The organism is Actinoplanes oryzae (assembly GCF_030757795.1).
Lineage (GTDB): Bacteria > Actinomycetota > Actinomycetes > Mycobacteriales > Micromonosporaceae > Actinoplanes.
In genome coordinates this window covers 1-44742 of the sequence record NZ_JAUQWH010000063.1, presented here as the reverse complement: position 1 = coordinate 44742, position 44742 = coordinate 1, and the positions used below count along the sequence as shown (strand labels likewise).

At 71.0% G+C, this 44742-nt stretch carries 34 protein-coding genes and 1 tRNA gene; 19 read left to right on the top strand and 16 right to left on the bottom strand.

Annotated elements, in window-relative coordinates:
• The 4 genes from RBH18_RS21185 to RBH18_RS21170 form a co-directional block, all read right to left on the bottom strand.
• A partial coding sequence (locus RBH18_RS21185; RefSeq protein ID WP_306210410.1) for a hypothetical protein occupies window positions 1–2474 on the bottom strand: 2474 nt, incomplete at its 3' end.
• A gap of 144 nt (window positions 2475–2618) precedes the next feature.
• Window positions 2619–4877, bottom strand: a complete 2259-nt coding sequence (locus RBH18_RS21180) for a right-handed parallel beta-helix repeat-containing protein (RefSeq protein ID WP_306210408.1) — start codon at window positions 4875–4877, stop codon at window positions 2619–2621.
• Entirely contained in the window at window positions 4874–5965 is a 1092-nt protein-coding gene (locus RBH18_RS21175; protein WP_306210406.1) for an acyltransferase family protein, read from the bottom strand. The genes RBH18_RS21180 and RBH18_RS21175 overlap by 4 nt, the downstream gene beginning before the upstream one ends.
• A complete protein-coding gene (locus RBH18_RS21170; protein ID WP_306210404.1) occupies window positions 5962–6279 on the bottom strand; it encodes a hypothetical protein in 318 nt (105 codons plus the stop codon). The genes RBH18_RS21175 and RBH18_RS21170 overlap by 4 nt, the downstream gene beginning before the upstream one ends.
• A gap of 142 nt (window positions 6280–6421) precedes the next feature.
• Here RBH18_RS21170 and RBH18_RS21165 point away from each other — a divergent pair, with 142 nt between their 5' ends.
• From RBH18_RS21165 to RBH18_RS21155, 3 genes are all read left to right on the top strand, one after another.
• A complete protein-coding gene (locus RBH18_RS21165; protein ID WP_306210402.1) occupies window positions 6422–6712 on the top strand; it encodes a hypothetical protein in 291 nt (96 codons plus the stop codon).
• Window positions 6713–6721: 9 nt separating this feature from the next.
• Window positions 6722–8056 carry a DUF6745 domain-containing protein gene (locus tag RBH18_RS21160; protein WP_306210400.1) on the top strand — a complete coding sequence of 445 codons (1335 nt, stop codon included), beginning with the start codon at window positions 6722–6724 and terminating at the stop codon, window positions 8054–8056.
• Window positions 8057–8365: 309 nt separating this feature from the next.
• Window positions 8366–8827 carry a DUF6924 domain-containing protein gene (locus tag RBH18_RS21155; RefSeq protein ID WP_306210398.1) on the top strand — a complete coding sequence of 154 codons (462 nt, stop codon included), beginning with the start codon at window positions 8366–8368 and terminating at the stop codon, window positions 8825–8827.
• Between the two features lie 378 nt (window positions 8828–9205).
• Here the strand turns inward: RBH18_RS21155 and RBH18_RS21150 are convergent, their stop codons facing one another.
• The 5 genes from RBH18_RS21150 to RBH18_RS21130 form a co-directional block, all read right to left on the bottom strand.
• Window positions 9206–10060, bottom strand: coding sequence for an STM4011 family radical SAM protein (locus tag RBH18_RS21150; RefSeq protein WP_306210412.1), 855 nt, complete (start codon window positions 10058–10060; stop codon window positions 9206–9208).
• 161 nt (window positions 10061–10221) lie between these two features.
• Window positions 10222–11532, bottom strand: a complete 1311-nt coding sequence (locus tag RBH18_RS21145; protein ID WP_306210396.1) for an STM4012 family radical SAM protein — start codon at window positions 11530–11532, stop codon at window positions 10222–10224.
• Window positions 11529–12332: an STM4013/SEN3800 family hydrolase gene (locus RBH18_RS21140; RefSeq protein WP_306210395.1), complete on the bottom strand. Its 804-nt coding sequence runs from the start codon at window positions 12330–12332 to the stop codon at window positions 11529–11531. Before RBH18_RS21140 ends, RBH18_RS21145 begins: the two co-directional genes overlap by 4 nt.
• The gene (locus RBH18_RS21135; protein WP_306210393.1) at window positions 12320–13459 is read right to left on the bottom strand and encodes an STM4014 family protein; all 1140 of its coding nucleotides are present in this window, start codon (window positions 13457–13459) and stop codon (window positions 12320–12322) included. Before RBH18_RS21135 ends, RBH18_RS21140 begins: the two co-directional genes overlap by 13 nt.
• Window positions 13456–14373 (bottom strand): STM4015 family protein, encoded by a 918-nt coding sequence (locus RBH18_RS21130; protein WP_306210392.1) that lies wholly within the window; start codon window positions 14371–14373, stop codon window positions 13456–13458. Before RBH18_RS21130 ends, RBH18_RS21135 begins: the two co-directional genes overlap by 4 nt.
• A gap of 130 nt (window positions 14374–14503) precedes the next feature.
• On the opposite strand from RBH18_RS21130, the gene RBH18_RS21125 reads away from it, so the two are divergent.
• From RBH18_RS21125 to RBH18_RS21100, 6 genes are all read left to right on the top strand, one after another.
• Window positions 14504–15124, top strand: a complete 621-nt coding sequence (locus RBH18_RS21125) for a hypothetical protein (protein ID WP_306210390.1) — start codon at window positions 14504–14506, stop codon at window positions 15122–15124.
• Window positions 15125–15137: 13 nt separating this feature from the next.
• Window positions 15138–15728: a TetR/AcrR family transcriptional regulator gene (locus tag RBH18_RS21120; protein WP_306210388.1), complete on the top strand. Its 591-nt coding sequence runs from the start codon at window positions 15138–15140 to the stop codon at window positions 15726–15728.
• A complete protein-coding gene (locus tag RBH18_RS21115; protein WP_306210386.1) occupies window positions 15725–16579 on the top strand; it encodes an NAD(P)-dependent oxidoreductase in 855 nt (284 codons plus the stop codon). The genes RBH18_RS21120 and RBH18_RS21115 overlap by 4 nt, the downstream gene beginning before the upstream one ends.
• 82 nt (window positions 16580–16661) lie before the next feature.
• Window positions 16662–17936, top strand: a complete 1275-nt coding sequence (locus RBH18_RS21110; RefSeq protein ID WP_306210384.1) for an NAD(P)/FAD-dependent oxidoreductase — start codon at window positions 16662–16664, stop codon at window positions 17934–17936.
• 158 nt (window positions 17937–18094) lie between these two features.
• Complete coding sequence (locus RBH18_RS21105; RefSeq protein WP_306210382.1) at window positions 18095–18250, top strand: hypothetical protein; 156 nt, start codon at window positions 18095–18097, stop codon at window positions 18248–18250.
• Between the two features lie 49 nt (window positions 18251–18299).
• Window positions 18300–18373, top strand: a tRNA-Ile gene (locus RBH18_RS21100).
• A gap of 1175 nt (window positions 18374–19548) precedes the next feature.
• On the opposite strand, the gene RBH18_RS21095 is transcribed toward RBH18_RS21100, so the two are convergent.
• From RBH18_RS21095 to RBH18_RS21085, 3 genes are read right to left on the bottom strand one after another with little or no spacing between them, the layout of a single operon-like run.
• Window positions 19549–20076: a hypothetical protein gene (locus tag RBH18_RS21095; protein WP_306210379.1), complete on the bottom strand. Its 528-nt coding sequence runs from the start codon at window positions 20074–20076 to the stop codon at window positions 19549–19551.
• A complete protein-coding gene (locus RBH18_RS21090) occupies window positions 20070–26753 on the bottom strand; it encodes a polymorphic toxin-type HINT domain-containing protein (RefSeq protein WP_306210377.1) in 6684 nt (2227 codons plus the stop codon). Before RBH18_RS21090 ends, RBH18_RS21095 begins: the two co-directional genes overlap by 7 nt.
• A gap of 17 nt (window positions 26754–26770) precedes the next feature.
• Window positions 26771–30421, bottom strand: coding sequence for a LamG domain-containing protein (locus RBH18_RS21085; RefSeq protein ID WP_306210375.1), 3651 nt, complete (start codon window positions 30419–30421; stop codon window positions 26771–26773).
• Between the two features lie 254 nt (window positions 30422–30675).
• On the opposite strand from RBH18_RS21085, the gene RBH18_RS21080 reads away from it, so the two are divergent.
• From RBH18_RS21080 to RBH18_RS21070, 3 genes are read left to right on the top strand one after another with little or no spacing between them, the layout of a single operon-like run.
• Window positions 30676–31071, top strand: a complete 396-nt coding sequence (locus tag RBH18_RS21080) for a YbaB/EbfC family nucleoid-associated protein (protein WP_306210373.1) — start codon at window positions 30676–30678, stop codon at window positions 31069–31071.
• The gene (locus RBH18_RS21075; protein WP_306210371.1) at window positions 31064–31378 is read left to right on the top strand and encodes a type VII secretion target; all 315 of its coding nucleotides are present in this window, start codon (window positions 31064–31066) and stop codon (window positions 31376–31378) included. The genes RBH18_RS21080 and RBH18_RS21075 overlap by 8 nt, the downstream gene beginning before the upstream one ends.
• The gene (locus RBH18_RS21070) at window positions 31375–32064 is read left to right on the top strand and encodes a WXG100 family type VII secretion target (protein WP_306210369.1); all 690 of its coding nucleotides are present in this window, start codon (window positions 31375–31377) and stop codon (window positions 32062–32064) included. The genes RBH18_RS21075 and RBH18_RS21070 overlap by 4 nt, the downstream gene beginning before the upstream one ends.
• A gap of 4 nt (window positions 32065–32068) precedes the next feature.
• Here RBH18_RS21070 and RBH18_RS21065 read toward each other — a convergent pair whose 3' ends face one another.
• The gene (locus tag RBH18_RS21065) at window positions 32069–32461 is read right to left on the bottom strand and encodes a hypothetical protein (RefSeq protein WP_306210367.1); all 393 of its coding nucleotides are present in this window, start codon (window positions 32459–32461) and stop codon (window positions 32069–32071) included.
• A 16-nt stretch (window positions 32462–32477) separates the two neighbouring features.
• Window positions 32478–34721, bottom strand: a complete 2244-nt coding sequence (locus RBH18_RS21060; RefSeq protein WP_306210365.1) for a DUF4132 domain-containing protein — start codon at window positions 34719–34721, stop codon at window positions 32478–32480.
• A gap of 307 nt (window positions 34722–35028) precedes the next feature.
• Between RBH18_RS21060 and RBH18_RS21055 the strand changes: the two genes are divergently transcribed.
• Both RBH18_RS21055 and RBH18_RS21050 read left to right on the top strand, forming a co-directional pair.
• Window positions 35029–35529, top strand: a complete 501-nt coding sequence (locus RBH18_RS21055) for a hypothetical protein (protein WP_306210363.1) — start codon at window positions 35029–35031, stop codon at window positions 35527–35529.
• 4 nt (window positions 35530–35533) lie between these two features.
• A complete protein-coding gene (locus RBH18_RS21050) occupies window positions 35534–35896 on the top strand; it encodes a hypothetical protein (RefSeq protein WP_306210361.1) in 363 nt (120 codons plus the stop codon).
• A 17-nt stretch (window positions 35897–35913) separates the two neighbouring features.
• Here the strand turns inward: RBH18_RS21050 and RBH18_RS21045 are convergent, their stop codons facing one another.
• Window positions 35914–36372, bottom strand: a complete 459-nt coding sequence (locus RBH18_RS21045; protein WP_306210359.1) for a VOC family protein — start codon at window positions 36370–36372, stop codon at window positions 35914–35916.
• Between the two features lie 97 nt (window positions 36373–36469).
• Window positions 36470–40795, bottom strand: a complete 4326-nt coding sequence (locus tag RBH18_RS21040) for a S8 family serine peptidase (protein WP_306210356.1) — start codon at window positions 40793–40795, stop codon at window positions 36470–36472.
• Between the two features lie 268 nt (window positions 40796–41063).
• Here RBH18_RS21040 and RBH18_RS21035 point away from each other — a divergent pair, with 268 nt between their 5' ends.
• From RBH18_RS21035 to RBH18_RS21015, 5 genes are all read left to right on the top strand, one after another.
• On the top strand, window positions 41064–41528 hold the full coding sequence (locus RBH18_RS21035; protein WP_306210354.1) for a winged helix-turn-helix domain-containing protein: 465 nt from the start codon (window positions 41064–41066) through the stop codon (window positions 41526–41528).
• 153 nt (window positions 41529–41681) lie between these two features.
• A complete protein-coding gene (locus RBH18_RS21030) occupies window positions 41682–42332 on the top strand; it encodes a DUF4232 domain-containing protein (protein ID WP_306210353.1) in 651 nt (216 codons plus the stop codon).
• Window positions 42333–42375: 43 nt separating this feature from the next.
• Window positions 42376–43470 carry a LolA-like protein gene (locus RBH18_RS21025; protein WP_306210350.1) on the top strand — a complete coding sequence of 365 codons (1095 nt, stop codon included), beginning with the start codon at window positions 42376–42378 and terminating at the stop codon, window positions 43468–43470.
• On the top strand, window positions 43467–44372 hold the full coding sequence (locus RBH18_RS21020; protein WP_306210348.1) for an ABC transporter ATP-binding protein: 906 nt from the start codon (window positions 43467–43469) through the stop codon (window positions 44370–44372). The genes RBH18_RS21025 and RBH18_RS21020 overlap by 4 nt, the downstream gene beginning before the upstream one ends.
• Window positions 44369–44742, top strand: a 374-nt coding sequence (locus RBH18_RS21015; protein ID WP_306210346.1) for an ABC transporter permease, incomplete at its 3' end; no start/stop codon positions are given. The genes RBH18_RS21020 and RBH18_RS21015, both read left to right, overlap by 4 nt.

The following is a 44742-nucleotide window of genomic DNA, read 5'->3' as shown; positions in this document are numbered from 1 at the left end:
ATCCGGTACGTGTCGCCGGGCTGCGCGTTCTTGATCACCACCTTGGTGCATGCGGCGTGGTCGGCGGCGTGCAGGCGGATCGTGGCGCCCAGCCGCTTCTCGGTCAGCTGCAGCAACGAGGGCGGCCGCGGCTCGTAGTTGTTGCAGTCGAACACCGGGTAGTAGTCCGAGACGGGAACCTGATCCTCCGCCTTCGTGTAGAGCGTCAGGTCGGTGGCCGAGCCCACCGGCACCGGGCCCGGCCTGCCGCCCGTACTCCAGCCGTCCATGGACACGATGCGGCTGCCGGCCTGCACCGCCTCGATCTTCTTCCCGGCGGGCAGCGGCACGATCAGATCCGGGCGCCGGGACACGGCCTTGCCGTCGACCTTGACCACGGTCGGATCGCGCAGGATCAGCCGGCCCGACGAGAGGATCGGGGTCAGCACGGCGCCGGCGCGGGCCCGCTGCGCGAGCGTGTACTTGCCGGCCGGCACGTCGATCGTGGTCGTCGGCGAGCCCTCGTCGACCGCGGGCACCGGCCAGTGCACGACGTCGGGAGTGACCGCGGCGGTCGTCGCCACCTGCGGGCTCGTGGCGGCGGGCGCCGTGTCGACGCGCGCCTGGACGGCGTTGCGCGTGCCGACCGTCCCGAGCACGGCGGCACCGGCGTCGGCGCGGGCGGGTACGTCCAAGACCCGGTCGTACGTACGCACGGTGGGCGACGTGCCCCCGTTGAACTTCCAGATCTGCAGCGTCCCGTCGACGTCCAGCACCGCGCCCGGCACCCGGGCCATGGCCGCGGAGAGCACCCGGTCGTCGGCGAAGTACCGGTTCGGCAGCCCCCGGACCAGGTCGTGCCGGATGATGACAGTGCTCACCCCGAGGGCGTCGAGCAGCCGCGGTACGGGCGCCAGGTCCCCGGAGATCAGCGCGGTCTCGATCGCCTGCACGTCGGAGTTGAAGCCGGGCACGTCGCCGAAGTAGCCGTCGGGCTTGCGCTGGACGACGGGATGCTGGATGAGCAGGTTCGCGATGGTGTCCACGCCGAAGAAGCCCCACGTCGTGGGCATCTGGTAGTAGTCGTCCAGCGGCAGCACCAGCACCTTGCCGGGGCGCGGGTCGGCGTCGATGCGCTCGGCCGCGTCCCACCAGTAGTCGGCCACGCGCACATGCGTGGAGGGCTGGGTGGGTCGCTCGTCGGGCATCACCGCACCCGTGTAGAGCGGCCATGGATAGGCCAGGACCAGGATCAAAGGCACGGCCGATCCCGCGTACGCCAGTCGCCTGGGCCAGGTCGGCTTCGGCAGCCGGGTCCGGAGGAACGCCAGCATCCCCTCGACGCCGATCGCCAGCATCACGCCGAAGAAGGACACCAGCAGCTGGCCGAGTTTGCTCATTGGTTCCCGGAAGAGCCAGAAGCCGGGAGCGTACGTGTAGAGGAACAGGTTGATCTGGTTCAGCGGTGGCCGCAGCCCCTTGGCCAGGAAGACGAAGATGAGGATGAGGAACATCAGCCCGAACGCCAGCCGCCGCAGCCGCTTGGGCGCGAGCAGCGGGGCGAGGAACACCAGCGCGGGCAGCAGATAGCGGATCCAGATCCAGTACGGCTTGTCGAGGTCCTCGGCGAACGGCAGGTACTGCGGCCGGAACCACGCCCAGTTGGCGACCATCGTGAGGATGTTCGGCGGCAGGTTGTTGACTTGCGACCACGACCAGTTCGTGGGGTCGGTGAACGTGGCGTTGGCCGTGGCGCCGCCGCCGCCGACGTACTGGTTGGCCAGCGGCAGCAGCCACCACAGGTTCAGGCCCAGGGCCCAGGGTGATGCGCGCACGAACCACAGGAGCAGCCGTTTCGCGCCGTCGCGGCCGATGACCAGCGCGGCGACCAGCGGGGTGCCGGCGACCGCCCAGGCGTACGCGACCAGCAGCATCGGCGGGTTGAAGCTCAGGAACGACGTCGGGATCAGGGCGAAGCCCGCGATCGGGGCGGGCATGCGGCGGCCCAGCGCGACCCGCAGGGCGACGCCGGTGATGAACGCGACCGAGCCCACCGAGATGATGTTGAGCGGGTTCGGCAGGCGGGTCAGGAAGAATCCGTTGAGCAGGCCGAAGGCGCCCGCCGCGACGATGGCCGGCTCGCTCTTGACGAAGGCCCCGGCCAGGTAGGCGATGCCGAAGCCGACCAGCCCGTAGATGCACGTGTAGAACATCCACTGCGCCGAGTACTCGGTGAGGCCGACCTGGTGGCAGATCCAGATCAGGATGTACTCGAGCCAGCGGCACATGGTGTATCCGGCCGACCCGGCGCCGGTGGTCTGGTGGTTCCACGCCCACAGCACCTCGGGCAGCCAGCCGCGCCGGATGAAGGCGCCCATGTCACCGGTCGCGATGAACGTGCCGGTGCGGAACCAGCGGCTCACGATCACGGCGTCGAGCGCCAGCACGATCAGATAGGGCCGCGCGGCAACGAACGCCGAGCGGTAACTGGTCACACCTGCCCCATCGGCGTCCCCGGCGGTTTCCTTACTTTGCCCTTGACCAGGCTTGAGGAACGCTTGAAACAGGGGCCGTAGAGTTTTCCCTGTAAGCAAGAAGGCCGGCCCCCTGGGGGACCGGCCGGGACACAAAAAAATAAGTCAGGACAGGCTGAAGACAGTCGGAGACGACAGCTCAGAGCCCGAGACGCCCCCCGTACGGTAGGCGACGACCTGATACGAGACAGCGCCGGAAGGCGCGCCGGAATCGGTGAAAGACTGCGTGGAAGTGCCCGCAGAGAGCCCGAGCCGGCCCTGATAGTGAATCTCTCCCGCGGAAACGCCCTCCACGATCGTCAGCACGCGTGCCGAAACCGCGTTCGCCGGCGCCTGGGCCGCGAAAGAGCTCGTGATCCAGCCATCGGCGGAATCCGTCGTCGCCGTGTTCGACGTGTAGAGCTTCGAGGAGACGGCGGCGCCATTGGCGTCGAGCCACACCAGTCCCGTGCGCACCTTGCGTCCCACCTTGTCGCTCTTGAAGGACGCGGTCGCCGTGTACGTCTTGCCCGGGGTGACCGTCGTGACCGGCCCCTGCGCGCTGGCGGTGCCGGCAGCGGACGCGGAGACGGTCAGAACGCCGTTCTTCGGCGTGACAGTGGTCGACTTGGTGCCGGCCGTCCAGCCGCTGCCGTTGTCGGACATCAGGTTGCCCGGGACAGCGGTGCTGCCGGCGGGCAGTTCGGCGATCAATGTCCCGTTGCGGTAGACGCGGTAGCCGCCGACCGGGATGCCGGACAGTGCCGTGGACTCGCGCCAGCTGAGCGTCGCGCTGCCGCCGGTCCGGGACGCGTCGTCGCCGACGGGAGCCTCCGGGGTACCCACGCCGTAGCGGTAGGGGCCCACGACGACGCCGGTGCTCGTGTTGTCGCCGCCGCCGAGATCCGTGCCGGTGAGCGTGGTCTTCGCCGTCCGGGAGCCGAGCTGGACGCCGTACCAGGTGCCCTTGGCCGCCGCCGAGTCGGTGACGGTGTTGGCGTACACCTTGTCGCCGGCGCCGATCGACAGGCCGATGCCGACCGTCTCGAACGTGCCGCACCCGGTGCTGACCGTGCCCCTGCCCCGCTGACCGGCGTCGCGGACGACGTTGCCGGTGATCGTGTCGGGGCGCGTCTTGGCGGCGTCGTAGCAGCCGAACACCAGGATGCCGGCGTCGGCGGGGCGCTCGATCGTGTTGTCCTGGATGACGTTGGCACCGCCGGTCCACAGCGTGTGGGTGCTCGTGTCGTCCTGGGCGGTCGCCTGGTTCGCCGTGCCGAGCGAGCCGTCCGGGTCGGTGTAGTCGGTGTAGCCCACGGTGATGCCCGAGCCGTACGAGCCGATGATCGTGTTGTTGCGTACCAGGATGCCCTTGGGGTTGGTGACGTTCTTGTTGTTGCCGGTGTGGCTGTAACCGGCGTTGCTCTTGAGGACGATGTGACCGCCGTAGAGCGTGTTGTCCCGGATCTCCGAGTCGGTGACGGCCTCGAAATAGACGGTGCCATTGTCGTCGCGGCCGAAGCGGGTCAGCATCGCCGGATCGGTGAAGACAATGTTCCGCTTGAAGACCAGCCCGCTCATGTTCACCACGTCGAGGCTGTTGCCGAGCATCGTGCCGTCGAACTGGTTGTCCGAGACGACCGTGTCCGTGGCGAACCCGCCGCCACCGATGTTGTCCTCGTCACCGGACCCGGCGCCGCCCAGGTTGTCCCAGCGGTTGTCGATGACCCGGACGCCGGTGGTGCCATTGATCCACAGCTTGAAGTACTCGAGGTTGGTGAAGCGGACGTGCTGGATCGTCCAGCGGTCGCCGGCCTTGATGCCGCCGCCGGAGTTGGTCGTCGCCCCGTGGTCGCAGGAGGTCGCCGGGGGGACGCGATCAATGGTCAGCCCCGCGCCCTCCTTGCAGTTGCCGTTCACGGTGAGGTCGGACACCAGCGAGGTGCTGCCGTCGACCGGGGCGGCCGCGTCGTCCGGGCGTACGAGGAAGGAGTAGCTGAAGTTGGCGAAGCTGTCCGGGGCGGTCACGAGAGTGGTCGCGGTGATGCCGCTGCCGCGCAGGTTGACGTTGGGAAGCAGCTTGAGCGGCTTGCCGAGGGTGTAGACGCCGGGCGCCAGGAAGACGGTGGCCGGAGCGGCGGTGGTGGCGAGGGCGCCGGCCTTGGCGACGACGGCCATGAGTGCCGGACGGTCGTCGGCGCCGTTGCCCGCCGGCTCGGGCGCGGCGACGCAGAGCGGGTCGTCCGCGCAGGCCGCCGCGGTCAGGACGGTCGCGTTCACGGTGGGTGCGAGCGAGTAGCCGGCGGAGTCGGCGGCGTGGGCGGCCGGGCTCATGCCCAGCTGGGCGGCCGCCACGGCGAGCAGCAGGAGGATGATCCGTTTCACGCCGCGCTCTTTTCCCTGGGGCCGTGCAAGATCATGGTGAGGACCGGCCGCAGCCGGTCGGTGTGCCGCTCGGTGACCTGCGCGAACGCCCAGCCGGCGACCGTCAGTCCGGCCGTGAGGGCGGCCAGGGCCAGCCAGTGTCCCGGCGTGGGCGCCCAGCGGGCGTTGACGTCCGGCGTGAGGATCGCGGCGATCAGGGCCGCGATCGGCAGATGGATCGCGTAGAGCGAGTAGGAGCTCTCCGCGTACCGGCTCAGCCCGTCGAGGATCCGGCTGTCCCGCCGGATGTCTGTGGCAAGCGTCATCACAAGCGCTGTCGTTGCTCCCGCGAGAACGAGGACATTGATGCTGCTGTAGTGGGCGTAGGTCAGGTACATGGCACCGGCAACAAGTGCCAGCGCTGTCGCCCGGGCCGCGGTGGTCTGCGGCACCCTGCCCTTGAACTGGGACGCCGCGGCGCCGAGCAGCCAGACCGGGAGGTACATGAGCACCTTCGGGCCGGCGAGCAGCAGGACGGCGACGAGAACTGCGGCGCACACGACCCTTGTGCTTGTTTTCCCTCGCCATGTGCTCAATGCGAGCGGAAGCACCGCGTAGTAGACCGCTTCGTAGGCCAGAGACCACAGCGAGGCGTTCGTCCCGTAGGTGTGCACCACCATCGTCTGCAGGAACGTGACGTTGCCCAGGGCCGTCAGCGGGTCCAGCCGGCCCGCGAGGTCGCTCGCCGGCACGGTGTCGTGGTAGGCGGCGTCGCCCGCGTAGATCGACGTGTGCCCGAGCAGGGCCAGGCCGAGGTGGTCGAGAACGGCGGTCAGCAGGACCGCGGGGATCAGCACGATCCAGAGGCGGCCCAGACGGGCGCTCAGATAGCGCGACCACGTGAAGGTGCCGCGGCGGAAGGCGTTGAGCACACTGCCGCCGACCCAGTAGCCGCTGAGCACGAAGAACACGAGCACGGCCGCCGGGCCGAGGCCGGTGAGGGCGTACAGGAAGCCGTCGCCGGGCTGCATGAGCAGCGTGCGCAAGTGATAGACGACCACGAGGACCGCCGCGACCGCGCGGATCGCGTTGAGCGAGCGGTGGGTCATCGCTTCAACCCCACCAATCCCAGAGGTACGGCCAGAGCGCTGAGCGCCAGGCCGATCAGCACCGCGAAATAGACGACATCCGTGTGCCCGAGCGCGTGCACGGGTCCGCAGGCGGCGAAGATGAAAACCGCGAGCGCCAGCGGCGGGCGCCACAACCGATCCGCGATCTCCGGTACGGCCGGACGGGGCCTCCTGTGCCGCCACGGCGCCACGGCGTGCGTGAAGCTGCCGGCGTTACGTGGCTTGGTCGCGGAGGCGTGCCAGCGGCCGGCGTTCCGGCTCTTCGCCGCTGCCGGGCGCGCTGGGGCGTCCACTCCGTCTGACCACACGTCGTACTGTCGGCGATGGCCTCCGGATCTTGAGGACTTCTTGTTCTGTCGTACCCGGGGTCTACGGTCTCGGGTGTTCGCTTCTCTCGGTCTTGGGGGTTCGGTGTATCGCCAGGGTGACGTGCTGATGGTTCCGGTGGCGGAGATCCCGCCCGAAGTGGTGCCGGTCCCGCGTGACCGCCGCGGCCGCATGGTCCTGGCGCGCGGCGAGGCGACGGGCCACGCCCACGTGGTCGGCGGCCCGGGCCTGATCCTGACGGCCGAGCGCGACAACCCGGAGGCGATGTTCATCGACGTCCCGTCGCACGGCCGCGTGACCCACGAGGAGCACGGCCCGATCTCGCTGCCCGCGGGCCGTTATCGCGTGATCCGCCAGCGGGAGTATGTGCCCGGTTCCTACCGCCCGGTCGCGGACTGAGGCCGCCCGATGCAGCTGACCCCCGCCCAGGAAACCGCCGCGGCCGCCGTCGAGGACCAGTGGCTCGCCGCCGGCCTCGCCACCGGGCCGGCGCACCGCCCGGCCGCCGAGGAAGCCGTCGCCGTCGCCTACCGCGCCGCCGGCCTGGCGCCACCCACCCAGGTCTACTGGCTCTCCTCGCCTCGGGCCGGCGCCCTCGCCGCCGCCTTCCTCACCGGCGCGGCTTCCCCCTCTTCTTCCGCTGCTGTTTCCTCTTCTTCCGCCGCGTCGTCCCGCCCTGGTGCTGCTTTCCCCTCCGCGGTTCCTTCGTGGGTCGTGGAGGTCGAGGCGGAGCTGCGCCGGCAGGGCTGGAGTCCCGAGCTGACCGCCGGGCCATCGGTGCGCGCCGCCGTCCGCACCGCCCCCTGGTCGGCCGCCCGCACCGCCGCCCTGGCCACCTTCGGCAACGAAGCGTGGGCCCAGCTCTCCGCCGCCGCCGGCCGCCGATCCTGGGCCCTGATCATGGACCGGGTCGCCGCCCGCCTCCGTGCCCGCCTCCGCGACGATCTGACCGAGCTCCCGGCCGAGCTCGCCGCCCCGGCCGCCCGCGCGGTCCTCGACGCCGTCTACGGCCAGCACGACGCCGCCTGGCTGTGCACCTTCGCCGCAGCCGACGTCCTCACCCGTGCCGTCTCCTCGGACCCCACTCTCGCCGGCTCCGCCTCCCCTGATCTCTTGGGCACCAGCTCCGCCTCCCCGGAGCCCTTTCCCGCCCACTCCGCCTCCCCGGAGCTCTTTCTCGGCGACAGCCTGACCGCCGCTCGGGGTGGCTTGGCGGGATTGGCCGCGGTGGCGCGCGAAGCCGGCTGGTGGTGGCCCTTCGCCGACGCCGTGATCCTCACCGAGCGCCCCACGGTGCTGTCCCGCGACAACGTGGGCCGCCTGCACAGCGAGTCCGCCGCGCTCGAGTTCCCCGACGGCTATCACCTGTGGGCCTGGCGCGGCATGCCCATCCCCGCCTCGCTGGCGGCCGAGCTTCCCACCCTGACCGCCGACCGCATCAAGGCCGAGCCCAACGCCGAGATCCGCCGCGTGATGCTGGAGCACTACGGCTACGACCGCTATCTGCGCGACTCCGGGGCCCACCGGCAGCACACCGACGAGACCGGCACACTCTGGCACCTGGCCCTCCCCCACGACGAACCCCTCGTCATGGTCGAAGTCGTCAACGCCACCCCCGAGCCGGACGGCACCCACCGCGTCTACTGGCTCCGCGTCCCGCCCGCCACCCGCACCGCCCGCGAGGGAGTCGCCTGGACCTTCGGCCTCACCGCCGACGAATACCACCCCCAGGTCCAGACCTGACCGCACCCGACCACGGCCGCCTCCCCAGTCGCTGGGGAGGCTGCAGCCGCCCTACCCGCGGCTGCCCTCGCCGCCGCCCCTCCCCGCAGCCGCCCTTGCCGCAACCGCCCTTTCCACAGCTGCCCTTCCCACAGCTACCCTTGCCGCGTCCGCCCTTGCCGCGTCCGCCTGCCGCGGCTGGGCTCGCCTGGCCGTAGCCGCTCCGCTCGCCCTCTCGCCGGCCTTGGGCGCCTTGCTCCGCAGCGGATCTCCTGGTTCCGCGGTGCGCGGGCGCTGACAACCGCCACGGCCGGACCTACCCTGCGACACGTGGAAGAGCGCATCTGGCCCCGGAACAGCGACGCCTCCCTGGTCCTCCGCACCGACTTCGCCCACCCGCAGGAGTGGCTCCGGATGAAGGCGGCGATAGCCGAACCCCAGACGCCGGACGGCTTCCTCGCGACCGTCGAGGTCGTCGACGACCGGAAGTTCGAGGGGTTCACCCCGTCCCGGCTGCTCGACACGGTGCCCGCCGACGACCGGCACGCCGTCGCCTTCCTGGTCGACACACTGGCGCTGACGCACCCCGAGCTGCCGATTCTGGCGATCAACCTGGGCGACTACGAGGAGGACCCGACCGACCCCGGCACCGGGCCGCAGCTCGGCGCCACGTTCCGGGTCATCCCGTCCGAGCTCTGGTCCGTGCAGAACAACCTCGCCCTCGCCAACATGGACTGGCAAGAGTTCGCCGACGCCACCGACCACGACGGCACCTTCCGCGGCTTCCCCTGACCCGCAGCAACCCACCCGCGCAGCCTCCACCAACGCCGACCACGCCGTCGCTCAGCTCCCGCCCAACCGCACCACCTCAACCTCCCCGCCCTCGTCAGCACAGGACACGGCATCACGACGCAGCCACTCCTCCCGTGGCCGCCGACGCATCACGACGCAGCCACTCCTCTGGGTCGACCCGGCGTTGGCGCAGGCCGCGGCTTTCCCTCTCCGCCACCACGCGCCAGTCGTCGTTCCGAGGCGCATCAGCCCGGCACTCGCGCGAGGCACGACTTCCCCACCCCGCCACTCCGCGCTGAGCGTTCGGCACGACGCAGACGCCAAGCGCGGCTTCCCCGCCCCACCACTCCGCGTCACCGCGATTCCCCGGTGGGTGCCTCAGCCCGGCGCGCCGGCGAGCGGCCAGGCCGCGGGGATGCGTTCGAGGATCCCGCCCGCGTACACGTCGTACAGATCGAGTGGCTTCAGATGCACGTACCCGATGTGGCAGTCGCAGATCTCGTTGGTGCACGGCCTCGGCGCCAGCCCGGCGCGCCAGCTGCCGTCGTAGAGGTTGCCGAGCGCGGCAGGGATGAAGTGGCACCGCCGAACCGTCCCGTCGCCCAGCACGGAGATGGCGGTCTCGCCCGCGTGGCACGGCTTTCCGAGCGACGCGTGCGGCCGGACGCTGTCGCCGAAGTGCGGGTCGATCTCGGTCCAGCGGCGCTCCTCCTCGGGGCTGTACTTGAAGCTCTCGGCCGCGTTCACCCACAGATAGACGGACGGCCGCAGCGCGGCGCGCAGGGCCACGGCGGCGGCATGGTGCTCCGGCAGCCCGACGACACCGACCGAGTACCGCTGGCCCAGCTCGTCGAGCCGGCGACAACGTGCCACGAAACGTTCCAGCGAGACCTGACCCGGGTGGTACGTCGCCCACAGCGCCGCCACCCCGGGCACGGCGTCGCGGAGCCAGTCGACCCGGGCGGCCAGGTTGGTCTGGATGGCCACCCGGCGTACGTGGGGCAGCCGCGACAGCCGGACGATCGCGTCCCTGTACCAGGATCGGGTCAGCCCCTCGCCCCACGGCGTGAACAGCACCGACAGCTCACGGTCGGTCGTCGCCGCCGCCCACCCGGCGAACCGCTCGAGTGCCGCCCGGTCCTCGCGCAGCAGCTCCGGCGGGTCGACCCGCTTGGCGAACGGGCAGTACGGGCAGTCGTAGTTGCAACTGGCCAACGGCCCCCGGTAGAGCACGGTCAACGCCCCGCCCCTCCCGCCTGACATGTCACCGGGCGCGGCTCCCGCACGCCCCTCGACCGAGCCGCCGGACGCCGCACCGACCGCGGCAGTGGTCACCCCTCCGACGGACCCGTGTGCGACGCCGGACGAGGGCAGCCCGAGAAACACCGGTGTACTCATCGCAGCACGTGTCCCGCCATCGCCGCCCGCACCGGCCCGGACACCAGCCAGGGCCCGATAGCGTCCGACCGCGCGAGCCCCTCCGCCGTCAGCCGGCCCAGGTCCTCCTCCAGCCATCCGCGCCGCACCAGCTCCGCCAGCTGCGGGAAGTCCTCGTGGTGCCGGGTGCCGAAGCGCGCCGCATATGCCGCGGCGTCCAGCCCCTCGGCCCGGAGCACGGACTTGAGCAGCCACCGCCGCCGCTGCTCGCGCTCGTCGAGGCGGAACCCGAACTCGGCGTACCGGAAGTCCTCGGCCGGCCGTGACAGGTAGTCGTCGATGACCGCCCGCACCTCGGTCACGCTGACCGCATAGTCGAACGAGTAGTGCAGATCCCGCGTGTACGACCGGGCGCCGCAGCCGAGCCCGACCATCCCGTCGTCCTGGCAGCTGTAGTCGGGGCCGTCGTCGGCCGGCACGTCGGCCCGGCGGAACTGGCGCATGGACTGCTGCACGTATCCGGCGTCCGTCAGCACCCGCACCGCGTGCCGGTAGAGCCCGAGGCGCTGCCCGTCCCAGTCGTCGAGCCCGTCGGTGCCGGTCCGCCGGCCGAGCCCGGTGAGCGGCCTCACGTACAGCGGGTAGAGGAACAGCTCCTCGGGCCGCCACCGCAGCGCCTGGTCGATCGAATACTGCCAGGTCTCGGGCGTCTGTCCCGGGATCCCGTAGATGAGGTCGATGTTGAGCACCGGCACGTCCGCCGCCCGGATCGTGTCCAGCGCCGCCACAACCTCCTGCACCTTCTGCGGCCGCACTGCCGCGCGCGCCTCGGCGTCGACGAAACTCTGCACGCCGATGCTGACGCGGGTCACCCCGTGCGCGGTGAGCACGGCGAGCCGGTCGGCGGTCGCGGTCGCCGGGGACGTCTCCACCCCCAGCGGTACGCCCCTCGCGCCGAGCGTGTCCTCGATGACCCCGAACATCTCCGTCAGCTCCGGCGCGGTCAGATACGTGGGTGTCCCGCCGCCGATGGCCAGCCGCGCGAACGACGCGTCGGGGGCCAGCGCCTCCCGCACCTCCATGGCCTGCCGTCCCAACTGCGCCAGGTAGGCGGTGACCTGATCCGCCGGCGGACGTGCCCGCGTGAACAGATTGCAGAAGCCGCACCGCATCTCACAGAACGGCACGTGCACGTACGCGAAGAGCGCATCCTGCCGCTCCCCGGCCCACACGTCCCGCAGCAGCGGCCGTGGCATCAGCTTCCGATAGGCGGTCTTGTGCGGATACGCGTACAGGTAGCCCTGGTACGGCGACTCGTCGAGGCTCATGCGCTCACCCCCGGCAGCACGAACTCCGCGTACGGCACTGTCCACACCGTCTCGTGCGCCACCCGGTGACCGGTGTGACCGTCCTCCCCGTAGAGCGTGCCGTGATCGGAGCACAGGATCACCTGACACGGCCTCCCACGCCCGGCCACGACGCCGAACAGCCGCGGCAGCACCGAGTCCACATACTCGAGGGCGGCAGCATGGCTTTTCAGGTCGTCGGCGGTCGCGCCCGGCAGATAATGACAGTTGGGCTGATGCAGGGCGGCGACGTTGACGAAGGTGAACAGCGGCCGCTCCGCGGGCAGGTCCGCGACGATCTTCTCCAACCAGTCGACCTGGGCGTCGAAGCAGTGGGGAGCCGTCACCCCGAACCCGCGCTCCCAGTGCGCCTCGGCGAAGAGGCCGGGCAGCACGCGGCCGAGCGGCGCCTCCGGGTTGAAGAACCCCACGCCGCCCAGGCAGACGGTGTGATAGCCCGCTGCCGCCAGCCCGGCCGGCAGATCCGCGGCGTCGAAGACATAGGTACGCGGCCCGCTCGACTCGCTCCCCCCGAAGCGCGCGGCGAAGAGGCGCTCGTGCGGCCCCGGTGTCACCGGCGTGGGCAGGAAGCCGGCGAAGAACGCGTGGTGGGCCGCATACGTGAAGCTCGCCGGCGTGTGCCGCCGTTCCCACCTGCCGCCGGGCAGCACCCGCGCGAGGGCCGGGGTCCGCCCCTGCGCCAGGCTCTCGACGGCCACGTCGTACCGAAGCGTGTCGAGCGTCACGAGGAGCAGGTCGTGGCTGCCGATCAGATCGCGCACAGCGGGCCCGCCGTTTCCCTCTGTCCGGCGGCCGATCGCGCCACCCACCGGTCGTAACGGCCGTCGGTGAGCGCGGCCAGCTCGTCCGCATACGTGTCCCGACCGTCGGCCAGCACTCCCGGCAGCAGGTCGCCGAACGCGTTGACCTCCGCCACCGCGTGCCGCCGCCACCCGGCGCCCAGCATCAGGTCCACGCCCATGTGCAGGCTGCGCGGGAAGCAGGCCGCCACGCCCTCACACGTCCGCATGGCAGCCGCCCACGCCTCCGGACCGGCGGCCGCCCGCACCGCCGCCACCTCGCCCCGCGCGTTGCCCAGGTGCAGGTTGGTCAGCGGGGTGCGGGACGTGCGCACCACGACATGCCGCGGCTGCCCCGCGATGACGACGACCCGCAGATCGAGCACCCGGTCGCCGAGGCCGGCCTTCGGGAACCAGCGCTCGACGTGCAGCCCGTCCGGGGCGAGCCGGTCCACCACGGCAGCGACCTCCGCCTCGCTGTCGTAACGGCGCACCCGCAAGCTGTTGAACAGCCGCCCGTCGGCCGCGATCTCGGCCGAGGTGACGGCCGACACCTGCGACCGGGAGACGGCCAGCGCCAGCACCCCCGAGGCCGACGACCCGAACGCGGGCTTGACGAACACCCGCCCCCAGCCGGCGTCCCGCAGCCCCGCCCGCAGCGACTCCCAGCCGTCCACAGCGGGCAGAGCCTCCGGCACCGGCACGCCGCTCTCGCGCAACAGGGCGTGACAGCGCCGCTTGTCACCCATCGTCAGCACGTCGCCGACCGGGTTGAGCATCGTGCCGCCGCCCGCTGCGATCCGCGCCAGCCCCGCCGCGAGCCCGCGGTGCGCCGCCGCCATCCCGACGATCTCCCCGTGGTCGGCGGCCCGCACGCCACCGTCCCGCGCGGAGGGGTCGGCTCCGAGGCCACGCAGGAGCACGTCCACCTCCGCGTCCTCCCCCGGCGAGTCGACGCGGACCAGGCGGCCCGGCCCCGGCACCGGCCCGCCGCGGAGCATGTCGCGCCAGGCGTGCACCTCGAGCTCGACGCCCGCGTCGCGGGCTGCCGCCGCAACCATGCGGACGCGCCTGTTTTCCGGGTTGCCCACGACGGCCAGGGAGGTCATTCCGCCACCGCGGTGTATCGGCCCCATTCCTCCTCCTTCTGCACCTCGGAGACGTCCACCCGGACGCCGGGCAGCTCCTGGGTCAGCCGCTCGGCGATCTCCGGGCTCATGAAGTGGTGGCGCAGCTGCAGGCCGTCGAGGTGGTCGAGCGGCTGCCCCGTCAGGAGCGCCTCGCCGCCGGCGTCGCCGAGCATGCCCAGGGAGAGATCCAGCTCACGCAGCCGGCCCACGACGGGGGCCGAGGCGAGCGCCCCCGCGATCTCGTCGGCATTCTCCGCATTGCGCAGGCCCAGGTAGGTCAGGGCCGGGAACACCCGGCCGGCGAGGATCGGCGCGAGGTCCTCCAGGGTGGCGCCACCCTCATAGTTCTCGACGCCGAGCCAGAGCTCCAGGTGCTCGAGCCGCGGGAAGTCGCACTCGCCCACCGCGCGGACGATCGCCGGCGGCAGGCCGCCGGACTGCAGGACCAGCTCCTTCAGCCGCTCGTGGCGCTGCGGCTCGAGGACCAGCCCTTGCGAGCCGCGGATCCACAGGCGCTCCAGCTTGGGCAAGGCCGCCAGCAACGGCCCGTAGTCGCCCTGGTTGATCCAGGAGATCTCACACTCCTCGAACGTCATCTCGCCGACGAACAGCGATCGCAGCCGGCCCAGCCGCGAGGCGTGCCGGATGATCAGGTCGAGCGGCGGAGCCTCCTCGAAGGCCTCGCTCCACTCGCCGAGCACCAGCGCGACCGGACCGCCCGGGCCGGCGCGCTCCAGCACCCGCTCGAACGCGGCCTCGAAGTCCGAGGAAGGCGCGTCGGAACCCGCCTCTACGCGCCAGGCCACCGCGGTGGGATCCGCGGGGGCCGGATCGGCGTCCCAGGCCACGATCGACAGGCCGGCAAAGGTCTCCAGGTGCGACGAGATGGTCAACGGTCTCTCCTTCGAGGCGTCGGATGGCAGGCACCGTAGCAGCGGGAGCCGACACTTTTCGCCTTGCCGAAACGGGCTGGGGATAATACGCTGGGTAACAATACAACTGTATTGGAAGGCGGTGGACGCGGTGCGACGACTGGTGACGGCCGAGGTCGCAATGTGGCGCAACCTGTACCGGTGGGCGCTGCGCCGGCCCCGGGGCCCCGGCGCGGGCGAGCAGGAGTTCGGCTACCTCGGCGTGGTGCGGCCGATCCTCGGCTTCCTCATCGGGCTGTCCGCCGTCGAGATCCCCGTCTTCGACCTGATCGTCGTGCACGTCGTGCCGTGGCGGCCGGCCCGCTGGATCGTCCTCGGGCTGGGCGCCTGGGGACTGTTGTGGATGATCGGGCTCTACGCGGGCTTCAAGATCCACCCGCACGTCGTGACTCGCGACGCTTTGCGCGTACGCGTGGGTCATGGGGTTGATCTGCTGGCGCCGTGGGCGGACGTCGCGAGCGTGACCAAGCGCTATCGCTCCCTGCCGTCCAGTAGACCCGTGCAGCATGAGGACGGGGCCCTGCATCTGGTCGTGGCCAGTCAGACGAGCGTCGACATCCGGCTGCACGAAGCCGCGACGCTCATCACAGGACAGGAGCCGACGAGCGAGCTACGCCTGTACGCGGACGATGCGGACGGCCTCGTCGCAGCGGCCCGCGAGCGGCTGTCCGACACGGCGCGCTCGTCCGCCGCCCAGCGCGCCGAGCCGTGACATCATCGGCGCCATGCCCCGCAGGACGGACCATCAGGAGAGGCGGGCGCTCATCGCCGACGCCTTGATGCGCGTCGCGGCCGAGCGCGGCCTGGAGGAGGTCAGCCTCCGGCACATCGCCGCGGAGGCGGGCGTGTCGCTCGGCATGGTGCAGCACTACTTCCGCACGAAAGCGGAGATGATGCTCTTCGCGATGGCCGCCGTGCGCGAGCGCGGTGAGGCTCGCGTCTCGGCCGCCGTCGCCGCCCTGGGCGACAACCCGGCGCCGCGTGACCTGCTGCGCACGATCATCACGACGGTGCTGCCGCTGAGCGACGAGGCACGCTCCGACGGCAAGGTCGCGCTGGCATTCCTGGCCTATTCGGCCGTACGCCCGGAGGCCGCCGCCGCGCTGCACCTCGACACCACGCAACTCCTGGCTCACGTTGCGTCCATGATCCCCACCCAGCGCCCCGAGCAGGACGCCGCCGGCCTTTTAGCGATCATGGAAGGCCTGGGTGTATATCTTCTCGGCGGCCACTACTCGCCGGAGCAGGCGCTGGCGGCCCTCGATGCGTATCTTGACAAAATCTACAGTGGAACGATCTCGAAGGTGTCCCCATGACCGTGGGTTTTCTCGGGCTCGGCCTGATGGGGCAGCCGATGGCGAGCAACCTGGCCCGCGCCGGCACACCGCTGACGGTCTGGAACCGCACACCCGACCGCTGCGAGCCGCTGCGAGCCCTGGGCGCCGCCGTCGCCGCCACGCCTGCCGAGGTCGTCGCCGCCGCCGACATCACGCTCATGATGCTCGCCCACCCCGAGGCGATCGATGCCGTCCTCGCCACCGTGCCGGAGCTCACCGGCCGGACGCTCGTGCACATGGGCACCAGCTCGCCCCGCTACTCCCAGCGGCTGGGCGAGCGCATCCGGGAGGCCGGCGGCCGCTACGTCGAGGCACCCGTGTCGGGCTCCCGCCGCCCGGCCGAGGAGGGGCAGCTGGTGGCGATGCTGGCCGGCGACCCGGCGGATGTGGCACGCGTCCGCCCGGTGCTCGCGCCGATGTGCCGCGAGACGGTGGAGTGCGGCCCGGTCCCGCAGGGCCTGCTGATGAAGCTCGCCGTGAACATCTTCCTCATCACCACGGTCACCGGCCTGGCCGAGGCCTGGCACTTCGCCGAGCAGCACGGCCTCGACACCGGCACGTTCGCCGCCGTGCTGGACGCCGGGCAGATGGCCAGCCCCATCTCCCGCGTCAAGGTCGCCAAGCTCCTCGCGGGCGACCTCTCGCCGCAGGCCGCCCTGGCCGACGTCCTGGAGAACAACCGCCTCATCGCCGACGAGGCGCACGCGCGCGGCACGTCGGTTCCGCTGCTCGACGTTTGCCACGCCCTCTACCGGGAAGCAGTCGATCTCGGCCACGGCCGCGAGGACATGGCCGCCGTGATCCGCGCCCTCGAGGCGCGGACGAAGTAGGGGCTCTCCGGCTTTTCGCTGCTGGCCGGGGCCTCCGCGGTTAGGCTGAGCGCTGGGTTGTTTGTCCCTTGGTGAGGTGCGCGTGGAGCAACCGGTTGAGGTGGACGTCGTCATCGTCGGCGGCGGTCTCGCCGGGCTCGCCGCTGCCCGCAGGCTGGACCGTGCCGGCGTCGAGTGGCTGCTCGTCGAGGCCTCCGACCGGCTCGGCGGCCGGGTCGCCACCGACGTCGTGGACGGCTGGCACCTGGACCGCGGCTTCCAGGTGCTCAACACGGCATACCCCCGCGTGCCCGCGCTCGTCGACATCGACGCGCTGGACATGCGCTGGTTCACCTCGGGCGTCCTGGTCCGCCGGGGCGGCAAGCTGCACCGGCTGGAGCACCCGCTGCGCCAGCCCCGCACCGCCCCGCAGACCCTCACCAGCAACGTCGGCTCCCTCGCCGACCGGCTGAGGTTCGCCGCCCTGGCGACGCGGTGCGCCACCTACCCGCCGGCGCGCCTCCTCGACGCCCCGGAGATGACCACCCAGCAGGCCCTGCGCAAGGCCGGCCTGTCCCACCGCATGATCGAGGAAGTCCTGCGCCCCTTCCTCTCGGGCGTCTTCGCCGACCGCTCCCTCGACACGTCGAGCCACGTCCTGGCGATGGTGCTGCGCTCCTTCGCCCGCGGCCGGATCGGCGTGCCCGCCAACGGCATGGGGACCCTCCCCGCCGCAATCGCCGGCCCCCTGCCGTTCCCGCAGGTCCTGGTGAACGCCCCGGTCCTCTCGCTCGGCCCGGGCATGGTCGTCACCGAGGGCGGCGAGATCCGCTGCCGTGCCGTCATCGTCGCCACGGACCCGGTCACCGCCTCCCGCCTGCTGCCCGCGCTCCCGAAGCCCGACATGCGCGGCCTCACCACGTACTACTTCGGCGCGGACCAAGCCCCCCTCGCCGAGCCGACCCTCGTCCTCGACGGCGACCGCCGCGAGATCGTCGCCAACACGGTCGTCCTCTCCAACGCAGCCCCCGAGTACGCCCCGGCGGGCAAGAGCCTGATCTCAGCCTCGACGGTCGGCGTCGCCGCCCCCTCCGGAGCCTCGGAAACGGTGATGCGAGTCGAGCTCGCCCGCCTCTACGGCGTCCCCACCGACGACTGGCAGCTCCTCGACATCGTCCCGATCCCGAACGCCCTCCCCGCCGCCCCGGTCCCCCAGTTCCGCCTCCGCAAGCCGGTCGCCCTGGGCAACGGCCTCTTCGTCGCCGGCGACCACCGCGACAGCCCCTCCATCCAGGGCGCCCTGGCCAGCGGCTGGCGCACGGCCGGCGAGGCCCTGTCCTCCCTCGGAGCCCTGGTCGGCAGCAAGCGCCCCGCCTGACCGCCGCTCAGCGCGCCACCGCAAGCCTTCTGCAGGCCGTGGCCCCGGCCCGGCGCACGCGGTTTCCCGCTCGCCGAAGGAAGCTCTCGCGGCCCCTCTATCCCGAGGACGCCTCATGTGCGCGCTTGGCCGCCTCGATCACGGGTAAAAGTGACCTCATGACCCAAGCCACCCCGGACCCCGAACCCACGCCCGGCAACCCCGACGAAGACCACCCCGCCCAGGAAGCCCACGGCGGCAGCATGGCCCCCGGCCTGGTCGACGACACCGGCAACCCGGTCCCGCAAGACCCACCCGCGGACGACGATGAGTAGATCGCTGGCCTACCCTCGACGACACGGGATAGTATCGCCGCCGGTGTACGGGGCGGTAGCTCAGTGGGTTAGAGCAGGGGACTCATAATCCCTCGGTCGCGGGTTCGAGTCCCGCCCGCCCCACCTCTTCGACCTCCCGGCAAGTTCTTCCCGCATCATCGCCGGCGTGAACCTTGGGACGGGATGGCAACACCACGCGCCCAAACAGCCGTTTCCTAGACCCGGTTGAAGGCCGAGCCCGACCGAGGGCTCCGCAGCGAGCTCGGATGGACTCGGTCACTGCTCGAACGGCAGTTGAGCGATGGTGGACACGGTGCAGGAGCCTCCGCACGGCGGATTCACTAGATGCCTGGGGGAGATGCTGTCAGGACTTTCCGTACCTTCGGCCATCCGTCCGGCATCCGCATTCTGGATCTCGTACATCTGGGCGGAGCGCGGGCTGACGATCGTCCGGCGGGATGTGGACGGTGAATGTGACTGTTGCGTCGTCCAGGGTCAGATTCCTTCGCGGTAATACTCACTCTGACCGTTGACGTTGTGGACTCGCATCACGAACCAGTATGAGTAACCGACCCGGGGTGGCCGGTACCGTGTCGCATTGACCAAGACTTGCAGTCGGTCGGCGGTGAGATGGATCGGTGGCCCGGCGTAGGCTGGAGCAACAGGAGTGGTGGTCGGCGGCGCGAACGCGCCGGTCGTAGACGGTGACGTAGTTGTCGCCGACGCGACCTCCAGCTTGCCGTCGTCTTTTGCTGCTATTGCGGAAAAGCCGGTGTTATGGCACCGGCCACAGTGACCATGGCAACCTTCACCGCGGGGGACGAGTGCTGCGCACGGTCACCTTCTGGACGATCAGACATGCGTGGAGTATTGCGACATACGGGCTCGTCGTCTGGAGACCGTACGAGTGGCACGCCCGTTCGACGACACTCTAGAGGGCCGAGCGAGCGGCGGTCAGCTGAGTGACGGGACCGGCGCGGCGAGCCAGGCGACGGTCATTGAACCCGGCCTCTCCATCCGGCGATGGCTCACACGATCCACCACCGCGAGTGAAGACGACACGAGTGTCTTTTACATTCTTGCCCGGCAGAAAGCGCGACCAAGTCAGTGGCCGATCTTGTCGAAGGTCCCGGCGAATACGCGCAGCGAAACGGCCGGGGCTCGATTGCTCACCTGGTGAGAGCAATCGAGCCCCGGCCACAATGTCCGAGCGCAAGGCCTCCGGACCTCACATGGGACGCATTATCAAAGGTGCTACATGGTCGCCCGCAGGCTCACCGACAACCACCGATAGCGTCTCAGCCGCTTTCGTGATCGCGAGTCGTCTCATCGGCTAGGGAATCACCCCAAGTCGCGCGCAAGTCAGCGCAGTCGATGACGATGACGCCGCCGGTCATTCTTATCTCATGACGACAGCCCTGGCCGTTCGGGACGATCTCATCGAGCTGAACACTTCCCAGCCGTCGACTTTCGGGCCAGACTCGCGCGGTGGAATGCCACTCCTCCACCTCCACGGCAAATTCCCGCACGTCGTCATAGAGGATCGTCAGCGGCTCACTGTGCTTGAAACGATTCGGCCCGAATTCAATCACAGCAGCCATCCGACCTTCCCCGGCCTCTCGTAGAGTCATGGCGCCCAGGGTCAGGTCCTTGACGCATCGAGAAGCGGTGAAGTCGTAATGATCGACGTCTGCGGCGAAGGCTCGGGCCCCGGCCGGCAGCCGTGGCAACAAATCCCCGAGTGCTTTGAGGTAGGGCTCTGGGTCGAGCGTTGTTGCCTGCCACGTGCCCTGATCCGATTCGATGCGGACGAACTGCATCAGCATCCGCCGCCGGTCGATCCGATCATCGGCCGCTTCCAGGAGTCGCCCTTGACACTTGCCTTGGGCGGCAGTTGTCCGATCTTCCGCATCTGATCCACCGCGATTCCCTTCAGCCTGTTGTGCACCTGACTCGGCACATCGACATCGGCTGCGAGCTTTCTGTGCTTGTTGAAGAACCCGTTGCTTCCGTACAGGCCCACCTCGGTTCCCCGATGGTAGACGTGGATCTCGAACGACGCCTGTCCACGGACGTTGAACTGGTCCATCCGGGCCGTGTAGTCACCATAGAGCCGGATGTTGTCCTGAAGGCCACCGCCGTCGTTGTGCACCAGGACAGGGGTGTTGCCTGCAAGCACGTAGTAGGTGTGGATGTCGGCAACGGTGAGGTTGTACATCCAGCGGGTGCCTACGTACGAACGGATGCCGGCCACCGGGAAGAGGGAGCCGTCCGTGGAGAGCAATCTGCTCTCGGATGTCAGCTGGCCCGCGTTCACCCACGCGTCCACGGCTTCGTCCCAGAAGAGGTGCTCCGGGGTCGTGCGGACGACTATCCGCTTGCCGTCGGACGTCCGGACTGTCAGGTCGGTGAGGGCGAGATCGTCGTTGACGTGCTTGACCGTTACTTCGCGGGCTTCGGTCTTGCCGGTTTCGGGGTCGGTGGCGAGGACTTCGTCGCCGACCTCGATGTCGCCGATCTTCTTGGTGGTGCCGTCGGCCATCAGCACCAGGGTTTCGGGGCTGAAGCTGTTCCGGCCGCAGCCGCCGACCGCTCCCGCGATGTTCTTGCGGGCCCTGCCGACCGACATCGGGCCGAGGGTGTGCATGGTGCCGTCGCCGCCCAGGGACAGGAGGCCCGTCCACTGGTGGAAGGTCATGACCATCTTCCACCAGGAGAGGGTCTGTTCCTCCTCACCGCGTAGCTGGAGGTAGCTGTTCGCCCAGGCCAGGTAGATGCCGTTCAGCGTGTTCGTGGCGTCGTCCTGGTAGTCCAGTGCGACGGGGGCGTCGGCGGCCACCGGGTGGTCGCCCTTGTAGGCGTCGAGGGCCGCGGCCATCTCGGCCGCGTTCACGACGGCGGGCGACTGGATTTTGATGACGACCTTGTTGATGCGGTCGCCGCCGGAGCCGCCGTAGTTGCTTTCGTACTCGGTGCCGTTGCTGTAGGTGACCGTCTTGGACTTGTAGCCGCCCTCGTTGCCCGGGGGCGGGCCGGCGACGCCCGGGTCTTCGTGGCCGCTGCAGGCACCGGGCCCGCCGACCTCGCCGCCGCTGCAGCCGGCGGAGCCCATTGTCTCGCCGGTCGGGTCGGAGAAGGTGATCGGGCTGTTGTTGGAGTAGGAGTAGCCGTTCCACTGCTGCGGATCCATCAGGTCCTGCACCGGGTCCACCGAGAGGAACCGGCCCAGCAGCGGGTCGTAGACCCGGGCGCCGACGTTGGTCAGGCCGCTGGCGTCGACGTCGCCGCCGACGAAGCCCTTCGCCGTCGGCCACTGCACGGCGTCGCCGCGGCTCTCGCCGTACGGCCGCTGCCGGCGGATGGTGACCTTCTGGGTGGAGGCGTTGACGGTGATCGCCTGGGTGCCCTGGTGATCACTGAACAGCCAGCTCAACGACTGTGCCGCCGGCGTACGCGTGGCGACCTGCGAGTTCCCGAAGGAGTAGTTGCGGGTGGCCGTTGCCGAACCGCCGGCCGGGACCTTGACCTCCTGGCCCGGCAGGTAGAGCGTCGTGCCGGTCTTGTCGCGGTGGACCAGCCGGCCGCCCTCGGGGTCGTAGACGTTCGACGTGGTGACCGTGCCGTTCTCGGCGATCGTCGCCTGCTTGCCCTCGCTGTCCCAGGTCAGGGTCTGCCCGGGGCGGGTGAGGGTGTTGCCGGACGCGTCATAGGTGTACGCGGCCGTGGTCGGCGTGGTCTGGCCCGGCGCGATCGTCGACGTCGCCGTGACCGCGTGCGGGCGGACAACTCCGGCGCCCGGGGTGGGGACCGTGTAGCTGGTGGTCTTGTCCCCCGTGCTGAAGTGCTCGACCTGCTTGGTGCGGTTGCCGAGCGTGTCGATCGTCCAGTCCGTCCAGTACGGAGCCGCGCCGCCCAGGTTGGCGACACTGGGCGCAGTCGCACAGTTCACGCCCGCCTTGGGCGTCCACGCCGAGGTGAGGCGCAGCAGGGCGTCGTACCCGAAGCACTGGTTGTCGGCGGTGCCGACCTCCGGGGTGTCGCTGATGGAGTTGAGGTTGCCGTTGTTCTCCCAGTTGTAGACGCGGTCCGACACCGTGCCGGTCGAGCTCTCCGGCTTCACCTTCACCTGGTTGACCCGGCGCGTGTCGTGCTCGTACGCGACGGACTGCTGGGTGTAGACGCCACCCGCCGTCTTCAGCGTGGTGACGGTCGGCTCGCCGAAGGCGCTGTAGTCCTGCAGGGCCACGTACGACCCCACCGTCGACAGGTTGGTGTCGAGCCCCGTCGGCAGGCCCGAGGTGCCGTCGTACTTGGTCGTGACCGTCTCGGTGACCAGGCCACCCGCCGCCGGGTAGGTCATGGCGACCGGGGCGCCGGTGTACTCCGAGTAGGTGTAGCCGTAGACGTACGAGCCGGCCAGGCCCGTCTCCGAGGCGGGGACGACGTACTGCTCGCCCGAGACGTCGTAGCGCTGGGTGAAGCCGCGCGCCTGCCACTTGAACTGGTTGCCGTTGTCGTAGCGGACCGACTCGGTCATCTGGCCCTTGAGCGGCACCCCGGTGTAGAGCTTGTCGTACGTCCAGGTGACGCGCCGGTTGGCGTCCGACGCCGAGGTGTCGTAGGTCGCGGTCATGCGACCCAGCCCGTCGTACGTGAACCAGAGTTTCTTGCCGCGCGCGTCCGTCGTCGACTCGACGTCGTCGTAGGCCGTGTAGGTCGAGGTCGTGGTGCCCTTGTCGGGGTCCCTGCTCTCGATCTGGCGGCCCAGGACGTCGTACTTGAACGTCCACTGGTCGCCGGACGAGTCCTTGACCGAGCTGAGCTTGTCGCGGGCGTCGTAGGCGTACGTGGTGGTCAGGTGCGCCCCGGAGGAGGCCCCCGGCGTGGTGTACTGCCAGGCCTCGGTGGTCCGGCCCTGGGCGTCGACGACCGTCGTGGTGGAGGTGCCCCCCTTCGGCGGGACGACCGTCGTACGGTCGCCCTCGTAGGTGGTGCTGGTGCGCCACCGCTCGACGATGTTGGTCACGCCGTCGCCGGCCCGGTACGCCGTGGCGGTCACCCGGTCGGCCTGGTCGTAGTAGTTGAGGTTCTGGCTGGGCACCGACCACTCCGGTGTCCAGTAGAGCGTGCCGGCCGGGTCGCCCTTCTCGGCGTGGGCTCCGTACGTCATCTCCACGCGCCCGTGCGAGTCGTGGATCGTGTCCGTCACGACCCGGCCGCCGCCGACCGCCTCGGTCTGCGTCTGCCTCGGCCGGAGCAGGGCGTCGTAGATGTCGTACTTGATGTCGGTCGTGCCACCCGAGTTCAGCGCCTCGGTCTTCACGTACGGATAAGAGGTCCGCGCCGTGTCGTAGTAGTAGGTGAACCGGGACGACGGCTGGGATTCGTGCCCGGTCCTCGTCCACCCGATGTCCCAGGTGGCGATGGTGCGGCCGAGCGCGTCGTACGCAGCCTCGGACACCCTGCCGTTCGGGTCGGTGACCTTCTCGGGCAGCTGCAGCGCGAGGTTCAGGTTCGTGGTGGTGGTCCAGCCCAGCTGGTTGGTGTCGGCCCGGCTGGTCGGCAGGCCGGCGGCAGGAGTCAGCACGGTGGTGACGGTGTTGCCGCGCTTGTCGGTGGTCGTGACCTGCCGGCCGTACGCGTCGAAGGTCGTCTTCGCCGTGGTCTGCCATTCGGTGCCGCCCGAGGCGGTCCAGTTCTTCAGCGAGTCGGCGCGGGTCAGGTCGCCGTGGACGGGCGCCGTCGAGGAGCTGGTCGCGCCGTCGTAGTAGCTGACGCTGTCCGACAGCATCTGGTCGGCCGAGGCCGGGGCGGTGGCGCACGGCAGCGCCTTGACCGTCACCTGCTTCACCGTGGTGAGCAGGTTCTTGGCGGTGTTGCGGTTGTACGACGTCGTGGTGCACTTCTCGTCGCCGGACTTGGCGGTGTCGCCGTTGTCCTGCACCGTCACCGGCAGGCCGTAATCGTCGTACGTCGTGGCAGTGCTCGTCGTGCGCCAGCCGCGAGCACCGTCGACGCCGAGGGCCGTCGCCTTGTACGTCGCCTTGGTCGCCACGTAGCGGGCCGTGACCGTGTCGCCGTTGATGGTGCGCGAGGCGGTCGGATCGGAGCGCCACGGGACCGTGACCGTCTTGCTGACCGGCTTGTCCTCGGAGCCGTTGTAGACCACGGTCTCCCGGGCCATGCCGGCGAACTGGTCCTCGTCGTAGACGGTCTCGGAGCCCAGCGACGCGTCCACGGTCACCGTGCGGGTACCGCCGCTGGGAGCCGCCTTGTCGCCGTGCATGCCACGCAGGTACGTCGTCTTGGTCAGCGTCTTCGCCTCGTTGCCGACCTTGGTGAGCACGGTGGCGTACCCGCGGAACTGGTCCCAGGTCTTGCGCTTCGGCTTGGTCAGCCCGTCGTCGTCGCTGTAGTGCCAGGCGGGCGTGCCCTGGTACGTGTACTCGGTGACCACGTTCGGCGCCTGATGGCCGTCGGCGAGCTGGGTGTCCGTCTGGATCACCTTCGTGACGACGTACTTGTGCCACCACTCGGTGATGTCCGCGCCGTCCGGGTCGTACGGGTCGGCGTCCACCACCGGGTAGCAGAGCCGCGTGTTGTTCTGCGGCGACGAGGGCAGATCACCGCTCGTGCAGTCCGGCAGCGAGTAGGTCACCTGGATCTGCGACCCGGTCTCGGTGATGATGCTGCTCAGCCGCTGCCAGTTGTTGGTGGTGTTGGTCTTGGTGAGCACCCGGTTGGGCAGCGCGACCGGCTCGAAGGTCACCGGCGGCAGCGTGACCGTGCCGCCGGCCAGGCCGGAGTGCACGATCTCCTTGAGCCACAGGCCGCCCTTCTGCCCGTCGCCGGGCGAGGGGAAGGAGTGGGTGAAGGTGTACGAGTCGACGTTCTGCCAGGCGGCCGGGGACTTGGTGGTGTCCCAGACCCGCGTGGTGATCTTCGCCAGGCGCTTGGTGCTCCAGAAGGTGGGCACCATGCTGTCGCACTCGGTCGCCGTCGACTTGCACTCCTGGTCCCAGGGGGTGTCCGGCCAGTGCGAGCCGTCGTGCGTGGTGCAGTCGCTCAGGCACCGGTCGGCGCGGTCGAAGACGACCTGCGCCTGCGCGGTGACCGAGCGGTCCGAGGCGCCGCGGTCCCAGGTGCCGTAGTCGATGCGGGCGAGCGAGCCGCCACGTACGTAGGAGGTGTTCTTCGACTGATCGGCCTCGGCGCCGTACTGGTTGGTCTCCTTGTCGTACCAGAAGGAGATCGTGTTGCCGTGGGTGTCGATCGCGTAGTCGACGTTCCAGCGCCACGCCTGGGCGAGGTCGGAGTCCGCGAACTTGTCGGCGTGACCGGGCTCGCCCGCGTGGTTGCCGTAGACCGGCACCGTCCAGGCCGAGTTCGTGTCACTGCTCTGGCCGGTCAGCTTGTTGAGGCCGAAGAAGTACTGGGTGCCGTCGGTCGTGGTGACCTTCCAGTACTCGCCGTCGTTGTCACCGTTGGTCGCGCCGGTGAGCCGCTCGATCTTCGAGCCGTCCTCGGAGCGGGCGTGCCAGCCCTTGCCCTCCTCGTAGACCAGCTCGGAACTGCTGCCCCCGAGCGACAGTGTGGCGTTCTGCGAGCGCCAGCACAGGTCGCCGGTGTACTCCGGGTTGTTCGGAGAGCCGGACTCGTCCTCGTCGCAGGGCACGTACCGGCGCTCGATGAAGCCGGGCGAATACTCGAAGCCCTCGCCGATCCACGACGGCTGGTTGTTCGTGGCCGAGGAGCGCCCGTCCACGCTCGACGAGGAGTAGTCGAGGCTGATCTGCGGCTCCGGGCCGCCCAGCGCGGTCGGCATCTTGACCGGGTACGACCAGGAGAAGTCACCCGTCGAGCCGCCCGAGGACCAGGTCGACGACGAGGCCAGCGGCGTAGCGCCGAAGTCACCGGAGTCACCGGCCGGTGCTGCCGCGAGGGCCACCACCGAGGCGGCGGTCGTCGTCGCGGTGACGGCCTTCTGCGCCTCGTCGTTGGTCGACGGCAGCGGTGTGGCCGAACAGCCGGCCTTGTCCGGCGTGGTCAGGGCGCACTCCGGCAGCGACCACAGGCGCAGCCGGGACGACCAGCCACCGCCGTAGGCGTACTGGAACTTCGAGTAGTCGACGGTCAGCGCGGCCGGTCCGGAGACCCGGGCCACGACGCCGGCGCGATAGCGCTCCGGCAGCTTCGCCCGGTCCAGGACCACGGCTGCCGGTGCGGCGTCGGCTGCGGCGCTGCGGGCACCCTTGGGCTTCGCCACGGGGAGCGAGCTGCCTGCCGCCGGCCACTGCGGCGCGGGCAACGTCAGATCCGGTACGTCCGCCGCCTTGCGGGCGACGGCGCGTACCTCGTGACCGTCGTCGCCGAGCGGCACCTGCTGGGCCTTCAGCGGTCCGCTCGGTTTCGGCGGCTCGGCGAGGGCCGGTGGCACGGCCAGCGTGCCGCCGACCAGGATTCCGGTCGCCGCGGCGGCGATCAGTGTGCGTATGCGGTTCATCCCTGTCCCTGGCCGGCTCATGCGGCCTGCTCGTCGTAGAGGTTCTCGATCCGGGCGCTGGTCAGGGCACCCTGGTAGAGGCGGATGTCGTCGATGCCGCCGCGCCACGGGCTGACCATGGCGGGGCTGGTGTTGTCCGCGCTCCAGATGCCGCTGCCGACGACCAGCGGGCCGTTCGCCTGCCAGGCGGTGGTCCACGAGCCGTTGACCGCCCACTTGCCGTTGACGTACAGGCGGATCTGCTTGCGCCCGGCGTCGTAGACCATGACCAGGTGGGTGAAGGAGCCCTCGTCGTCGACATCGAGGGCGGTGGGGGCGATCACGTGGCCGTAGGTCTCGCCCAGGTCCGAGTCCGCGGACACCGTCATCACCTCGAACCGCTTCGCGGTGACGCCGTCGATGGTGGAATCGCGCGTCTGCAGGTAGAAGGGCGCCTGCTCGACGCCGGTGGGCGCGAGGGCGGTCATGGTGGTCGCCAGCGAGTCGACGTGGACCCACATCGACACGGAGAACGACTGGTCGGACCTCAGCACCGGCGCGTCCTGCCAGGTCGCGGGCTGGCCGGCGGCCGCCGTGTTCTTCCGGGTGGAGCCGTACTCGCGGGTGACCTTGCCGTAGAAGACGTCGCTCGGGTCGTCGTAGAGCAGCTGCCGGTCGTCCAGGTCGAGGTAGTTGCCCCGCGCACCGGAGGCGATGTCAGCGCCCTGGGTCAGCCGCAGCTCGCGGCTCCACGCGGCACCGTCCGGCGCCGAGCAGGTGTCCGCGATGGTCGGGTCGTAGCACGGCACGGCGGCCGAGAAGTCGTACCGGCCGATCTCGATCGGTTCGAGGATGCCGGGTTCGTTGACGCCGCCCGAGCCCGGGTCGGAGGCGCGCATGCCGACGAAGTCCTGCTCGACGATGGTCCGGTCGAAGACCTGGACGTCCGCCACCGCGCCGATCAGGCCGTCGGTCCAGGCGGTGCTGGTGATCCGGCGGTTGCCGATCCGGAACTTGCCGGTGGAGCTCCACGGCGTGGACGCCGTGGCCTCGCTGCGCAGGGTGCCGTCCACCCAGACGCGCACCTTCTTCTCCGCGGCGTCGAAGACCCCGGCGACGTGCGTCCAGCGCCCCTTCTCCGCGGTGTTGACGGCGCAGGCGGAGGGCCCGGCGGTGTTGCTGTCCGTGTCCGCGGCGCGCATCCCGAAGCAGAACGACTTGTCGGCGACGCCGTCACCGTTGCGGTCGTCACTGCGGTACTGCAGCTGGAAGTTGGCCACGTGGTCGCCGTCCTGCGACGCGATCGTGCGGTACCCGGTGACGTCGTCCAGGCGCACCCAGGCGGCCACCGCGAAGCTCTTGGTCGTGTCGACCACGGCGGTCGGGGTGGTCAGCACCCCGTTGTTGTTGAACGTCGCCTGGCTGCCGCCGACGAGCCGCTGCTTGTCGGTCCACGTCACGTTCACCGGGGTCTCCAGCGAGGCGTCGGCCCGCTGGAAGGAGGCGGGTGCGGCGGGGAGTGCCGGCTGGGCGTCCTTGAGCTCCGAGCCCGCCTCGATGCCCGGGTACGTCTCCAGGCCCCAGCGGGCGATGGCCGGCGACGGCCGGGCCACGGAGAAGGTCAGGGAGCCGTCGCCCTCGTTGAGGGTGCTGTCGATCGCCTGCAGGTGCAGGACGTTCTCGCCGTACCGGGGAGCGGTCAGGGTGACCACGGCGGCCTTGCCGGTCACGCCGGAGATCGTCCCCGCGGTCACCTCGTTGAGCACGGCCTCGTTCCAGCCGTAGCGGAACTTCGTGACATCGGTCGCGGTCGACTGGATGCGGAAGGTGCCCGGCTTGCCCGGGCCGGAGGGCGCCGACAGCATCACGGCGGTCACCGGCGGGTCGGCGGTGTCGATCCGGAAGTAGCAGTAGTCGGACCAGTCGCCGCTGATCGCGTAGGGCGCCGGGTCGGTGCCGCGCACGCGCAGCGCGTACAGGCCGCCGTTGACCCCTTCGGTGACCCGTTCGCTGGCGTCGCGGGTGTTGGCCGGGGTGCCGCTGGTGACCGGCGAGGGCAGCTTGGTCCAGCCGCTGTCCTGCACCCGGAACCACTCCCAGGTGCTCTTCAGCGCCTGGCTGCCGTCGGCGTCCGGCATGACCGCCGAGAACCAGGGGTTGGTGATGCCGATGCTGATCGTCGTGCTGCGGCAGGCGATGCCGGCCACCTGCACCGAGTACGGCTTCCCGGGGATCGCGTCGACGTCGGCGATCAGCTTGGCGTCGTTCGGGAAGAACTTCTTCCACCGGGTCTTGTCGCTCTCGTAGCCCTGGTCCTCGTTGCCCGCGCTGAAGGCGATCGTGACCGTCGAGGCGCCCTTGTCGGCCACGCTGCCCAGCAGGCTGGTGACGGCCGAGCCGGTGAAGTTGACGGTCATGTCGGGCTGCGGCGAGTCGGAGCAACCGGCGCCCTCGTTCGCGTGCGACTCCGCCGACGACAGGTGCTTGAGGAACGGGCTCGACGACTTCCACGGGTTGCGCGGCGTTTTCGAGATCGGACTCGCGCTGAACATGTGCGTCCAGGTGTTGTCGCACGAGTACGAGTGGTCGACCTTCATCTGCACGTAGGCCGACTCGACGTGCCTGCCCTTGAGCTCGGCGGTCGGGAACTCGAAGTAGGAGCGGTAGATCCGCCCGTCGGGGTCCATGCCGACCCGGGCCCGGGAGACGTCGGTGTTGTTCGTGTTGTTGTTCGTCGAGTAGGCCCAGCGGGTCTTGCCCTTGCTCCAGGCCGGGTCGATGAAGACCGGGTAGGCGGCGTTCGCGGCCAGCAGCTTCGCGTCCGGCCGCAGCACCAGGTCGCCGCCCTCGATGCCGGTGGCGACCGGCGCCACCGTGGCGAGGTCGGCCGGTGCGGCCGCCGACGAGGACTCGACGGCCGCGCGGGCGGCCTTCTGCTTCGCGGCCGCCGTGGCCGGCTTCGGCGAATCCCACATCGCCGGCGCGGGCGCGGAGGCGATCAGCGTGTCGCCGGCGACCGCCTGCAGCGCGCCGCCGGTCGTACGGCGCAGCGTCGCGTCACCGCCGACGGCGAAGGTGATCTCCCGCAGCTCGGGGTTCTTCGCGGCCTCCGCGGTCTTCACCTTCAGCACGTGCGAGAAGCCGTCCTCCGTCGCGCGCACCGCGAGGTCCACGCCGGGAAGCACCTCGGGATAGGTCGCGGTGTCCCCGCTGACCTGCGGCTCGGGCAGCTCGCCGCCGGGCCAGGAGAGGCTGAGCCGCTGCCCGGCCTCGGTCATCGTCACCAACGGCCCGGAGCCACCGGCCGAGAAGCGCAGGTCGGCGGTGGAGACGCGGGGACGCAGGCCGTCGCCGGACCGTACCAGCGTGGTGTCGACATCGGACCAGGAGCCGTCCGCGTGCTGGACGCGCTCGGGCACCACACCCGACTCGTAGGTGAGCCGGCCGGACGGCTCGGCGAAGACCTGGCTGTACTCGGTGCGCTCGGGGAGCACCTCGACGCGGTCGCCGGACTCCCGGGCAAGCCGCAGGGCGGTGGCTTGGTCGGGGGCGGTGCCGGGGCTCGCCGGCTCGGCCGCTGCGGCGGCGGCAGGGTGCGGCGCGGCAAGCGGGAGCAGGCCCGCGAGCAGGGCGAACGTCAGCCCGGGAACAAGAGTTTTCCGAATGTGGACAGCATGCGTTAACGCCACCGAGGGACCCCCGTGGTGTGGAAAAGATAGAAGCGGGGGAATACTAGGAAAGATCAATTTCCGTGTCCATACAGTCACCACGGAATCACCGGCTGCTCTCGGGCCGCAGTGGCGCAGGTCATGACCGAACCCGGCCGATCCGGGCATTACACCGGCCGATCGCCGCCCGGCGAGAGCGGATCGAGAGCGGATCGAGAGCGCGGCGACCTTGTTATGCTGAGCCGATCGATCGACCGGCGCGGGGGTGGACGCTCATGCCCGACATCCTGGATCCCGACGACGCCACGGATTACCTGCGCCGATGGAAGGGCCGGGTCGATCAGCTGGCCGCCGACACCCAGGAGATGAGCGCGCGGCTGGGCCGGCTGCGGGCCACGGCGGACGACGGCGAGGGCTTCGTCGAGGTGACCGTCGACTCCACCGGCGTCCTGGTCGATGCGGCCTTCACCGAGCGGATCCAGCGGTACGGCCCCGAGGTCACCTCCCGGGCCCTGATGCGCGCCATCCGGGCGGCGAAGCGCAAGGCCGGCGACCAGGCCCGTGCCGTCGTGGTGGAGACGATGGGCGCCGACTCGCCCGCCGGGCAGGCCATCGCGGCGCGCGTGGAGCTGCAGCTGCGCGCCGACGCCTCGGGCGAATCCGATGGCTGACGGGTTCAGCGTCGACCCGGAGCAACTGCGCCGGCACGCCGACGCCGTCGAGGCCGTGCGAGCCCGGTTCGCGGCGATTCAGGGCGCGAGCGCTGCGATCTCGGCGGACAGTGCTGCGTACGGGATGCTGTGCGGTTGGATCGCCGGCATCCTCGAGGGGCGCCATGCGGAGCAGGACGAGCTGATCGCGTACGTAGCGGAGAACCTGTCCCTGGCGGCAGCTGCCCTGCGCTCGGCGAGCAGCGGCTATGAGGGCACCGACGAGGACATCGGCCGGCAGATCCGTCGAGCCGGGGGCCTGGCATGACGAACCCGCTGGTCGCCACGGCCGGCACCGACGCCACCGGGGCGTCGCTGGCCGACAGTTTCGCCGGCCTGCACCAGGCGGTCAGCAGTGGCACCTGGGTCGACTCGGCCCTGGCCGGCGGCGCGTTCGCCGTGGAAGCCGCCGCCACCGTGCTCGACCCGTTCAGCGCGCTGCTGTCCAACGGGCTCGGCTGGGCGATGGAACACTTCGAGCCGCTGCGCGAGATGCTCGACCAGCTCGCCGGCATCCCGGACCGGGTGATCGCCCACGCCGGGACCTGGACCACCATGTCCCGGGAGCTGCTCGCCATGGCCGACGACCTGAACGCGAGCCTCGCCCACGACCTGCCCGACTGGACCGGCGACGCGGCACGGTCCTACCAGGGCCTGATGGCGAACAACGTCGACGCCCTCGGCGGCCTCAGCGTCCTGGCCGCCACCATGTCGTCGGCGACCCAGGCGGCCGGCAACCTGGTCACCTTCACCCGCGACCTCGTCCGCGACCTGATCGCCGACCTGGTCGCCCGCGTCATCGTCTGGGCCGCCGAAGCCCTGGCCGTCGTGACCATCCCCGTCGTGGCGGCCCAGCTCGCCTCGGCGGTGGTCAAGTGGGCCGGCCGCATCCTCGGCTACACGACGGCCCTGGTCGAAAGCCTCAAGAACCTGCGCCGGCTCCTCGACGGGTGAGGAATTAGCCGCCGACGAGGGGGATCAGGCGGATGAAGGACACCTCGTTGTCGTGGCGGAGGTCGATCCATTCGTCGAGGTGCTCGATCTGGCGGTCGCTGGTGAGCATCACGAAGCCGTTGCCGGCGAAGGCCGCGCACGCGATGTCGGCCTGGTGCTCCCAGTCGATGCGGTGGCCGCCCGGCAGCCGGAATCCCTGCGGCGTCTCGGTGGCCGCCGCCGGGCGCACCAGCCCCCGGAACACCTTTCCCCCGCCCGCGTTGTAGCGCGCCACCTCGTCGCGGACACGCAGGCGCAGCAGTTCGCGGGCCGTGATGCGGTCGGGGAGGCCGGCGAGCGTGCGGGTGGCGAGCTCGCGGCCGGTCATCGTCTCGTCGCGCAGGCGTGCTTCGGCCATGGTTGCCCTCCCCGGGTCAGCGCGGCAGCTGCCGCAGGATGGTCGCGTCCGTGATCGTGTCGTCGGCGGCCAGGAGGAAGGCCTTGGACAGGATCAGGGACAGACGTTCGTCGTCGTCGAAGGGCAGGGTCACGCGGGCGCCGCGGCCACCCGGGACGATGCACAGGTACGCGTCGTGGGGCTCCATGAGGATGTTGCCCGAGCCGAGGTGGATCTTGTAGACGGCGCGCGTGCCCCGCACCCGGAGAAACCGGTCGGTGAGTTCGCAGCGCGCGCCGATCGCGAGGCGCGGCAGCAGGCGGGCCAGCATGTCCCTGCGCACCTCGGCGCCGCCCGTCAGCGCACCGAAGGCGGCGCCGGCCCAGTACGCCCCGAAGCGGTGCTCGCCCCGGTCGGCCCAGCTGTCGTCGGCCGCGATCGAGGTCACGCCGACGAAGAGGTCGACGTCGCGCATCGCCTCGCTGAGCACGCGCGGCGGCACCTCGGTAACGGGCACCTGCTCCCACAGCCGGCCGTCGCGGCGGGCGAAACGCACCTGGTCGGTGGTGCAGTATTCGACCGGGCCGGTGCGGGCGCCCTCGTCCTCGTGCACGAGGGCGTGGAAGAACGACGCCTGCCAGGTGGCCGCGGCGAGCTCCCTGGTGGCCTCGCTCTCGTAGCCGCTGTCCCAGTGCCCCAGATAGGACGCCGACCAGCCGCGCACCCGCAGCAGTGCACTGGCCTGCCGATAGCGCAGGATGTGGCCGGCGAACCGGTTGGAATAGACGCGCGTCCGCTCCTCCGCGGGCGTGAGCTTGTACACCTCGCGGAACGCCTGCTTGAACGGCTGGCGAAGCCCGGCGGCGGCGATCCGGTCGCGCCATGCGGCCACCTCCGCAACGTCGGCCTGCACCGGATGCCACAGCCGCACGACAGTGCCCGGACCCTCGGCGGCATCGGGCAGGGCCGCCGTCCAGGTCTGCCCGTCGGCCGAGAACTCCCAGATCAGCCGGCGCGCGATCGAGCCGGTGACCGGGTGCCGCAGGTAGCGCTCGCGCCACACCTCCCACGGCCACGTGCGGTCCTGCGCCAACAGGTCCTCGACGCGGGCACGCTCGGCGGCGAGCGTCTTGGTCAGCTCCCTGGCCACCGCCCGCGCCTCGTCCGCGTGCTCCTTCACCGCGGCGGGCAGGCTTTTCCACCTACGTCCGTCGCGCCGCGCCCGCACCACGGCCTTCTCCCCCACGATCTCCACGACGATCGTGCACCCCTCGGGCGCCGGCCAGGACCGGGACCCGTCCGCGTCGAGCCCATGGTCATCGACGGCCAGCTCCAACGCCTCGCCCGGCGCCCAGTCGCGCGCGGCGCCGAGACGGTCCAACGCCGTCCGTACCCGTGCTCGCAAGGGTTTGCTCCGCGTGACGAGCGCGAGCCGGGCAAGACCACGCACCGGCGCAGCGCCCTCCCGCCCGACCAGGATCTCCACGGCTGCGGTGGCCGTCAGCGCGGCCTTGACCCGGGCGCCCTGACGCACCGGCTCGCCGGCGACGCCCGCCACCCGGGCTATCACCACCGTGGTCTCCTCGGAAGGATCCGACGCGGCCGCCATCCAGCAGAGGCCACGCAGCAGCCAGTCGTGTTCGTCGTGCACCGCCACGGCAACGTCGGCGAACGCGCCCAGGATGCTCCGAACCGCCTCGGTCAGCCCCGGACCGGCCGTGAGCAACGCCTCGCCACGACGCAGCCAGCTCCTCGGCGGCACCGGCTTGGCGAGCGTCTCGGCGAACTCGAGCACGGCCCTGAGCGCCGGATCGGCAACCAGCGGACCGAGTGCGGCACGGGCCGCCGGCCCGAAGGCGTCGAGCTTCGACAGCAGGTGCGGCGGAAGCTCGACGGTGAGGCGCCCGAGCGCCCGGCCGTACTGCGCGGTGAGCCGGCGCCGGATCTCCCCGGGCATCTCCCACTCGCCGCAGATCTGCTCCATGGTCGCAGCCAGGGCGGCCTCATGAGCCCGAACCACCTCGACCGGCACCTGCTGCGCGATGATCGCGGGCAGATGATAGGCCTGCCCGTCGTACGACACGAAGTCGTCACCCAGGGCCCGCAGGCTCCACCCGAGATCGTCCGCGTGCCACGGCACCGGCTCTCGCGTGATTTCATAGATCTCGGGCTCCGGCTCGAAGTCGGGCCACCCCCTCGCCACGGCGGACATGTGCCACTGCAACGCGGCCAGGCGCTGACGCTCGCCGAGCCACTCCTCTTCGGACACCTGAGCGGTCATGCCCCGCATCATGCCGAGGGGGTACGACAAAATCCGTGTCCATTGATACGTTGCTATCTATGTGGCGGGCTGCACCGTGACCGGGCGGCCACGGCATCCACGCGACGACGGGAACGACGACGACGGACCCCCACCCGGAGGTGGCGGGCCGAGGCCGGGTGACGGCGACAACGTGGCGCGCGCCCAGGAGGCGGTTGCCCGGGTCGCCCGGCGGGGTCGGCCACTTCCCGACGCCGGCTCCGGCCGAAGGGACGACCGGGCAATCTCGTCCTCCTCGCCTCCGGAGGACGCCGAGCTCAACCGGATCATGGCGGTGTACGAAGGGCTCGGAAGCGAGCCGCCCACGTTCAACATCGCCAGAAACGACGATGCCCATCGGGACAACGGTGCGCACACCATCGACGTGCACGGGCCGCAACTACCACTGCGCAGAGATCCGGCGCGACGGACCGTCGAGGGGCGCATCTACGGCGACCACGACTGGGACAAGCCCGCGAACTGGTCCCTCCGGTGGACCGATCACACGACGATGAACCGCGAGATCAACGACTACGTCCGGCAGAACTGGGAGGAGATCCGCTCCAACCTCGCGATGGAGGGCACCCACACCGGCGCGTTCAGCGCCGGGCACCGCGTCGGCGAAGGGTTCTACAACGACGGCATGTTCGGCGTCGGGCCCCGCAACGCCCGGTACACGGTCGCCAGCATCGTCCGGGTCGCGATCGACCTCGACACCGGCGCGGATCCGCCGCAGCCGTTCATCGTCACCGCCTTCCCGGCCGGCATCCTGCCGTTCGGGCTACTGTGACGTCATGGCGACGCCTGACCTGCCGGAGTCCCTGCGGGCACAACTGGCCCGGCAGGCTGACCAGTCACCGGTGGAGACGGTCCGGGAGTTCATGCTCGGCCATGTCGCCGACGCCCAGAGCCTGCAGGAGGTCCGCGGACGCCTCCGGCGCATCGCACAGCACAGCACTCGTCTGCATCGACGCGTCCTGCGCGCGCTCGAATCCGTCACGGCCGCTCCGCTGCCGGAGGGGACTCTCGCCCGGCTGGTCGGCTGGGACGGCAACTGGGTCCTCGACGACCAGTCGGACGCCGGGGCGGCCGAGTTCCTCCGCGAGCTGGCGCAGCTGCTCCGCGGCATCCTCGAGGAGCCCGACCAGGCCCGTTGACCCCGTCGTCCGCCACGTCAGACGACCATTGTCCGCAATGCCTGGTCGAGGGTGGTGAAGACGGTGCCGGACAGCGGGTCGGGTTGGCCGGGCGCCGGGGCGTAGAGCCACCACAGGTTCCGCCACGGGTCGAGCATCCGGCCGAGCGTCGTCTCGCCGTAGAACGGGGTCGGCTCGGTGACGATCGTCGCGCCGCGCGAGGTGGCGCGGGTGAGGGCAGCGGCGACGTCGGTGACCCACACCTGCAGGAGGCCCGGCCGGGACGACCAGCCGTCGAGGCGGTCGGCGACCATCAGGTTCACGGTGCCGAAGCGCAGCTCGGCGTGAATCAGCTTGCCGTCCGGCATCGGGGTGCGGGCTTCGACCGTTTCGGGGACGCCGAACACCTCGGACACGAACGCGATCAGCCCGGCGGCGTCGTCGACGATGACGAACGGGTTCAGGGCGGCGCCGGCGGGCGGGGACGTGACAGTCATAGCCCCGACTGTGCGGGGTATTGCGGTCAGATGCCGGCCGCTTGGGCAACGGGCGGCGGCCCGGTCCGCGAGGGACCGGGCCGCCTGGGGGTGTGCGTCAGAGGGACTTGGCGATGGCGATCCGCTCACGCTGGGCGCAGGAGATCACCGGGTCGAGGTCGTAGTCGGCGGTGAGGACGAAGCCCGCGCTCACCTTGATGCTCTGCACCTCGGGGATCCAGCCGTCCTTGGCCACGATCACCTGGTACGTGCCCTTCGGCAGCCACCACTGGAAGTGCCCGGACGCGTCCGCCACCAGGGTGTAGCTGGTCGTGCCGTTGAGGCGGACCGTTGCCTTGAGCGGCGTTTCCGTGCCGCTGCAGGAGACGCCGGTGACCGTGCCCTGGAGCTTGCCCCAGCTGGCCGGCGGGGAGACGTTCATCTCCACGTCGACGGCCGGGACCGCGTACGGCGTGTCGGCCCGCAGCCCGAGCTGCGCGGTGAACGTACCGGGCTGTGCGACGCCGGCCGCCGCGGTGGCGGTCAGCGTCACCTTGACGGTCTTCGACTTGCCGGGGGCCAGCTCGAACGAGGCCGGGTCCTCGGTCAGCCACGTGACGTCACCCTCGGCGTCACAGTTGCCCAGGCCGTCGAGGAGGGCGCTGTCGCTGTTGCCGACGAACGGCGTCGCCGAGCCACCGATGCGGTAGAAGCCGCAGGCCGCGGCGCCACGGTAGCGTGGGGCGGCCATGGCGGGCAGCGTGCTCCACGTGCCGGCCGCCGGGTCGAAGCCGATGACCTGGCTGGTCACGCCGCTGGAGTCGTTGGCCACGCCGCCGGCCAGGACCAGGAGGCCACCGGCGGCGGTCGCCTGTCCGCCCCAGAGGTCGAGCGGGGCGTCGGCGGCCGCGGTCCACGTGCCCGCACCCGGGTCGAGGACCTTGGTCGCCTTGGTCGAGCTGACCCCGTCGTACCCGCCGGCGCAGTAGACCTTGCCGCCCACGGCGCCGCAGCCGAGGAACGACGTCTCGTTCGGGTAGGCCGTCGCGGTGCTGAAGGCGCCCGCCGCCGGGTCGAAGACGACCGTGTCGGCCGAGGGCGTGCAGTCGCCGTCGAGGCAGCCGCCGACCAGGTAGATCTTGCCGTCCACGACCGCGGATCCGGCCGCCGAGGTGGCCTTGGGGTTGGTGGCGCCGAGCGTCGACCACGTGCCCGCGGCCGGGTCGAAGACGTCCACGGTGGCGACGGGCGTGCCGCCGGTGCCCCAGCCGCCGAGCACGTAGAGCTTGCCGTCGACCGCCGCCGCGACCGGCTTGGAGCGGACGGTCGGCAGGTCGGGCAGGGACGTCCAGGCGCCGTCCGCGTAGACGAACGCCTTCTTCTCGTTGCCGGTGCCGCTGCCGCCACCGACGGAGTACACCTTGCCGTCGATGACCGCCGCGGCGTTGTCGAAGATGGCGAGCGGGTAGCTGGGCAGCGCCGTCCACGAGTCCGCGGCCTTGGTGCCCACCTTGGGGTTGGTCGCCGCGAAGGTCGGTCCGGTCATGGCCGGGCTCAGACCCTTCATCGGTACGGTGACCCCGGCCGACCCCTGCGTCCGCAACGCCTCGAAGCCCTGGGGCCGCTCGAGCACGTCCACGGTCGCGGTGGCGTTGCCGGTGTTCTTGACCGTCACGTTCGTGGTGCGCGTGGTCCCGTACGTCTGGAAGCTCTGGATCTCGGTCGGGGTGACCGTCAGCCGGCTCGCCGAGAGGGCGAAGTCGGCCTTCTTGACCCCGTTCGCGACGACCGTCACCGACTTGGTGAGCGGCTGGTAGGGCGCCTTCGTCGCGGTGAACTGCTGCGCGCCGGCGGCCGGCGCGAACAGCCAGTAGAAGCCGCCCTCCCCGGAAACGCCGGAGCCCTCGCCGCCGGCCACCTTGACGCCGGTGAGCGCCGCGCCGGTCAGCGAGTCGGTCGTGGTGCCGACGACCAGGCCGCCCGGGATCGGCGTGCAGGCCCGGTTGACGACCTGGACGTCGTCGATCTGCCACCACCAGGAGTACGAGCCGGCGTACCGGAAGCGGAGCTTGGCGCTCGCGGCACCGGCGGCCGGGGCGAGCGACACCTCCTCGGTGACCGGGCCGCGGCGGTTGGCGGTCTGGTGCCACACGTTGGTCCAGCTGGCCCCGTCGTCGACCGTGACGTCGATGTCGATCGGGCTGCTCAGCGCGTAGTAGTCGCTCTTGAAGCGGACGAACGGCGCGGTCTGGTCGCTCAGGTCCAGCGCCGGCGTCACCAGGTCACTGTCCTGGCTCTTGCCCGAGCCCAGCTTGTCGCTGTCGATGATGGCGAAGCCGCCGGAGCCGCCGGTCTTGTTGCCCCGGCTGCCGATGTCGGTGAAGCCCCAGCCGCCGCCGTCGGTGCGGTTGACGACCGTCCAGCCGGCGGGCGTGTCGGTGGTGTCGAAGGACTCGGTCAGCACCGGTTCCCCGTACGACACGGAGTAGCCCGCGGCCGTGCAGGCGGGAGCGACCGGCACGGCGATGTTCGCCGTCTTGGCGCCCGTCGCCACGATGACGTCCACCGTGGTCGGCTGGTAGCCGGGGTACTTGGGCGTGGCGGTGAGCTCGTACGCCGCGTTCGCCGGCAGGGCGACCGAGTAGCGCCCGGTCACCGGATCCGTGAGCACCGGGTCGCCGGGACGCCCGTCGACCGACACCGAAGCGTAGAGCGGCCAGCCGTGGCCCGAACCGTCGGTCACCGTGCCGCTGACCGTGACCATCGGCGCCGGGGTCAGCGCGAAGTTGACGGTCTTCACCTCGCCCTCGGCCACGGTGACGGGCGTGGTCTTGCTGACGTAGCCGTACTTCGCGGCGGTCACGTCGTACGTGCCGGCCTCGAAGGTGAGCTGGTACTTGCCGTCCGCGCCGGTGGTGACCGTACGCCCGGCGGCGGTGACCGTCACGTCGGCGAGCGCGCTGCCCGTACTCGCGTCGGTGACCGTGCCCGACGCCCGCGCGACCGGGCCGCGGGGCGCCTGGACGACGGCGTTGTAGACGTCGAGCCGGCCCTCGCCGTAGATGTTGTTGTCGTCGGCCGTGCCGCCGCAGGAGGTGTCGTTGGTGTCGATGGCCGTGTCGTCGAGCAGCTCGCGGGTCGCCGCGATGTCGCCGCGCAGCGAGGGTGCCGCCGCCCAGATCAGCGCGACCGCGCCGGCCACGTGCGGGGTGGCCATCGACGTGCCGTCCCAGGAGTCGTAGCCGCCGGGGATCGACGAGCGGACCGCCACGCCGGGCGCGGAGATGTCGGGCTTCACCGAGTTGTCGATCGACGACGAGCCCTTGTTGCTGAAGGCGCCGATCACGTGGTTCGAGCCGTAGGCCCCGACCGCGTACGACACCGGGTAGTCACCGGGGTCCGACGCCGAGTTGCAGGGCGCCGTGCCGGGCGTGTTGCCGTTGGCGAAGGCCGGGAAGATGCCCGCCGCGGCCCACGCCTCGACGGTCTCCTGGTACCACAGGTCGCCGCGGCCGCCGCCCCACGAGTTGTTGACCACGTCAGGCCGCAGGTCGGGGCGCGGGTTCTGGCCGTTGCTGTCGGTCGGCGCCAGGATCCACTGGCCGGAGGCGAGCAGCGACGAGTCCGAGCAGCTGCCGCTCTCGCAGCCCTTCGCGGCGATGAACTTCGCCCCGGGCGCGACGCCGATCTTGTTGTCGCCGCCGTCGTCGCCGACCATCGTGCCGATGGTGTGCGTACCGTGGCCGTGGTTGTCGCAGGGGCCGGTGCCGCCGCAGACGTTGGCCGGGTCGAACCAGTTGTAGTTGTTGTTCACCGACCCGTCCGCCTGCAAGCCGCGATAGTGCGACTTGACCGCCGGGTGGGTGATGTCCACGCCGGTGTCGACGTTCGCGACGACGATGCCCTCGCCGTTGTCGGCGAACTCGTCCCAGACCCGGGTGGCGCCGATGTCGGTGATGTTCCACTCGACCGCCGCCGTGCCGGCCTTGGCCGCGCCGTGCTTGGCGACCGGCTCGGGCACCTTCCAGGTGCGGACCGGGTCGATGCGCTCCACGTCGGAGCGGGCCGCGATCGCGTCGAGCAGCTCGCGGTCGCCGGTCACCCGGACCGCATTGGCGATCCAGTAGGTCGAGTACTTGGCCTTGTGCGAGTCGAGCAGCGACCGCAGGCCCTTCTGGCTGTCGGCGGCGGTCTCGGTCAGTTGCTCGTACACCCGCGCGGTCCGGTCGCCGTCGTCGGCGATCCGGCTCGCGGCGGACAGGTCGGCGCGCTCCCGCAGGTAGACCCAGAAGCTCGTGGTGTCCTCGGCGGCCAGCTTGGCCAGGACCTCCGAGCTGACGGCGGGCGTCTTGTCCGCCGCCTGGGCGGCCTGCGCGGGCAGGCCGGTCAGGGTGATCACCAGGGCCAGTGCGGCCCCCGTGAACACCCCAGGTCGTACTCGCATGTAATTCCTCCCCCAGAGAAATGACGCGACGGCACGGTGAGTAGCGCACGGGACACCCAGTGCATCCATGACCGTCGCTGCCATGCTCCGGTCCGGCAACGGTGTCGATCAATGGCGCCATTCGGCCAAAAGCCGGGCAGACGGGAGGCGAAACCGTTTCGATGCTGTGAATTACCTATGGATGGATGTTGACCAAACTCGATGCCCCGGCGTTTGCTGGGGGCACCCGCGTAGATCCCGGAGGAAGCTCGTGATGGGTCGGTCCGGCATGCCCTTGGTCGTCTGCGTCACCCCGGACCGCGAGGTCCGCGAGTCCCTCGTCCGCCGCCTCGACGACCTCGGGGCCGTGCTGGTCTGCTCGGACATCGCCGAGCTGCGCGCGATGCTCGCCCAGGTCGAGGCCGGCGCCGAGGAGGTGCCGCCGGTCGTGCGCTTCGGCGACCTGGTCGTCGACAACGAGCAGCACACCGTGGCGTGGCGCGACCGGGCCCTCGAGCTGACCCGGCTGGAGCACCGGCTGCTGACCCGGCTGGCGTCACCGCCGGTCACCGTCTGGTCCTACGAGCGGCTCTTCGCCTCGGTGTGGGACAGCGCCTACCTCGGGGACTCGTCCATCCTGCACTCCGCGGTGAAGCGGCTGCGCTCGAAGCTGCGCGCCCTGGAGGGCGGGCCGGTCGTCGAGACGGTCCGCGGCATCGGCTACCGGCTGGCCGCGGTGCGATCCGGTCGGTAGACAACGCTGTCAGGCCACGGTCCAGCCACCTTTGCCCGCCCCCGCAGGGATGTCGAGCCTTGCGCCGGGTGGCACGGAAGGGGGAGTCAACCGCCCGGCCACGCTCGTAGCGTTCGAGATGAGCAAGATCCATCGACGACGGAGGCGACCACGATGCGTGACATCAAGCGGACGACGATGCTGACGGCCGGCCTGCTGGGCCTCGCGCTGAGCACGGCGGCGTGCACGGGCACCGACTCCACCACGACCAGCGCCGCGCCGGCCACCTCGGCGGGCGCCGCCACCAGCTCGCCGACGCCAGCGACAACCACGAGCAGGCCGGCGCCGGAGGACGACGGCGACGACGGCAGCGGCAGCGGCGGTCAGACGGCGGGGTGCAAGACGGCGGATCTGAAGATCACGGATGAGGGCGACGAGGGCGGCGGCTCGGCGGGCCACCACAGCGAGTTCCTCATCTTCGAGAACATCACGGGCAAGGCGTGCTCGCTCGAGGGCTACCCGGGCGTCTCCTTTGTCACCGGCGACAACGGCGAGCAGGTGGGCAAGTCGTTCCAGCGGACGCCGGCCGACAGCCCGCTCATCATGCTGACCCCCGGCGACCGGGTGCACGCCACGATCGAGATCGCGAACCCGCAGGCCGTCGACGAGAAGACCTGCAAGCCGGTGCAGGTGCGCGGCTACCGGATCTACCCGCCGGACGAGACCGCGGCCGCGTTCGTCAGCAAGCCGCAGACCGCCTGCTCGGCCGGTGACTTCGCGGTGGGCCAGGTCAAGCCGATCGCGCCGACGACGTCCGACAGCTGATCTTTCCCCGGCTTTTCGGGCGCGCGGGTAGATTGGCTGGCCTATGGGCGCGCACGGCACCGTCGTCAGCTCGCAGGCACGCCGGCGCTGGCTCGTCGTGCTGGTCGTCGTCGCGCTCCTGGCCGCCGTGCCCGTGCTGCTGGCTTTGCGCCCGGCGGCGGCCGGCGAGATCGAGATCGGCGCGCTGCGGGCCCGCATCGCCGCCTCCGGCGGACACCCCTTCCACGGGTACGCGCAGAGCAGCGGCCTGCTGCCCGTCCCCGACCTGCCCGGGCTGTCCGACGTGACGTCGCTGGTGAGCGGCGTGACCGAGATGCGCACGTGGTACGCGTCGCCCGAGCGCTGGCGCGTGGACGTGCTCGACGGCGCCGCCGAGACGGATCTCTACCAGGCGGACGGCGCGCAGGTCATGTGGGAGTCGGCGGCGGGGCAGCTGACCCGGATCGAGGGCCCGCAGCCCGTACGGTTGCCACGCGGCGCCGATCTCACCCCGCCGGCCCTGGGCGCCCGCCTCCTAGCCCTCGCCGCCGGGGACACGTTCTCCCCGCTCGCCGCCAAGCGGGTCGCCGGGGTGGACGCCGCGGGCCTGCGGATCGCGCCCGGCACGGCCGGCACCACCGTCGCGCGGGTGGACCTCTGGGCCGACCCGGACACCGGCCTGCCGTTGCAGGTCGAGATCACCGCCCGGGGCGGGAGCCGGCCGGTGTTCGTCACGCGCTTCCTCGAGGTGCACCTGTCCGCCCCGGACAATGGCGTACTTACGCCACCCGAGCCGGGCCCGGGCGTCGGGTCGGTCGTCACCGACACGTCGGACCTGCTCGCCGCCGCCAACCGCCTGGGCCGCGGCGGGCTGCCGGAACGGCTGGGCGGCTTCGCGCGGCAGGCCACCCCGCTCGCGGCCGCCGGCGTGTACGGGACCGGGTTCGCCCGGTTCGTCGTCGCGCGCCTGCCGGGCGGGGCGGGCCGGCGGGCGTACGAGCAGGTGCGCACCTTCGGCACGGCGGTGGGCGACGACGCGGCCGTCCTGCCGACCGGGCTGCTCACCGTCGGGGCCGTGCGCGGCGGGCGCGGGACGTACCTGATCGCGGGGCTGGCCGAGCCCGCGGTGATCCAGCAGGTCGTGAGGGAGCTCTCTTGATCGTCACGCGCGGTCTCACCAAGAGGTACGGCCGGATCACCGCCGTGGACGACGTCGGGCTCGACGTGCGCGCCGGCGACCGGTACGGCCTGCTGGGCCCCAACGGCTCCGGCAAGACGACCCTGGTCCGGATGCTGCTGGGGCTGGTCTTCGCCACGCGCGGCGAGATCGAGGTGCTGGGGCGCCCGGTGCCACGCCGGGTCCGGGAGGTGCTGCCGCAGATCGGGGCGATGGTCGAGGGCCCCGGCGCCTATCCGCACCTGTCCGGCCGGACGAACCTGAAGCTCTTCGACGCCGCCGGCCCGGGTGGCAGCCGCCGCGACCGGGGGCGCCGGGTCGGCGAGGCGCTCGAGCGGGTGGGGCTGGCCGGCGTGGACAGGCGGCCCGTCCGTGCGTACTCGCTGGGCATGCGGCAGCGGCTCGGCCTGGCCGGGGCGCTGTTGCGCAAGCCGCGCCTGCTCGTGCTGGACGAGCCGACCAACGGTCTCGACCCGCGCGGCATCCGCGAGGTGCGCGACCTGCTCACCGAGCTCAACGCCGAGGGGACGACCGTGCTGCTCTCCAGCCATCTGCTCGGCGAGATCGACGCCTTCTGCACCCGGGTCGGCGTGATGGACCGCGGCCGGCTGGTGTTGCAGGACGATCTCGCCGGGCTGCGCGCGCCCACCGGCCGGGTGCTGGTGGGCACGCCGGCGCCCGAGCGCGCGGTGGCGCTGCTCGACGGGCGGGTCGAGCGCCGCGACGGGACGTCCCTGCTGGTGCGGCACGCCGATCCGGCCGCCCTGAACAGCGAGCTCGTGGCGGCCGGCATCCCGGTCGCCGAGATCACCGCCGAGCGGCGGTCCCTGGAACAGGTGGTGCTGGACGTGACGTCGACCAGCTCGGATCGGGTGGACCCGTGATCGGCGTCGAGCTGGCGAAGCTGTTCCGGCGGCCCCGGACGTACGTGATCACGGGGTTGCTCTGTGCCCTGCCCCTCATCGTCGCGGTGTTCCTGGCGACGACCCGGGTGCCCCCGCCGCCGGGGCAGGGTGGCGCGTTCCTGTCGGCGGTGCTCAGCAACGGCGCCCTCTATCCGGCGGCCGCGATGGCGCTGGTCATGCCCGTGTTCCTGCCCGTCTCCGTGGCGGTGCTCGCGGGCGACGCCGTGGCCGGGGAGGCGACCGCGGGCACGCTGCGCTATCTGCTCGTCCGGCCGGTCGGCCGCACGAAGCTGCTCGTCGCCAAGCTCGTGTCGCTGATCGTCTTCGTGCTGTTCGCGATCGTGGCGGT

Bases quoted from the DNA above. Each gene is read 5' to 3' on its own strand.
- RBH18_RS21175 (WP_306210406.1), bottom strand. From the start codon at position 5,965: ATGACCCACCGCTCGCTCAACGCGATCCGCGCGGTCGCGGCGGTCCTC.
- RBH18_RS21165 (WP_306210402.1), top strand. From the start codon at position 6,422: ATGGTTCCGGTGGCGGAGATCCCGCCCGAAGTGGTGCCGGTCCCGCGT.
- RBH18_RS21160 (WP_306210400.1), top strand. From the start codon at position 6,722: ATGCAGCTGACCCCCGCCCAGGAAACCGCCGCGGCCGCCGTCGAGGAC.
- RBH18_RS21145 (WP_306210396.1), bottom strand. From the start codon at position 11,532: ATGAGCCTCGACGAGTCGCCGTACCAGGGCTACCTGTACGCGTATCCG.
- RBH18_RS21135 (WP_306210393.1), bottom strand. From the start codon at position 13,459: ATGACCTCCCTGGCCGTCGTGGGCAACCCGGAAAACAGGCGCGTCCGC.
- RBH18_RS21120 (WP_306210388.1), top strand. From the start codon at position 15,138: ATGCCCCGCAGGACGGACCATCAGGAGAGGCGGGCGCTCATCGCCGAC.
- RBH18_RS21115 (WP_306210386.1), top strand. From the start codon at position 15,725: ATGACCGTGGGTTTTCTCGGGCTCGGCCTGATGGGGCAGCCGATGGCG.
- RBH18_RS21105 (WP_306210382.1), top strand. From the start codon at position 18,095: ATGACCCAAGCCACCCCGGACCCCGAACCCACGCCCGGCAACCCCGAC.
- RBH18_RS21095 (WP_306210379.1), bottom strand. From the start codon at position 20,076: ATGCTGATGCAGTTCGTCCGCATCGAATCGGATCAGGGCACGTGGCAG.
- RBH18_RS21090 (WP_306210377.1), bottom strand. From the start codon at position 26,753: ATGAACCGCATACGCACACTGATCGCCGCCGCGGCGACCGGAATCCTG.
- RBH18_RS21080 (WP_306210373.1), top strand. From the start codon at position 30,676: ATGCCCGACATCCTGGATCCCGACGACGCCACGGATTACCTGCGCCGA.
- RBH18_RS21075 (WP_306210371.1), top strand. From the start codon at position 31,064: ATGGCTGACGGGTTCAGCGTCGACCCGGAGCAACTGCGCCGGCACGCC.
- RBH18_RS21070 (WP_306210369.1), top strand. From the start codon at position 31,375: ATGACGAACCCGCTGGTCGCCACGGCCGGCACCGACGCCACCGGGGCG.
- RBH18_RS21065 (WP_306210367.1), bottom strand. From the start codon at position 32,461: ATGGCCGAAGCACGCCTGCGCGACGAGACGATGACCGGCCGCGAGCTC.
- RBH18_RS21060 (WP_306210365.1), bottom strand. From the start codon at position 34,721: ATGACCGCTCAGGTGTCCGAAGAGGAGTGGCTCGGCGAGCGTCAGCGC.
- RBH18_RS21055 (WP_306210363.1), top strand. From the start codon at position 35,029: ATGGCGGTGTACGAAGGGCTCGGAAGCGAGCCGCCCACGTTCAACATC.
- RBH18_RS21050 (WP_306210361.1), top strand. From the start codon at position 35,534: ATGGCGACGCCTGACCTGCCGGAGTCCCTGCGGGCACAACTGGCCCGG.
- RBH18_RS21045 (WP_306210359.1), bottom strand. From the start codon at position 36,372: ATGACTGTCACGTCCCCGCCCGCCGGCGCCGCCCTGAACCCGTTCGTC.
- RBH18_RS21040 (WP_306210356.1), bottom strand. From the start codon at position 40,795: ATGCGAGTACGACCTGGGGTGTTCACGGGGGCCGCACTGGCCCTGGTG.
- RBH18_RS21035 (WP_306210354.1), top strand. From the start codon at position 41,064: ATGCCCTTGGTCGTCTGCGTCACCCCGGACCGCGAGGTCCGCGAGTCC.
- RBH18_RS21030 (WP_306210353.1), top strand. From the start codon at position 41,682: ATGCGTGACATCAAGCGGACGACGATGCTGACGGCCGGCCTGCTGGGC.
- RBH18_RS21025 (WP_306210350.1), top strand. From the start codon at position 42,376: ATGGGCGCGCACGGCACCGTCGTCAGCTCGCAGGCACGCCGGCGCTGG.